At 64.5% G+C, this 56159-nt stretch carries 55 protein-coding genes and 5 tRNA genes (1 of these 60 running past the window's edge); 27 read left to right on the top strand and 33 right to left on the bottom strand.

Annotation, left to right across the window (positions count from 1 at the left end):
- The 3 genes from G3N97_RS05480 to guaD form a co-directional block, all read left to right on the top strand.
- Positions 1-475 (top strand): XdhC family protein (locus tag G3N97_RS05480; RefSeq protein ID WP_205992298.1); only part of this gene is annotated, 475 nt, incomplete at its 5' end.
- 38 nt (positions 476-513) lie between these two features.
- Complete coding sequence (locus G3N97_RS05485) at positions 514-1551, top strand: adenosine deaminase (protein ID WP_124260782.1); 1038 nt, start codon at positions 514-516, stop codon at positions 1549-1551.
- A gap of 321 nt (positions 1552-1872) precedes the next feature.
- The gene (gene guaD, locus G3N97_RS05490; protein WP_205992299.1) at positions 1873-3180 is read left to right on the top strand and encodes a guanine deaminase; all 1308 of its coding nucleotides are present in this window, start codon (positions 1873-1875) and stop codon (positions 3178-3180) included.
- 113 nt (positions 3181-3293) lie between these two features.
- Here the strand turns inward: guaD and G3N97_RS05495 are convergent, their stop codons facing one another.
- Positions 3294-3974, bottom strand: a complete 681-nt coding sequence (locus tag G3N97_RS05495) for a DUF4136 domain-containing protein (protein ID WP_205992300.1) — start codon at positions 3972-3974, stop codon at positions 3294-3296.
- A gap of 403 nt (positions 3975-4377) precedes the next feature.
- On the opposite strand from G3N97_RS05495, the gene pepN reads away from it, so the two are divergent.
- The 3 genes from pepN (at position 4378) to G3N97_RS05510 (ending at position 8478) form a co-directional block, all read left to right on the top strand.
- Positions 4378-7068: an aminopeptidase N gene (pepN, locus tag G3N97_RS05500; RefSeq protein ID WP_205992345.1), complete on the top strand. Its 2691-nt coding sequence runs from the start codon at positions 4378-4380 to the stop codon at positions 7066-7068.
- A gap of 251 nt (positions 7069-7319) precedes the next feature.
- Positions 7320-8336, top strand: a complete 1017-nt coding sequence (locus tag G3N97_RS05505; RefSeq protein ID WP_205992301.1) for a class 1 fructose-bisphosphatase — start codon at positions 7320-7322, stop codon at positions 8334-8336.
- A gap of 66 nt (positions 8337-8402) precedes the next feature.
- A tRNA-Thr gene (locus G3N97_RS05510) sits at positions 8403-8478 on the top strand.
- A 72-nt stretch (positions 8479-8550) separates the two neighbouring features.
- Here G3N97_RS05510 and G3N97_RS05515 read toward each other — a convergent pair.
- Positions 8551-10272 (bottom strand): tetratricopeptide repeat protein, encoded by a 1722-nt coding sequence (locus G3N97_RS05515; RefSeq protein ID WP_205992302.1) that lies wholly within the window; start codon positions 10270-10272, stop codon positions 8551-8553.
- Between the two features lie 681 nt (positions 10273-10953).
- On the opposite strand from G3N97_RS05515, the gene G3N97_RS05520 reads away from it, so the two are divergent.
- Positions 10954-11103 (top strand): hypothetical protein, encoded by a 150-nt coding sequence (locus G3N97_RS05520; RefSeq protein ID WP_167371414.1) that lies wholly within the window; start codon positions 10954-10956, stop codon positions 11101-11103.
- 321 nt (positions 11104-11424) lie between these two features.
- On the top strand, positions 11425-12015 hold the full coding sequence (locus tag G3N97_RS05525; RefSeq protein ID WP_205992303.1) for a chorismate mutase: 591 nt from the start codon (positions 11425-11427) through the stop codon (positions 12013-12015).
- A gap of 3 nt (positions 12016-12018) precedes the next feature.
- Here the strand turns inward: G3N97_RS05525 and G3N97_RS05530 are convergent, their stop codons facing one another.
- Both G3N97_RS05530 and G3N97_RS05535 read right to left on the bottom strand, forming a co-directional pair.
- A complete protein-coding gene (locus G3N97_RS05530; protein WP_205992304.1) occupies positions 12019-13188 on the bottom strand; it encodes an exonuclease domain-containing protein in 1170 nt (389 codons plus the stop codon).
- Positions 13189-13492: 304 nt separating this feature from the next.
- Complete coding sequence (locus tag G3N97_RS05535) at positions 13493-13696, bottom strand: cold-shock protein (protein ID WP_028205165.1); 204 nt, start codon at positions 13694-13696, stop codon at positions 13493-13495.
- 402 nt (positions 13697-14098) lie between these two features.
- Between G3N97_RS05535 and G3N97_RS05540 the strand changes: the two genes are divergently transcribed.
- On the top strand, positions 14099-14302 hold the full coding sequence (locus G3N97_RS05540) for a hypothetical protein (RefSeq protein WP_205992305.1): 204 nt from the start codon (positions 14099-14101) through the stop codon (positions 14300-14302).
- 564 nt (positions 14303-14866) lie between these two features.
- A complete protein-coding gene (locus tag G3N97_RS05545) occupies positions 14867-16045 on the top strand; it encodes a porin (RefSeq protein WP_205992306.1) in 1179 nt (392 codons plus the stop codon).
- A gap of 102 nt (positions 16046-16147) precedes the next feature.
- Here the strand turns inward: G3N97_RS05545 and greB are convergent, their stop codons facing one another.
- Positions 16148-16708 (bottom strand): transcription elongation factor GreB, encoded by a 561-nt coding sequence (greB, locus tag G3N97_RS05550; protein ID WP_205992307.1) that lies wholly within the window; start codon positions 16706-16708, stop codon positions 16148-16150.
- A 197-nt stretch (positions 16709-16905) separates the two neighbouring features.
- On the opposite strand from greB, the gene G3N97_RS05555 reads away from it, so the two are divergent.
- Both G3N97_RS05555 and G3N97_RS05560 read left to right on the top strand, forming a co-directional pair.
- A tRNA-Arg gene (locus G3N97_RS05555) sits at positions 16906-16982 on the top strand.
- A 75-nt stretch (positions 16983-17057) separates the two neighbouring features.
- Positions 17058-17134: transfer RNA gene (locus G3N97_RS05560), tRNA-Arg, on the top strand.
- A gap of 91 nt (positions 17135-17225) precedes the next feature.
- Here G3N97_RS05560 and G3N97_RS05565 read toward each other — a convergent pair.
- The 5 genes from G3N97_RS05565 to G3N97_RS05585 form a co-directional block, all read right to left on the bottom strand.
- Positions 17226-17714 carry a phage protein NinX family protein gene (locus tag G3N97_RS05565; protein ID WP_205992308.1) on the bottom strand — a complete coding sequence of 163 codons (489 nt, stop codon included), beginning with the start codon at positions 17712-17714 and terminating at the stop codon, positions 17226-17228.
- A gap of 213 nt (positions 17715-17927) precedes the next feature.
- Positions 17928-20294, bottom strand: a complete 2367-nt coding sequence (locus tag G3N97_RS05570; RefSeq protein WP_205992309.1) for a bifunctional (p)ppGpp synthetase/guanosine-3',5'-bis(diphosphate) 3'-pyrophosphohydrolase — start codon at positions 20292-20294, stop codon at positions 17928-17930.
- Between the two features lie 140 nt (positions 20295-20434).
- Entirely contained in the window at positions 20435-20638 is a 204-nt protein-coding gene (gene rpoZ / locus G3N97_RS05575; RefSeq protein WP_006400783.1) for a DNA-directed RNA polymerase subunit omega, read from the bottom strand.
- A gap of 39 nt (positions 20639-20677) precedes the next feature.
- On the bottom strand, positions 20678-21391 hold the full coding sequence (gene gmk / locus G3N97_RS05580; RefSeq protein ID WP_205992310.1) for a guanylate kinase: 714 nt from the start codon (positions 21389-21391) through the stop codon (positions 20678-20680).
- Positions 21392-21474: 83 nt separating this feature from the next.
- Entirely contained in the window at positions 21475-22410 is a 936-nt protein-coding gene (locus G3N97_RS05585; protein ID WP_205992311.1) for a YicC/YloC family endoribonuclease, read from the bottom strand.
- A 293-nt stretch (positions 22411-22703) separates the two neighbouring features.
- Between G3N97_RS05585 and rph the strand changes: the two genes are divergently transcribed.
- The 4 genes from rph (at position 22704) to G3N97_RS05605 (ending at position 25467) form a co-directional block, all read left to right on the top strand.
- Positions 22704-23444 (top strand): ribonuclease PH, encoded by a 741-nt coding sequence (gene rph, locus G3N97_RS05590; RefSeq protein ID WP_205992312.1) that lies wholly within the window; start codon positions 22704-22706, stop codon positions 23442-23444.
- Complete coding sequence (gene rdgB / locus G3N97_RS05595) at positions 23437-24084, top strand: RdgB/HAM1 family non-canonical purine NTP pyrophosphatase (protein WP_205992313.1); 648 nt, start codon at positions 23437-23439, stop codon at positions 24082-24084. The genes rph and rdgB overlap by 8 nt, the downstream gene beginning before the upstream one ends.
- Before the next feature lie 44 nt (positions 24085-24128).
- Positions 24129-25298 carry a radical SAM family heme chaperone HemW gene (gene hemW, locus G3N97_RS05600; RefSeq protein WP_124260805.1) on the top strand — a complete coding sequence of 390 codons (1170 nt, stop codon included), beginning with the start codon at positions 24129-24131 and terminating at the stop codon, positions 25296-25298.
- Between the two features lie 79 nt (positions 25299-25377).
- Positions 25378-25467: transfer RNA gene (locus tag G3N97_RS05605), tRNA-Ser, on the top strand.
- Positions 25468-25492: 25 nt separating this feature from the next.
- On the opposite strand, the gene G3N97_RS05610 is transcribed toward G3N97_RS05605, so the two are convergent.
- Entirely contained in the window at positions 25493-25735 is a 243-nt protein-coding gene (locus G3N97_RS05610; protein ID WP_205992314.1) for a hypothetical protein, read from the bottom strand.
- 696 nt (positions 25736-26431) lie between these two features.
- Here G3N97_RS05610 and G3N97_RS05615 point away from each other — a divergent pair.
- Genes G3N97_RS05615 through G3N97_RS05630 form a run of 4 tightly spaced genes read left to right on the top strand, consistent with a single transcriptional unit; the run spans position 26432 to position 28466 of the window.
- A complete protein-coding gene (locus G3N97_RS05615) occupies positions 26432-26962 on the top strand; it encodes a PAAR domain-containing protein (RefSeq protein WP_205992315.1) in 531 nt (176 codons plus the stop codon).
- 2 nt (positions 26963-26964) lie between these two features.
- Positions 26965-27474, top strand: a complete 510-nt coding sequence (locus G3N97_RS05620) for a PAAR domain-containing protein (RefSeq protein ID WP_205992316.1) — start codon at positions 26965-26967, stop codon at positions 27472-27474.
- A 1-nt stretch (position 27475) separates the two neighbouring features.
- Positions 27476-28039 (top strand): lysozyme, encoded by a 564-nt coding sequence (locus tag G3N97_RS05625; RefSeq protein WP_205992317.1) that lies wholly within the window; start codon positions 27476-27478, stop codon positions 28037-28039.
- Positions 28014-28466 carry a hypothetical protein gene (locus G3N97_RS05630; RefSeq protein WP_205992318.1) on the top strand — a complete coding sequence of 151 codons (453 nt, stop codon included), beginning with the start codon at positions 28014-28016 and terminating at the stop codon, positions 28464-28466. Before G3N97_RS05625 ends, G3N97_RS05630 begins: the two co-directional genes overlap by 26 nt.
- A 101-nt stretch (positions 28467-28567) precedes the next feature.
- On the opposite strand, the gene G3N97_RS05635 is transcribed toward G3N97_RS05630, so the two are convergent.
- Both G3N97_RS05635 and G3N97_RS05640 read right to left on the bottom strand, forming a co-directional pair.
- Positions 28568-28939: a hypothetical protein gene (locus G3N97_RS05635; RefSeq protein WP_205992319.1), complete on the bottom strand. Its 372-nt coding sequence runs from the start codon at positions 28937-28939 to the stop codon at positions 28568-28570.
- 208 nt (positions 28940-29147) lie between these two features.
- Positions 29148-29306: a hypothetical protein gene (locus G3N97_RS05640; RefSeq protein ID WP_205992320.1), complete on the bottom strand. Its 159-nt coding sequence runs from the start codon at positions 29304-29306 to the stop codon at positions 29148-29150.
- Between the two features lie 70 nt (positions 29307-29376).
- Between G3N97_RS05640 and G3N97_RS05645 the strand changes: the two genes are divergently transcribed.
- The 5 genes from G3N97_RS05645 (at position 29377) to G3N97_RS05665 (ending at position 34355) form a co-directional block, all read left to right on the top strand.
- Entirely contained in the window at positions 29377-30999 is a 1623-nt protein-coding gene (locus G3N97_RS05645; RefSeq protein ID WP_205992321.1) for an NAD(P)/FAD-dependent oxidoreductase, read from the top strand.
- A 368-nt stretch (positions 31000-31367) separates the two neighbouring features.
- Positions 31368-31580 carry a hypothetical protein gene (locus G3N97_RS05650; RefSeq protein WP_205992322.1) on the top strand — a complete coding sequence of 71 codons (213 nt, stop codon included), beginning with the start codon at positions 31368-31370 and terminating at the stop codon, positions 31578-31580.
- Positions 31581-31731: 151 nt separating this feature from the next.
- The gene (locus tag G3N97_RS05655; protein WP_205992323.1) at positions 31732-32277 is read left to right on the top strand and encodes a TonB family protein; all 546 of its coding nucleotides are present in this window, start codon (positions 31732-31734) and stop codon (positions 32275-32277) included.
- Positions 32278-32696: 419 nt separating this feature from the next.
- Positions 32697-34013 (top strand): MFS transporter, encoded by a 1317-nt coding sequence (locus G3N97_RS05660; protein ID WP_205992324.1) that lies wholly within the window; start codon positions 32697-32699, stop codon positions 34011-34013.
- A gap of 162 nt (positions 34014-34175) precedes the next feature.
- The gene (locus tag G3N97_RS05665) at positions 34176-34355 is read left to right on the top strand and encodes a hypothetical protein (protein WP_205992325.1); all 180 of its coding nucleotides are present in this window, start codon (positions 34176-34178) and stop codon (positions 34353-34355) included.
- Positions 34356-34381: 26 nt separating this feature from the next.
- On the opposite strand, the gene G3N97_RS39930 is transcribed toward G3N97_RS05665, so the two are convergent.
- From G3N97_RS39930 to map, 8 genes are all read right to left on the bottom strand, one after another.
- Positions 34382-34510 (bottom strand): hypothetical protein, encoded by a 129-nt coding sequence (locus G3N97_RS39930; RefSeq protein ID WP_277397723.1) that lies wholly within the window; start codon positions 34508-34510, stop codon positions 34382-34384.
- Positions 34511-34871: 361 nt separating this feature from the next.
- Entirely contained in the window at positions 34872-35879 is a 1008-nt protein-coding gene (waaC, locus tag G3N97_RS05670; RefSeq protein WP_205992326.1) for a lipopolysaccharide heptosyltransferase I, read from the bottom strand.
- A 493-nt stretch (positions 35880-36372) separates the two neighbouring features.
- Entirely contained in the window at positions 36373-36687 is a 315-nt protein-coding gene (locus G3N97_RS05675) for a YXWGXW repeat-containing protein (RefSeq protein ID WP_074984074.1), read from the bottom strand.
- A 260-nt stretch (positions 36688-36947) separates the two neighbouring features.
- On the bottom strand, positions 36948-37202 hold the full coding sequence (gene minE / locus G3N97_RS05680; RefSeq protein ID WP_027795398.1) for a cell division topological specificity factor MinE: 255 nt from the start codon (positions 37200-37202) through the stop codon (positions 36948-36950).
- Between the two features lie 14 nt (positions 37203-37216).
- On the bottom strand, positions 37217-38032 hold the full coding sequence (gene minD, locus G3N97_RS05685; RefSeq protein ID WP_065058179.1) for a septum site-determining protein MinD: 816 nt from the start codon (positions 38030-38032) through the stop codon (positions 37217-37219).
- A 95-nt stretch (positions 38033-38127) separates the two neighbouring features.
- Positions 38128-38979: a septum site-determining protein MinC gene (minC, locus tag G3N97_RS05690; RefSeq protein ID WP_205992327.1), complete on the bottom strand. Its 852-nt coding sequence runs from the start codon at positions 38977-38979 to the stop codon at positions 38128-38130.
- 275 nt (positions 38980-39254) lie between these two features.
- Positions 39255-39791, bottom strand: a complete 537-nt coding sequence (locus tag G3N97_RS05695) for a GNAT family N-acetyltransferase (RefSeq protein ID WP_110327967.1) — start codon at positions 39789-39791, stop codon at positions 39255-39257.
- 154 nt (positions 39792-39945) lie between these two features.
- Positions 39946-40731: a type I methionyl aminopeptidase gene (map, locus tag G3N97_RS05700; RefSeq protein ID WP_205992328.1), complete on the bottom strand. Its 786-nt coding sequence runs from the start codon at positions 40729-40731 to the stop codon at positions 39946-39948.
- 186 nt (positions 40732-40917) lie between these two features.
- Here map and G3N97_RS05705 point away from each other — a divergent pair, with 186 nt between their 5' ends.
- Complete coding sequence (locus G3N97_RS05705; protein WP_205992329.1) at positions 40918-41706, top strand: hypothetical protein; 789 nt, start codon at positions 40918-40920, stop codon at positions 41704-41706.
- Positions 41707-41797: 91 nt separating this feature from the next.
- Here G3N97_RS05705 and G3N97_RS05710 read toward each other — a convergent pair.
- The 3 genes from G3N97_RS05710 to G3N97_RS05720 all read right to left on the bottom strand — a co-directional run bounded on the left by G3N97_RS05710 (position 41798) and on the right by G3N97_RS05720 (position 44756).
- Positions 41798-41888, bottom strand: a tRNA-Ser gene (locus tag G3N97_RS05710).
- Between the two features lie 132 nt (positions 41889-42020).
- Positions 42021-43313, bottom strand: a complete 1293-nt coding sequence (serS, locus tag G3N97_RS05715) for a serine--tRNA ligase (RefSeq protein ID WP_205992330.1) — start codon at positions 43311-43313, stop codon at positions 42021-42023.
- Between the two features lie 111 nt (positions 43314-43424).
- Positions 43425-44756: a replication-associated recombination protein A gene (locus tag G3N97_RS05720; RefSeq protein ID WP_205992331.1), complete on the bottom strand. Its 1332-nt coding sequence runs from the start codon at positions 44754-44756 to the stop codon at positions 43425-43427.
- Between the two features lie 348 nt (positions 44757-45104).
- On the opposite strand from G3N97_RS05720, the gene cytX reads away from it, so the two are divergent.
- Positions 45105-46424 (top strand): putative hydroxymethylpyrimidine transporter CytX, encoded by a 1320-nt coding sequence (gene cytX, locus G3N97_RS05725; RefSeq protein WP_205992332.1) that lies wholly within the window; start codon positions 45105-45107, stop codon positions 46422-46424.
- A gap of 81 nt (positions 46425-46505) precedes the next feature.
- Here cytX and bioB read toward each other — a convergent pair whose 3' ends face one another.
- From bioB to aceK, 9 genes are all read right to left on the bottom strand, one after another.
- Positions 46506-47591: a biotin synthase BioB gene (gene bioB, locus G3N97_RS05730; RefSeq protein ID WP_205992333.1), complete on the bottom strand. Its 1086-nt coding sequence runs from the start codon at positions 47589-47591 to the stop codon at positions 46506-46508.
- A gap of 71 nt (positions 47592-47662) precedes the next feature.
- Entirely contained in the window at positions 47663-48409 is a 747-nt protein-coding gene (gene bioD, locus G3N97_RS05735) for a dethiobiotin synthase (RefSeq protein WP_205992334.1), read from the bottom strand.
- Positions 48406-49602: an 8-amino-7-oxononanoate synthase gene (gene bioF, locus G3N97_RS05740; protein ID WP_205992335.1), complete on the bottom strand. Its 1197-nt coding sequence runs from the start codon at positions 49600-49602 to the stop codon at positions 48406-48408. The genes bioD and bioF overlap by 4 nt, the downstream gene beginning before the upstream one ends.
- The gene (bioA, locus tag G3N97_RS05745; protein ID WP_205992336.1) at positions 49602-50969 is read right to left on the bottom strand and encodes an adenosylmethionine--8-amino-7-oxononanoate transaminase; all 1368 of its coding nucleotides are present in this window, start codon (positions 50967-50969) and stop codon (positions 49602-49604) included. Before bioA ends, bioF begins: the two co-directional genes overlap by 1 nt.
- Before the next feature lie 389 nt (positions 50970-51358).
- The gene (locus G3N97_RS05750) at positions 51359-52750 is read right to left on the bottom strand and encodes a prolyl oligopeptidase family serine peptidase (RefSeq protein ID WP_205992337.1); all 1392 of its coding nucleotides are present in this window, start codon (positions 52748-52750) and stop codon (positions 51359-51361) included.
- Positions 52751-53312: 562 nt separating this feature from the next.
- Positions 53313-53765: a YchJ family protein gene (locus G3N97_RS05755; protein ID WP_205992338.1), complete on the bottom strand. Its 453-nt coding sequence runs from the start codon at positions 53763-53765 to the stop codon at positions 53313-53315.
- Positions 53766-53912: 147 nt separating this feature from the next.
- Entirely contained in the window at positions 53913-54590 is a 678-nt protein-coding gene (locus G3N97_RS05760; RefSeq protein WP_205992339.1) for an SDR family oxidoreductase, read from the bottom strand.
- Positions 54591-54687: 97 nt separating this feature from the next.
- Complete coding sequence (locus tag G3N97_RS05765; protein WP_205992340.1) at positions 54688-55881, bottom strand: acetyl-CoA C-acetyltransferase; 1194 nt, start codon at positions 55879-55881, stop codon at positions 54688-54690.
- Positions 55882-55926: 45 nt separating this feature from the next.
- Positions 55927-56159: the 3' end of a bifunctional isocitrate dehydrogenase kinase/phosphatase gene (aceK, locus tag G3N97_RS05770; RefSeq protein ID WP_205992341.1), read on the bottom strand. It continues 1579 nt past the right edge of the window; the window shows 233 of its 1812 coding nt (coding positions 1580-1812); its start codon lies off the right edge, out of view; it ends in the stop codon at positions 55927-55929.

Genomic DNA, 56159 nt, shown 5'->3' on the forward strand with positions numbered 1-56159 from the left:
CGTGCGCGTGCTCGGCACGCTGCCCTGCCGCGTGCGCTGGGTCGACGAGCGCGACGCGGCGTTTCCCTCGCCGGAAGCGTTCGCGGCACTGGGCGCGCCGAACGTCGTCATCGACGCCAGCGACGCGCCCGACGACGCCGTCGACGCCGCGCCGCCCGGCACCAGCTTTATCGTGATGACGCACGATCATGCGCACGACCTCGATCTCGCCGAACGCATCCTGCGACGCGGCGACTTCGTGTTCTTCGGCATGATCGGCTCGCACGCGAAGCGCAAGCAGTTCGAGCACCGGCTGGCCGCGCGCGGCATCGACCCGATGCAGATCGCGCGCATGAACTGCCCGCTCGGCGTGGACGGCATCGTCGACAAGTCGCCCGAGGTCATCGCCATTTCGGCCGCCGCGCAGTTGCTGCAGGCGATCGAGGCCGCCTCGGCGCCCGCGCGCTCGACGGCCGCCATGCCCCATTCCGCGTGATGTCACTTATTGAACGAACAGAATCGACCGACCACACCATGACGATCACGACCCACGCCAATCCGCTGGTCCAGAAGGCCTTCGGCGCACCGAAAGCCGAGCTGCACATCCATATCGAAGGCTCGCTCGAACCCGAACTGATCTTCGCGCTCGCGCAGCGCAACAACGTGACGCTCGCGTACGAATCGATCGACGCGCTGCGCGCGGCCTACGCGTTCACCGACCTGCAGTCGTTTCTCGACATCTACTACGCGGGCGCGAGCGTGCTGCTGCACGAGCAGGACTTCTACGACATGACGATGGCGTACTGCGAGCGCGCGCTCGCCGACCACGTCACGCACACCGAAATTTTCTTCGATCCGCAGACGCACACCGAGCGCGGCGTGTCGATCGACACGGTGGTCGCGGGCATCGACCGCGCGCTCGCCGACGCTGAAAAGCGCGGCCTCACGAGCAAGCTGATCCTGTGCTTCCTGCGCCATCTGAGCGAAGCCGACGCGCTCGCCACGTGGGACGCCGCGCTGCCGGTGTTCGACCGTTATCCGCGCATGATCGGCGTGGGCCTCGACTCGTCGGAGCGCGGCCATCCGCCTTCGAAGTTCGAACGCGTGTTCGAGAAGGCGCGCGCGAAGGGCCTGAAGCTCGTCGCGCACGCGGGCGAGGAAGGCCCGCCCGCCTACATCTACGAAGCGCTCGATCTGCTCAAGGTCGATCGCGTCGATCACGGCGTGCGCAGCATCGAGGACCCGGCGCTCGTCACGCGTCTCGCCGACACGCGCGTGGCGCTGACCGTCTGCCCGCTCTCGAACACGAAGCTCTGCGTGTTCGACGACATGACGCAGCACACGCTCAAGCAACTGCTCGACCAGGGCGTCGCGGTCACCGTCAATTCCGACGATCCGGCCTACTTCGGCGGCTACGTGAACGAGAACTACAGCGCAATCATCGACGCGCTGAAGCTCGACGATCAGGAGGTGTACACGATTCTGCGCAATGGCTTCGAGGCGTCGTTCGTGACGCCCGAGGAGCGCGCCGCGCTGATCGCGAAGCTCGACGCTTACTGGACGGCGAGCTGAGCGGCAACGCGTTCGGCGAGCCTCGCCGCCGCGCTGCCTGATCGGCACGGGACGCATCGGCACGGAACGCACCGGCCCGGGCAGCGCCCATGAAGCACGAAGCAAGACTCAGGGAACGGCGCACGCGCGCCGCGCCCGGGGCGCTGTCGCGCCTCGATTTTTCGACGCCCGGTTTTCGCCACCGATAAAGAAAGCCGACGACGGCGCGCCGCGTTCTCAGGAGCGGCGCGCGCGATGCGCGCCAATGCGATGACGAAGCCATGACGAAGCGCGCACGCAAGCTGCTGACGAATACCTGAATTTTCCGGAGACGAAGGACTCATGACTCAATCGGCTTTTCGCGCAAAACTGTTGACGTTCACCGGCGACCCCGCGCAGTCGCCCGACGCCGCCGTGTTCCACGAGGACGGCGTCGTGATCGTCGAGGATGGCCGCGTGGCCGCGTCCGGCGCGTGGTCCGCGCTCAAGGACCGCGTGAGCGAAGGCGCGAGCGTGCAGGATCTGCGCGACAAGCTGATCGTGCCGGGCTTTATCGACACGCACATTCACTATCCGCAGACCGACATGATCGCGTCGCCGGCGCCGGGCCTGCTGCCGTGGCTGGAAACGTACACGTTCCCGACCGAGCGCGGTTTCGCCGACGAAGCCGTGGCCGCCGACACGGCGCGCTTTTTCGTCGACGAACTGCTCGCCAGCGGCACCACCACGGCGCTCGTCTACTGCACGGTGCACAAGCAGTCGGCCGACGCGCTCTTCACGGCGAGCGAGGCGAAGAACCTGCGCATGGTCGCGGGCAAGGTGCTGATGGACCGCCACTGCCCCGAGTTTCTGCGCGACACGCCGCAAACCGGCTACGACGACAGCGCCGAACTGATCGCGCGCTGGCACAACAACGGCCGCCAGATGTACGCGCTCACGCCGCGCTTCGCGCCGACCTCGACCGAGGCGCAGCTCGAAGCCTGCGAGGCGCTCGCGAAGGCGCACGGCGACATCTTCATCCAGAGCCACGTGGCCGAGAATCTCGACGAAGTGGCATGGGTGAAATCGCTGTTTCCGCGCCAGCGCAGCTATCTCGACGTCTACGACCATTACAGCCTGCTGCGCCGCCGCGCGGTCTACGGCCACTGCATCTGGCTCGACGACGAGGACCGCCGCCGCATGGCCGAAACCGGCGCGGTCGCGGCGCATTGCCCGACCTCGAATCTGTTCCTCGGCAGCGGCCTGTTCGACTTCGACAAGGCGCAGGAGACGCAGATGCCCGTGACGCTCGCGACCGACGTGGGCGGCGGCACCTCGTTTTCGATGCTGCAAACCATGAACGAGGCGCACAAGGTCGCGCGCATGGGCGGTCATCATCTGACGGCCACGCGCATGTTCTGGCTCGCGACGGCGGGCGCGGCGCAGGCGCTCGATCTCGCCGACAAGATCGGCACGCTCGCGCCGCAGTCCGAAGCCGACTTCGTGGTGCTCGACCCGAAGGCGACGCCGCTGCTCGCGCGCCGCACCGCACGCGCGGACTCGCTCGAAGAACTGCTGTTCGCGTTCGCGCTGCTCGGCGACGACCGCGCCATCTACGAAACGTATGCGGCAGGCGCGCGCGTGCATAGCCGCGAGCAAGCGCGGCGTTAAGGCGTTATCGCGTCGAACCAGGCGCTGGAACGCCCAGCCCAAAACGAAGCGCGCCGGCCCTTGCGGGTCCGGCGCGCTTTTTTCATGCGCTGCGGCGAGCAGGTTCGCGCGGCTTACTTCGCCTGCGCGTTGCCGGGCGCCGAAGCGGGAACCGGCGCGGCCGCCTCGTTGGGTGCGCCGCCCTGCTTGTCGAGCGGCAGCTTCACCTGCGTGACCGTGCCGTTCTGCAGCGGGAAATTCGCGAGTGCGCTGCGCACGAGGTAGGGCATCACGCGCACGAGCGAGGGATCGTCGCCCGAGGTGCGCGCGGAGACGTTATAGACCTCCTTGCCGCTGCTCTTCTCCGTGATGCGGATCGACAGCGCATGCGAATAGACCGGATAGCTCTGGTTCACGTAGGCCGGACCGTACGGACCCCAGGGGCCCCACGGATTGAACGGCCCCCAGTACGGGCTCGGCCACGGGTTGTAGAACACGGGCTGGGCGACCGTCACGGTGTCCATGCGGCTGCCGTAGGCGAGGCCCACGAGGTAGCGCGCCTGCGGCTCGGGCACCTGATGAAACGCCTGCACGTCGAGCCCGTCGGCCACGAGATTCTCGTAGGTCGACTGCTCGATGCTGTGTTCCTGAGTGGGATTGCGCGTGAACGCATAGGTGCGCGTGGCGTCGCTGCCGCCGTTCCAGGCGGAGAACGCGGTCACCTGGCTCGTCACGTACGTGGTACAGCCGGACATCGTCACGGCTAGCGCCGCCAGCATCAGCAGGGCGCGGCGGGTCCATCGGTCGGGCATCATGGTCTTCTCGTTGCAGTAGTGCCAGTGGTGGGAAAAGCGCAGTCGTGGGGACCGCGTGCTTCACCTGTTTGCGTTACGAATCAGCCGCCTCGCTTATTCCCTGTCTGATGCAGTTTCGCGAGGTGCGCGCCGGTGCGTCGAAAGCCGACTGAAATCGGGGTCGCGCTCGTTTTGCGGCAGCACGATCATACTGACTCGCGCGGCGCCAGGAAAGTTCGGCGCCGCCGCGCGCGGCCATTTGCTCATGATGCGCCTTCTGTCGCGAGCACCGCCGCTTTTTGCCCCCGCTTTTTGCCCCGACGGACAAGCGGCCCGAGCCTTTGTACAATGGGACGGCAGGCCATCGCAGTGCGGCCTACCCTATCCGATTCGAGCCGCTCACCCACATTCGCCCATGCAAACCCTGTCCGATACCGCTACGCCTAACGTGATCCGCCGCGAAGACTACGCGCCGCCCGCCTTCCTGATCGACACCGTCGACCTCGAATTCGACCTCGTGCCCGAGCGCACCATCGTCAAGAGCACGCTCGCCGTGCGCCGCAATCCGGCGGCGAAGCATGCCGCGCATCTGGAGCTGATGGGCGAGCAGCTCGAGTTCATCGGCGCGTCGATCGACGGCACGCCTTACGAGCACGTGCGCACGCACGAGCATGGCCTGACGGTCGAGAACGTGCCCGAGTCGTTCACGCTCACGCTGACCGGCGCCTGCGATCCGGCCGCCAACACCACGCTCTCGGGTCTGTACGTGTCGGGCGGCAACTTCTTCACGCAGTGCGAGGCGGAAGGCTTTCGCCGCATCACCTGGTTCCTCGACCGCCCGGACGTGATGGCCACGTACACGGTCACGCTGCGCGCCGACAAGACCGCCTATCCCGTGCTGCTCTCGAACGGCAACCTGATCGCCGAAGGCGACCTGCCCGACGGCCGCCACTATGCGAAGTGGGAAGACCCGTTCCGCAAGCCGAGCTATCTGTTCGCGCTGGTCGCGGGCAAGCTGGTGGCGCTCGAAGAGCGCATCCAGAGCGGCTCGGGCAAGGAAAAATTGCTGCAGGTCTGGGTCGAGCCGCACGATCTCGACAAGACGCAGCACGCCATGGACTCGCTGATCAACTCAATCCGCTGGGACGAGTCGCGCTTCGGCCTCGAACTCGATCTCGACCGCTTCATGATCGTCGCCGTGAGCGACTTCAACATGGGCGCGATGGAGAACAAGGGGCTCAACATCTTCAACACGAAGTACGTGCTCGCGAATCCGGAAACGGCCACCGACGTCGACTTCGCCAACATCGAAGCCGTGGTCGGCCACGAGTACTTCCACAACTGGACCGGCAACCGCGTGACCTGCCGCGACTGGTTCCAGCTGAGCCTGAAGGAAGGCCTCACGGTGTTCCGCGACCAGGAATTCTCGGCGGCGATGTCGGGCGGCGACGAGAACGAAGCCGCGCGCGCCACCAAGCGTATCGAAGACGTGCGCGTGCTGCGCCAGATGCAGTTCGCCGAAGACGCGGGCCCGATGGCGCATCCGGTACGCCCGGAAAGCTACGTCGAGATCAACAACTTCTACACGATGACCGTCTACGAGAAAGGCTCGGAAGTCGTGCGGATGTATCAGACGCTGTTCGGCCGCGACGGCTTCCGCAAGGGGATGGACCTGTACTTCCAGCGCCACGACGGCCAGGCCGTGACCTGCGACGACTTCCGCCGCGCGATGGCCGACGCCAACGGCCGCGACCTCGCGCAGTTCGAGCGCTGGTACAGCCAGGCGGGCACGCCGCGCGTGACCGTCAGCACGCGCTACGACGAAGCCGCCAAGCGCTATACCGTGACGCTCACGCAGGGCTACGCGAACGGCTCGCCCGCCGCGCGCGAAACGCAGAAGGGACCGCTGCATATTCCGTTCGCGATCGGCCTGATCGGCGCGAACGGCCAGGATCTGCCGCTCAAGCTCGACGGCGAAAGCGCCGCCGGCGGCACGACGCGCGTGCTCGAATTCACCGAAGCGCAGCAGACCTTCACGTTCGTCGACGTGAACGAGAAGCCGCTGCCCTCGCTGCTGCGCAACTTCTCGGCGCCGGTGATCGTCGAGTACGACTACGCCGCCGACGAACTCGCCTTCCTGCTCGCGCACGACAGCGATCCGTTCAACCGCTGGGAAGCGGGCCAGCGTCTCGCCACGCGCGAATTGCTGACGCTCGCCACGCGCGCGAGCCAGGGCCAACCGCTGGAGGTGAGCCAGGCGCTCGTCGAAGCGTTCCGCCGCGTGCTGACGGACGCCTCGCTCTCGCCGTCGTTCCGTGAACTCGCGCTGATGCTGCCGTCGGAAACCTATCTGGCCGAGCAGATGGCCGAGTCCGATCCGGCCGCCGTGCACGCCGCGCGCCAGTTCGTTCGCAAGCAGCTCGCGAACGCGCTCAAGGCCGAGTGGCTCGCCGCCTACGCGCAGAACGTCACGCCGGGCGCCTATGAGCCGACGCCGGAAGCCGCCGGCCACCGCGGCCTGAAGAACCTCGCGCTCTCGTACCTCGCCGAACTCGACGATCCTGCCGACGCGCTGCGCCTCGCGAGCGCGCAGTACGACGCCGCGAACAACATGACCGATCGCGCGGCTGCGCTGTCGGCCTTGCTGAACGCCTCGGCGGCTTCGGGCGACGACGCGTCGAAGCGTGCGCTCGAAGACTTCTACGCGCGCTTTGAAAACGAGCCGCTCGTGATCGACAAGTGGTTCTCGCTGCAGGCCACGCAGCGCGGCACGGCGCAGCGTCCGGTGATCGAGGCGGTGCGCGCGCTGATGCGCCATCCGGCCTTCAATCTGAAGAATCCGAACCGCGCGCGCTCGCTGATCTTCAGCTTCTGCGCGGCAAATCCGGCGCAGTTCCACGCCGCCGACGGCTCGGGCTACGCGTTCTGGGCCGAGCAGGTCATCGCGCTCGACGCGATCAACCCGCAGGTGGCCGCGCGCCTCGCGCGCAATCTGGAACTGTGGCGCCGCTTCACGCCGAAGCTGCGCGACGCGATGCGCGCAGCGCTCGAACAGGTCGCGAAGCAGGCGAAGTCGCGCGATGTGCGCGAGATCGTCGAAAAGGCGCTTGCCTGACGGACCATCGCGCGATGCGTTGATGCGTTGATGCATCGAGCACGGCACGCAAGGCCGGCCCCGTAAGCTTCATGGGGCCGGCTTTTTTTCGGCCATTTTTTCGCGGATTTTTTTCGAATATTTTCCTCGCCGCAACCCCAGCCCGGCGCGCCGGAGCGCCCACTGGCGGCCTTTTTGCCGTTTTACGCATCGGGCAGTCACAGCCCAGCGGGTAGAATTGCGCTATTCCCCAAGCTCCCCGGAGTACTGCAATGGCTTTGCACCGTCGTACCACTCTTACGAAATACCTGATCGAGCAGCAACGCGAGCACAAGAACCTGCCCGCCGACCTGCGTCTGTTGATCGAAGTCGTCGCACGCGCCTGCAAGGCGATCAGCTTCAACGTCAGCAAGGGCGCGCTCGGCGACGCTCTCGGCACGGCGGGCAGCGAGAACGTCCAGGGCGAAGTGCAGAAGAACCTCGACATCCTGTCGAACGAAATCCTGCTCGACGCCAACGAATGGGGCGGCAATCTCGCGGCCATGGCGTCGGAGGAAATGGAAACGTTCTTCCCGATCCCGGCCAACTATCCGAAGGGCGAATACCTGCTGGTGTTCGATCCGCTCGACGGCTCGTCGAACATCGACGTGAACGTCTCGATCGGCACGATCTTCTCGGTCCTGCGCTGCCCGGACGGCCAGCAAGCCACCGAGGAATCGTTCCTGCAACCGGGCACGAAGCAGGTCGCGGCGGGCTACGCCGTCTACGGTCCGCAAACCGTGCTCGTGCTCACCACCGGCAACGGCGTGAACTGCTTCACGCTCGACCGCGAACTCGGTTCGTGGGTGCTCACTCAAAGCAACATGCGCATTCCGGAAGACACGCGCGAATACGCGATCAACGCGTCGAACGCGCGTCACTGGTATGAGCCGGTCCAGCAGTACATCGGCGAGCTGAACGAAGGCAAGGACGGCCCGCGCGGCGAGAACTTCAACATGCGCTGGATCGCGTCGATGGTCGCCGACGTGCACCGTATCCTGAATCGCGGCGGCATCTTCATGTATCCGGCCGACAAGCGCGATCCGTCGAAGCCGGGCAAGCTGCGCCTGATGTACGAGGCGAACCCGATGTCGTTCATCGTCGAACAGGCGGGCGGCATGGCCACCAACGGCGTGGATCGCATTCTCGACATCCAGCCGACCAGCCTGCACGAGCGCGTCGCCGTGTTCCTCGGCTCGAAGAACGAGGTCGAGCGCGTCACGCGCTATCACCACGAAGCCAAGAAGTAAAAAAGATGCGAAAAGGGCTTGCATTCCTGCGAGCACTTTTCTATAATCTTTCTTCTCTGATGTGACGCCGGAATAGCTCAGACGGTAGAGCAGCGCATTCGTAATGCGAAGGTCGGGGGTTCGATTCCTCTTTCCGGCACCACCAAGTTTCATCAAAAAGCCCAGTCTTCGGACTGGGCTTTTTGTTTTCCGGCGGCTTTTCTCCCCTTCTCCTCTAGCTGCGTACAGCCGCTAACGCGAGTAGCGCCACGCGCACCGCCTCGACCACTTCATCCCAATTGCCCAGTTCGCGCTGCCTGAAAAGACGCGCCGACGGATACCACGGGCTGTCGTCGCGGTCGCTCATCCAGCGCCAATCGGTGCAGAGCGGCAGCAACACCCACACCGGCACACCCGACGCTCCCGCCAGATGCGCGACCGAGGTATCGACCGTGATCACCAGATCGAGCGACTGCGCGATGGCCAGCGTGTCGTCGAAAGTCTCGATCTCGGGACCAAGCGGCGTGATGTCGATACCGGCGGGCAGCGTGGCCAGCTCGCGCTCCGCCGCGCCCTTCTGCAGCGCGAACCACGAAACCGGCGCGCCATCCATCGCCGACAACAGCGCGGGCAGCAGCGCGGCGAGTTTCATCGAACGATATCGGTCGAGGTCGTAATCCGGATTGCCGGCCCAGACCAGCCCCACACGCAGACGCCCCGGCGCGCCATGCGCCGCCGCATCGAGCCGATCACGCCAGCGCGCGACGGCCTCGGGCGCCGCGTGCAGATACGGCACGGCGTCCGCCAGCGTATCGAGCGTCATCGCCATGTGCTCGGGCATGCGAAACATGCGGCACCAGTAGTCGTACGGTCCCTGCGGCAACGTGGCGCTCGCACGCCGAACACCGCGCGCACGATTCGCCATGCCGACCAGCGCCGCATCGACCCAGACATCGACGAGCGCCCCGCGACGCGCGAGCCAATCCGCGCAACGCAGCAGTTGCACCTGATCGCCGAGACCCTGCTCGCCCAGCAGCAAAAAGCGCCGGCCGTCCACCGGCTCGCCCTGCCACTCCGCAAACAGCGGCCGAGCGAGCGTGCGGCTGTGATCGAAGCGTTCGTGCCAGCGGTATTGCTTCCAGCCCGCCTCGTACTCGCCGTCGCGCAGCAGCGAAATCGCGAGATTGAACTGCACGGCGACGTCATGCGGCGCGAGACGCGCGGCCGCCTCGTTGTGACGGCGCATACCCGTGAAATCGCCGCGCATGTGCAGCGCGTAAGCCGCGTTGTGATGGAGCAGCGGCAGCGTGGCGTCGACAACGAGGCCCTGCCGCGCGACATCGAGCGCCATGTCGAAGCGATCGAGGCAGTTCAGCGCGAACGCGAGTTCCTTGAGCGCCACGGCCTGCGTGGCGAAACGCGCGCGGTAGGCGACGATCAGCGCGTCGATGTCCGCTTCGGGCTTGGGCGAAAGACGCGCCAACGTATTCAGCAGGTCGATGCCATCCTGCGCGGTCGCCTCGTCGAGCGACCACGCGCGTTGCAGCGATTGCGCGGCATCGGCGAATCGCTCCGCTTTCAGGTGCAGATCGGCAAGACGGCGCGCCGCGTGATGCAGCGTGGGATCGCACGCGAGCGCTTGATGATAGTGCTCGCACGCTTCGTCCGCGCGGCCGGCGAGCGTCAGCACATCGGCGAGATTGCGATGCTGGCTGGCCGTGCCGCCCGAGAGCGCCAGCGCGCGGTGATAGAACGCCTCGGCGGACAGATGCTCGCCCGCGAGCGCCGCCATCAGGCCGCGATGTTCCCAGAGCGTGGCGTCGCGAGGCGCGATGTGAAGCGCCCGGTCCAGACAATCGCGCGCCTGCGCGGTTTCGCCCGCGCGAAAGGCGGCGAGCGAGCGGCGATGCCACTCGTCGGCAGACGGTGCCAGAGCTTGAGTTTCGGGGTCGTTCATGAGGCGTCCGGGTGGCGTGTGCGACGGCGTCGCGACGCTGCGGATCTGCGCATCGGCTGGTTCCGCCGCGCATTTGAAGATAGCCGAACGCTTCCCCGGATCGAATCGGACGGTTCTGAATTGACGATGCTTACTCTGAGCGTCGATGCGCACGCCCACAAACCAGGCCGCTGCGTTCGCTCAGCGGCGTTTATTCATGCGCATTCGCTCAATAAATCCGTCCGGAAAGCGCTTCCAGCGAGTCATTAATCAACAGACTCGATAGAAACGATCGCTTACAGAGTTTTAAATGTATTTAAAGATTTCGCGTCAACGGACGTTCATAATCGACCGTTGTAGAGAGATGGGGGTTTACCGCGAGAGCACGAACTGGCGAGCGCCACACCGTGTGAGCCCGTGTGAGCCACAACGCCCGCCTGGCGTGGGATTGGCGGAGCTGGGCGCAACCCTCTTGCATTCGGGCACGGCCATTCGTCGGCTAAAAAGCGGAATGCGAGTCCGAATGCGGGCGACGCAGAAAAATAGGCGGGGAATCCGAATGATTATATTCCTGCGCGCTCGATAAAATCGATCGCTGTGCGAAGAAAGCAACAGACAGATCGTAAAAGGACCTTTGCGCTGAGGAGCACTAGCGTGACGGAAGGGCCGAGTCGGATAATCGGCTTACATAGGAGAAAGATCATGGACGCCAAACCGCCAAAGCTTCCGACCCCGGACCAAGTTTTCAGCCCGGATCCGGAACCGGTGGCCGTCGAGTTTCTCGGCGATGAATTGCCCGCTCACGTGCGCGCATTTCTCGACGAGCAGCGCAAGGCACACGAACAGAAGTGACGGGGACGCGCAGTCGCGCGACGCAAACGGATGCTTGGACCGGCCCGTTTGACGCTCGCGCGTGCGAATCGCAGACTCAGTGCAGCGCCACGAGCAATCGTAGCGCACGTATCGCGCTGGGCGCTCGCTAACCACAAGCTGAACGCGCGGGAGACGCCCGCGCGGCATGGGTGTTTGCGCGTCTGTTTGCGCACCTCAGTGCCGAATCTCTAGCGGGCGACGCGCCTGCGCCGCGCCATTTCCTCGTCGCCATTCCGGGCACTTCGCCCACAACCGGCTATCCTTCGCTTTTCCTCTTCGGCCAGCCGGCCTCCTCGTGCAATGACTTTCCGCCTTCGCGCACTCGCGTCCTGCGCCGCCGCACTGCTCTTCGCCCTCCCCGCCGTTTCGGCTCATGCCGATGGCGACGACACCGCGCTCACGAATCTCGTCGCGCTGGTTTCGCAGCGTCTCGCGCTCGCCGAGCCGGTCGCGCACTGGAAGTGGATCAATCACAAGGCGATCACCGATACGCCGCGCGAAAACGCCCTGCTCGCCGACGTCCAGAAACGCGCCGCCGCGGCCGGTGTCGATCCCGCATTTGCGCGCGACTTCTTCCGCGATCAGATCGACGCGAGCACCGAAGTGCAGAACGCACTCTTCGCGACGTGGCGTTCGTCGCAGCCGCCCGCCGATCCGGCGCCCGATCTCGCGACGGTCACGCGTCCGCAACTCGACCGGCTGACGGGACAATTGATCGGCGCGCTCGCCCGCGCACAGTCGACGCGCATGGCGGACGACTGTCCCGCGCGCGTCGCGCGCGCGGTGGCGAACTGGAAGGAATTGACGCGCTACGACTCCACGCGCGCCGACGCCATGACGCACGCGCTCGGCCACGTCTGCGAGGCGGGCGGCGTGGGCGGCACGGCGTAGGCGTCAGACGGGCGTCGTCAACCCGTCGTCGATGGGAGCGGACAAGGTCACGGGCAGCGGCAGCACGCTCAGACCGCGCTCGAAACGCGTCTGGAGAATGCGCCAGGTCGTGAGCTCGAATGCGGGCTCGCGCGTCGCGGCGCACAACATGGCCGCTTCGCCCTCGTTCGCGACGGCGCCCAGATAGCACCAGCGATCGATCAGATGGAACAGCGGCGCGCCGTTCGCGACATCGCCCTCTTCAATCAGCACGGCGCCGTCGAACGGCCAGGGCGCGGACAGCGGATCCTGCTTCGACACGCGCGGCACGCGGTTGAACGACGGCCGCCACTGCGCGATCCAGCGCGCTTCCACGAGCAACGCGCCAATCTCGCCGCCGGTGGCCTGCCACTCGACGCGGCGCACCTGCAGCGCCATGCGCTGCTCGCGCGCCGAGCGGCGCTCGCCCGACAGATGCGAGCGCACGCGCTGACGCACGCGCACGCTGCGGCCCACGTAGAGCGGCGCATCGTTCTCGCCGAAAAACGCGTAGACGCCGTGGCCGGAGGGCGCCGTCTCGATCAGTTCGTCGGTGATGTCGCCCGCCAGACGGTGGCGGCGCGTGAGCCGGTCGATCTGCGAGGCGAGCATCTGCGCGGGCACGAGACCCGGCAGGCGCTGCCAGAATTGCCACAGCAGATCGGCGTCGGCGAGCGCGCGGTGGCGATCGGCGGGCACGAGCGCGTGACGCTCGACCAGCGCATCGAGTCCGTGACGCTTTTCGGACGGAAACAGCGCGCGCGACAGGCGCACGGTGCACAGCACGTCGGGATTGAACGAGAAACCCGCGCGCTCGAATTCGGCGCGCAGAAAGCCGCGGTCGAAACTCGCGTTGTGCGCGACGAACAACTTGCCGGCGAGGCGTTCGAACAGCGCGGGCGCGATCTCGGCGAACGTCGGCGCGCCGCGCACCATACTATTAGTGATGCCGGTGAGCTGCTGGATGAAGGGCGGGATCGACTGCTGCGGGTCGACGAGCGAACTCCAGCGCGTCGCCTCGCCATCCTTGACCTCGACGACGCCGACTTCCGTGATGCGATGCTCGCCCACGGAACCGCCTGTCGTTTCAAGATCCACGAACACAAGCGGTACGTCGCCGGACGGAAGTTCGGCGCTCAGAGGGGTGTCGGACATGGTGAAACAGTAAGACGTGAAAAAGAAATCCGCCCAAGTATGCACCGTTTGGGCGAAGCGCGCTGAACTTCCCGATGGACGGTTCAGGCTTCGGAACCCGTATTCTTTTAATTTCGATTGACGGTTTTTTTGAATCAGGGTTTTCCCGTGCGTCACATTAATATACGGATGCTCGCTGGGAATTATTACGCGGCTTTTACGACTTTCAAGACTTTGCGTAACGCCAAAAACAAAAAAGCCCTGGTTTCACCAGGGCCTGTTCGTGCGGCAAGCGGTTCACGCCCGCTCGCGCAGCGCGCTCGGCTTAGAGCGGCTGGATGTTCGCAGCCTGCTTGCCCTTCGGGCCAACCTTGACGTCGAACGACACACGCTGGTTTTCCTTCAGCGACTTGAAGCCGTCTGCACGGATTTCCGAGAAGTGCGCGAACAGATCGTCGCCGCCGGCGTCGGACGTGATGAAGCCAAAGCCCTTTGCATCATTGAACCATTTGACAATACCGGTTTCCATGTTTCCGTTTCCCTCAAAATTTAATGACGCGGGCTATATCCTCACGCCGAATGCCTGCTGAATCGCTTCTTTTTCCTGCAACAATGCAATTAGCGCTAAAGAAGTAATTCAGAAGTGCCGTTATACGGGGAACGACAATCGCCAGTCAAGCGAATTTTTTATAACAGCATTCCCGTTTTCGCGATAAACCCGCATGCATCAAAAAGTGCACAAAAATTATATGCAAGCGGAATGATTATCGGATTCGCGGCATTTTTACCCGTCTGATTACGGCCATCGCTAATGCTCGGGAAAATTTCCCGAAATGTAACAATTAGTGTCAAACGTAAGTGTTTTTACCGGTTGTTCGGGTAATACATTGAATTCATGATGAATACCGTTAGCGTGCAAAGGGAGGCCATCATGCTGACGGCATTGCGACGTTGGATTCATTGGCTCGTGGAAATCGACGGTCCCGATCAGGCCGCCGCCGGCGAGCTCGATACCTATGGTTCCTGGCACGGCGATCACTGGCATAACCTGCTGTGTTCCCCGATGGACGCCCGGCACTATGTAATGGAAGACTGGAGTCTGCAGCCCGAACCGCCTGAAGGAAAGGGGCAATAAGGCTGGCAGAAGTTCGCGAAGCGATATGAGGCGGGGCGCAATGTCCCGCTACTTATTCGCGGGCAAAAAAAAAGCGCAGCCAGTGGCCGCGCCGACAAAGGTTTGGAGATCTTTTTCGTCAACGAAAAAGTCTGCTTCGGAAAGCAGCGAGTTCAGTATAGCTGCAGCGTTGGCCGCGAATTAACCGTACACGACACAATCATCTGTTACGTCGGACGCAATAATCCCGGTTGACAGCGATTTACGTTGTTTTTCGCAATCAATTGTTGTAGCGATCGCACAACGCCATTCGGTTGACACTCACTCTCCCCTCTTTGCAATCCCGCTGAAAGCCCCAGCCAGCAAGGCGGAAACGAAGATCTCGTAACCATTTCCATTACCGCAATACTTTATTGCGCAAATCGGAATGCCTGATTTCCGAGCACCGTCTCTACACTCTGCCTGTCCGGAAACCGACTTCGACGGATTAACGCGCCACGCGAGTTCGCCTCTCGCTGCCATTCGCGTGGACGGTTTCCCAAACAGGGTTCGACGAAACCCACCTCTGTTCTCGGAGTTACAAAGATGAAAAAGACTCTCATGGTCGCTGCCCTCACGGGCGTTTTTGCAACGGCAGCACACGCTCAAAGCAGCGTCACGCTGTACGGCCTGATCGACGCCGGCGTCACCTACGCAAACAACTCGGGCGGTCACAGCCTGTGGAAGGCCACGAGCGGTACCGTCAACGGTAGCCGTTGGGGCCTGCGTGGTTCGGAAGATCTGGGTGGCGGTCTGAAGGCCATCTTCACGTTGGAAAGCGGCTTCAACATCATGAACGGCACGGCTGGTCAGTCGAGCCGCATGTTCGGCCGTCAAGCGTTCGTCGGTCTGGCAAGCAACCAGTACGGTGCTGTCACCCTCGGTCGCCAGTACGACTCCGTCGTCGACTACCTGGCACCGCTGTCGAACACGGGTACGCAATACGGCGGCACGATCGCTGCTCACCCGTATGACAACGACAACCTGAACAACTCGATCCGTTTCAACAACACGATCAAGTACAGCAGCGTGAACTACGCTGGCTTCAAGTTCGGCGGCACGTACTCGTTCTCGAACAGCGATCAATTCGCGAACAACCGTGCGTACAGCTTCGGCGCATCGTACAACTGGGGCGGCCTGAACGTCGCAGCCGGCTACCTGCAGCTGAACAACGACGTCACGAACGCAACGTTCGCGAACGCAAACGGCCCGGCCGCTTCGGCATCCGGCGCACAAACCGGCGAATGGACGTTCCTGGCAGGCCGTCAGCGCACGTTCGGCGGCGGCGTGAACTACACGTTCGGCCCGGCAACGGCTGGCATCGTCTACACGCAGACGAACCTGTCGGACGCAACCGGCGGCGGCATCTCGGGTACGCAATCGGGCACGGGCTCGACGGGCGGCATCGCGTTCCGCGCAGACAGCGCACGCTTCCAGAACTTCGAAGGCAACATCCGTTACGCTCTGACCCCGGCACTGAGCCTGGCTGGCGCGTACACGTACACCCGCGCAAACCTGGGTGGCGGTGTCAACCCGAACTACAACACGGTTGCTCTGCAGTCGGACTACGCACTGTCGAAGCGCACGGACGTCTACCTGCAAGGCGACTGGCAACACGTGTCGGACAACTCGGCTGGCATCGGTGCTTACCTGAACGGTCTGGGTTCGGCTTCGACCCGTCAAGACCAGATCGCTGTGACGGTTGGTATGCGTCACCGCTTCTAAGCTTCACGCCGCTGGCCGTTCCGGCCAGCTGTGCAGCTGAAAAAGGCGCCCTCGGGCGCCTTTTTTTCGTTTACCGCGCCGCTCGCGCGGCCTTTACCGCGCTCAGGCGCCCGGCGCCGGATAACGCACGTCCAGCACGTCGATGGACTCCGGGCCCGTGGGTGTATGCAAGGTCACCTGATCGCCGATCTTCGCCTTCAGCAAGGCGCGCGCGATCGGCGAAATCCAGCTCACGTGGCCGCGATCCAGATCGATTTCGTCGACCCCGACGATCGTGATCGTATGCGCCTCGCCGTCCTCGGTGCCGTACTCGACCGTCGCGCCGAAGAACACCTGATCGACGCTCTCCTGACGGCTGCTGTCGACCACCTCGGCCAGATCGAGCCGCTTCGTCAGAAAGCGGATACGCCGGTCGATCTCGCGCAGCCTGCGCTTGCCATAGATATAGTCGCCATTCTCCGAACGGTCGCCGTTCGACGCCGCCCACGAGACCAGCTTGACCACTTCGGGCCGCGCCTCGTCGAGCAGATGCAGCAGCTCGCTACGCATGCGCTGATAGCCCGCGGGCGTCATGTAGTTCTTGGTCCCGGCGGGGATCTCGGGATGACCGGCTTCGAGATCGTCATCGTCGTCGGTCGTTTCTTTGACAAAGGCCTTGTTCATGATGGTTCGATACGTTCGATACGCTGCTGTACTGACACGTCTGCTTCACTGCCGCGAAGGTTGCGGAACGCCGCGCGCATGACGCTGCGGCCCTGCCTTCAGGGTACACGATGCGGTACACGAAGCGGGTCTGCAAACAAATTGCGATAAGGGGGCTTCCTTTTTTCGAAATCGTTGCTATAATCTCTTTTCTGTGTGCGGCTGTAGCTCAGTTGGATAGAGTACTTGGCTACGAACCAAGGGGTCGTGGGTTCGAATCCTGCCAGCCGCGCCACCTTTTCAGAGTTTTGCGTCAGATGTATCGTGCAAATCTCCAGTAACACTGCAGTAAGTAGTATCGCTTTAGCGTGCGGCTGTAGCTCAGTTGGATAGAGTACTTGGCTACGAACCAAGGGGTCGTGGGTTCGAATCCTGCCAGCCGCACCACCTTTCGAAGGGCCTTCCTCACCAGGAAGGCCCTTTGTCTTTGTAGCGCCGTTTTCGTGCGACGCCTTCCCTGCCCTCGCACCGGCAATCGCTAACGCGGTTGCGCGCCGATATCGCCGATCTGTCCATCCGGACGCGGCAAATCTTCCACGTCGCCCACATTGGCCGGCTCGGCCGTCAGTTCCATCTGCATGCCGGAGAGCGCCTGCGGCTGGCGCAGCATCGCTTCCACCTCGTCGCCGAAACGGCTGGTCACGAACGCGCGCAGCAGCGCCTCGCGCATCGTCGCGCCCTGCGCTTCGGCAGTGCGATGGCTGCCGACGAACTCCGCCACGCAGATCACCGCCTCGCCGTCGCGATGCTCGCGCACTTCCAGACGCTGCGCGCGGTCCAGCACGACGCCCGCGGCCTCCCACGACGTCGACGGCTCGAAGCGCCCGTCCCAGGCGCGCCCACGGTCGTTTCCGCGCACCGCGACAGTCTCGCCGCTGTCGGTGAAATAAATCTCGCGCACGAAGTCGGGCAGGCTGCGCGCCACCCAGTAGTCGAGCGCGAGGCCGGTGAGATCAGCTACGTTCATGGCGTGTCCTCGCTTCCGGTTGAAGAGCTTCGAGGCGGCGCGAACGAGCCGCGCCGGCGGGCCGCAGAAAGCCGGGCCCAAAAGAGATACTGAAGTGAGGCGGAGCCGCTCGGGCGCCGCGAAGATGGCGGCCGATGCAGCGGCCTGCGCCTGACAGCGACGCGCCGGGCGAACGGCGCGCCTGAAGCGACGATCGACTATCGGGCGTCGACGTCAGTAATCGGCGCGCTCGCGGTCGATACGCATGCCGCCGTCGTGGCGATGATGCCCCTCGTCGCTCGGCCGTTCGCGCGTGATGCGCATGACGTCCGGATTCGTCCGCACGCGGCGCATGACGTTCGCGAGATGCACGCGATCGCTCACCTGGATCACGAAGCGCAGCATGTTCGACTCCTGCGCGAGATCGTCGTCCATGGCGATGTGCACGATGTTGGCGTCGGCGGACGTGATGTCGGCGGCCACGCGCGCGAACACGCCCTTGGTGTTCTTCACGAGCACCTTCACGGCGACGTCGAACAGACGGCCAGGCTGCGGCGCCCACGCGACGTCGATCCAGCGGCCCGGATCGCGGCGATGAATGCGCTGCGCCACGCGGCAGTCGGTCGTATGGATCGCCATACCGAGCCCGATGCCGATGTAACCCATGATGTCGTCGCCCGGAATCGGACGGCAGCAGGCCGAGAGCTGCACCGACATGCCTTCGGTCCCGGTGATGACCACCGGCGGCGCATGCGGCGCGTTCGGATCGCGCGGCGCGTGGTGATGATCTTCGTCGTCGGCGTCGAGGCCCGTGACCAGCACTTCGATACGCTTGGCCATGACCGCCGCGACGCGCCGGCCGAGACCGATGTCCGCGAAAATTTCCTGGCGATTCTTGTTGCCGGTCCACTGCACGAGCTTTTCCCAAACTTCCGGCGTGATTTCCGAAAGCTGGTAACCGTAGCCCTTGAGCGCCTGGTCGACGAGACGCTCGCCGAGCTGCACGGATTCCGTGAGGCGCATCGTCTTCAGATAGTGACGGATCGCCGAGCGCGCCTTGCCGGTGCGCACGAAACCGAGCCACGCGGGATTCGGCTTCGAATACGGCGCGGTGATCACTTCGACGATGTCGCCGCTCTTGAGCTCGGTGCGCAGCGGCAGCAGCTCATTGTTGATCTTCACGGCGACGCACTGGTTGCCCAGGTCGCTGTGGATCGAATACGCGAAGTCGAGCGCCGTGGCGCCGCGCGGCAGCGCCATGATCTTCGACTTCGGCGTGAATACGTAGACGGCGTCCGGGAACAGGTCGATCTTGACGTGTTCGAGGAACTCGCTCGAATCGCCCGCCTCGCTCTGGATGTCGAGCAGCGACTTGAGCCACTGATGCGCGCGCTTTTGCACGTCGTTCAGGTCGGCGCCGCCGTTCTTGTAGAGCCAGTGCGCGGCCACGCCCGCTTCGGCGATCTCGTGCATCTTGCGCGTGCGCACCTGGAACTCGATCGGCGCGCCGAACGGACCCACGAGCGTCGTGTGCAGGGACTGATAGCCGTTCACCTTCGGAATGGCGATGTAGTCCTTGAACTTGCCCGGCACCGGCTTGTAGAGCGCATGCAGCGCGCCGATGCAGGTATAGCATTCGAGCGCCGACTCCACGACCACGCGGAAGCCGTACACGTCGAGCACCTGCGAGAACGACAGCTGCTTGTCGCGCATCTTCTTGTAGATGCTGAAGATGGTCTTCTCGCGGCCGGTGACTTCGGCGTCGAGCTTCGCGTCGCCGAGCGCGCGCTGCACCGCTTCCAGAATCTTGCTCACCACTTCGCGCCGGTTGCCGCGCGCGGCCTTGACGGCTTTTTCGAGCGTGGCGTAGCGGTTCGGGTTGAAGTTCTGGAAGCTCAGATCCTGCAACTCGCGATACGTGTTGTTCAGGCCGAGCCGGTGCGCGATGGGCGCGTAAATGTCGATGGTCTCGCGCGCCACGCGGCGGCGCTTTTCGGGCGGCACCGCGCCCAGCGTGCGCATGTTGTGCAGCCGGTCGGCGAGCTTCACGAGAATCACGCGCACGTCGCGCGCCATCGCGAGCAGCATCTTGCGGAAGTTTTCCGCCTGCGCTTCCTCGCGATTACGAAACTCCATCTTGTCGAGTTTCGAGAGGCCGTCGACCAGTTCCGCGACTTTGGCGCCGAAGCGCTCGGCGATCTCCGCCTTGGTCACGCCCTGGTCTTCGATCACGTCGTGAAGCAGCGCCGCCTGGATGGCCTGGGCGTCGAGCTTCCAGCCGGCGCAGATTTCCGCGACGGCGACGGGATGCGTGATGTAGGGTTCGCCACTCTGACGATATTGCCCGAGGTGGGCTTCGTCGCTGAAGTGAAACGCCGCTTTGACTTCCTTGATTTCCTCAGGTGTGAGGTAACCGGAAAGCGCCGCGGTCAGATTGGCGATGGAGACGACCCCGTGTTTGCGGGGTTGTTCCGGTGTAGCGGTCGGTCCGAACAGATGACGAAACGACTGTTCGAGAACCGCGTCGATGTAATTGCGCGCGGGGTTCGCGGTTTCCGCTTCCTGGTCCACGTCGGTGGCCGGCGAGGGCGTAGTGCTCATGTTCCCCTCCGTTTCAGGTCAGGCGTTAGCGGTTGCGCGAGATGCAATGCCCGGCAAACGCCGCCCGGCACGAATTACACGACTATGGGTACGGCAGATACGACAAATACGGCAGGTACAACGGATACAGCAAGGCGCCGTTAAACGGGCACCTTTTTCAGCATTTCCAGACCCACCTGGCCTGCCGCGATCTCGCGCAGCGCGACGACGGTCGGCTTGTCGCGGCTTTCGATCTTCGGCGTGTGGCCTTGGGCGAGCTGACGTGCGCGATACGTTGCGGCAAGCGCCAGTTCGAAACGGTTCGGAATCTGTTTCAGACAATCTTCGACGGTGATGCGGGCCATGTCGGGTTCCTTCTCATTCTCACAGGTTCTTATTCTACCTTATGTGCCCGATGCGCCGGGCTGCGGCTGATGTATACCCAGCTCGACGAAGAGCTCGGTGTGCCGCGCGTATTGCGACGTGAAGCGCAGACGCGTCGCGCTCACGATGTTACGCAGCTCCTGCAGCGCGCGATCGAAGTTTTCGTTGATGACGACATACTCCGCTTCGCTCGCGTGCGCCATCTCGCTGCCGGCCGCCAGCAGGCGTCGCGTGATGACGTTGGGCTCGTCCTCGCCGCGCTTGCGCAGACGGTCGGCGAGCGCGTCGAGCGACGGCGGCAGGATGAAGATTTCGACGGCGTTGCGGAATTGCTTCTTCACCTGCTGCGCGCCTTGCCAGTCGATTTCGAGCAGCACGTCATGGCCGATCTTCATCTGATCTTCGATCCACACGCGCGACGTCGCATAGTAGTTGCCATGCACTTCCGCGCTCTCGAGAAACTCGCCTTGCGCGTGACGCGACAGAAAATCGTCGACGGTCGTGAAGTGATAGTGCTCGCCGTCGCGCTCCTTCGAACGCGGCGTGCGCGTCGTGTACGAAATCGACAGACAGATCGCGCTGTCTTCGGCGAGCAGCGCGTTCACGAGCGTGGATTTGCCCGCGCCCGACGGCGCGACCACCATGAAGAGATTGCCCGGATAAACGCCCGCGTACGGATTGCGCGGTTTCGCTTCGGACTTGTGCGCACCGGCGCCGCTGGTCTGGTCGGTCATGTTCGTTGCTTCCTGTTTTACTGCTGTGTTTCTGCGTATTTCCGCGTGTTGCTACGCGTGTTTGCGCGCGTTGCCGCGCGCGCTTATTCGAGGTTCTGCACCTGCTCGCGCATCTGCTCGATGAGCAGCTTGAGCGTCATCGAGGCGTCGGCGAGTTCCTTGGCCGCGGCCTTCGAACCGAGCGTGTTCGCTTCGCGATTCAGCTCCTGCATCATGAAGTCGAGACGCTTGCCGACGCGGCCGCCCTTCTCGATCACGTGACGCGTTTCGGACAGATGCGCGGACAGGCGCGAGAGTTCTTCGGTGATGTCGATGCGGATGCCGTACATCGTCACTTCCTGGCGAATGCGTTCGGCGACTTCCTCACGCGACACGCTGCCGATATTGCCGTTGCCGTTCGTTTCCGGCGCGGCGATGCCGAGCGCTTCCTGCAGACGTTCGACGATCTTCTGCTGATGCTTGACGATCAGTTCCGGCACGAGCGGCGTGATCTTCGCGACGATCGTTTCCATCTCGGCGACGTTGGCGAGCAGCATGTTCGCGAGTTGCGCGCCTTCGCGGCCGCGCACGTCGATCAGGTCGGCGATGGCTTGCTTGCCGCAACCGAGCACCGCGTCGCGCAGCACGTCGGGCGCAACGCCGCTTTCCGCCAGCACGCCGGGCCAGCGCAGGATCTCTCCGGTACGCAGACGGCCCGAATCGGGAAACGCGTCGAGCACCGCGCGTTCGAGCGAGGCGAGCTGTTCGAGCGCGTCGCGGTTGAGCGCGCCGGCGTTGGCGCCCTGCTCGCTGCGCTGGATGTTGATGCGGATATCGACCTTGCCGCGCGAGAGCTTCTGCATCAGCATTTCGCGCAGCGTCGGCTCGACGACGCGCACGTCTTCCGGCATGCGGAAATTCAGGTCGAGAAAACGCGAATTCACGGTGCGCAGTTCGACGGACACGCTGGCGCCGCCAGTGCCCGATGCCGCCACCAGTTCGCGCGTGGCGCTGGCATAGCCGGTCATGCTGTAGATCATGGTTCGTCTCGCGTAAAAGCCATGCGGCGCGCCGGTTGCGGGCGCGGCTCACGGCGAGGAAAAATCGAGGCGCCCGGCGTGGACTCGTGCAATCGATGACGCGGGGCGGGGATTCGCCATTATCCCATTTTTGGCAGCACGCCCGCCCGTTCGGCAAGCCCCGCCGGCCGGCCCCGGCGGCGCGGCGCGCGCAAGCGTCCGCGCCGCGCCGCGACCCACGCTCCGCGCCCACCGTGCGAAGGCGCTAAAATTGCGGTTTCCCCCTCCTTTGCCGTGCCCCCGCACGCCCGACGATGACCCAATCCATCCAGCGCCCCTCCGGCCGCGCCGCCGACCAGCTTCGCGACGTCCGCATCACCCGCCATTTCACGAAGTACGCCGAAGGGTCGGTGCTCGTCGAATTCGGCGACACCAAGGTGCTGTGCACCGCGAGCGTCTCGGAGAGCGTGCCGCCGTTCCTGCGCGACAAGGGCCAGGGCTGGCTCACCGCCGAATACGGCATGCTGCCGCGCGCCACGCACACGCGCAGCGACCGCGAAGCCGCGCGCGGCAAGCAGACGGGCCGCACTCAGGAAATCCAGCGTCTGATCGGCCGCGCGATGCGCGCGGTGTTCGATCTCGAAGCGCTCGGCGCGCGCACCATCAACCTCGATTGCGACGTGCTGCAAGCCGACGGCGGCACCCGCACGGCCGCCATCACGGGCGCGTTCGTCGCGGCGCACGACGCCGTCTCGAAGCTGCTCGCGACCGGCCGCATCGAGCGCTCGCCGATCACCGACTACGTGGCGGCGATCTCGGTGGGCGTCTACGAAGGCATGCCCGTGCTCGACCTCGACTACGCCGAAGACTCGCAATGCGACACCGACATGAACGTCGTCATGACGGGCTCGGGCGGCATGGTCGAAGTGCAGGGCACGGCCGAAGGCGCCCCGTTCTCGCGCGACGAACTGAACGCACTGCTCGACCTCGCGCAAGGCGGCATCCGCACGCTGATCGAGAAGCAAAAGGCCGCGCTGGAGATCGCGCATGGCTGACACGGCTAACACCGCGCCCAACGCCGGCCAGAGCGCCTTGTCGGGCCGCGTCGTGCTGGCGTCGAACAACGCCGGCAAGCTGCGCGAATTCGCGGCGCTGCTCGGCGCGGCGGGCATCGAACTCGTGACGCAAGGCGAGCTCGGCGTGCCCGAGGCCGAAGAGCCGCACGTCACCTTCGTGGAAAACGCGCTGGCCAAGGCGCGTCACGCCGCGAAGCTCACCGGCCTGCCCGCCATCGCCGACGATTCCGGCCTTTGCGTGCGCGCCCTCGGCGGCGCGCCGGGCGTGTATTCGGCGCGCTACGCACAGCGCGCGGGCGGCGAGAAAAGCGACGCCGCGAACAACGCCCTGCTCGTCGCGAATCTGCAGCAACACGCCGACCGGCGCGCGTATTACTACTGCGTGCTCGCGCTCGTGCGCCACGCCGACGACCCCGAACCGCTGATCGCCGAAGGCCGCTGGCACGGCGAAGTCATCGACACGCCGCGCGGCGACAACGGCTTCGGCTACGACCCGCACTTCTACATCGCGGGCCTCGAAGCCACCGCCGCCGAACTCGATCCGGCGCTCAAGAACGCGTCGAGCCATCGCGCGATCGCCTTGCGCGCCCTGCTCGCGCGCCTCGAGGAGCTAGCGTGAGCCAGCAGCACCGCATCGGCATCGAAGTCGTGAAGTCGTTCACGATGCCGGGCAGCATCCGCCTCACGTCGCTGCCGCCGCTTTCGCTTTACGTGCATTTCCCGTGGTGCGTGCGCAAGTGTCCGTACTGCGATTTCAACTCGCACGAGTGGAAAGGCGACCGCTTTCCCGAGGACGATTACCTCGACGCGCTGCGCACCGATCTCGAACAGGCGTTGCCGCTCGTCTGGGGCCGCCAGGTGCACACGATCTTCATCGGCGGCGGCACGCCGAGCCTGCTCTCCGCGAAAGGGCTCGACCGCCTGCTCTCCGACGTGCGCGCGCTGCTGCCGCTCGACGCCGACGCGGAAATCACGCTCGAAGCCAATCCGGGCACGTTCGAAGCGGACAAGTTCGCGCAGTTCCGCGCGAGCGGCGTGAACCGGCTGTCGGTCGGCATCCAGAGTTTCAACGAGGCGCATCTGAAGGCGCTCGGGCGCATTCACGACGCGGCGCAGGCGCGTCACGCGGTGGAAGTCGCGGCGAAGACCTTCGACAACTTCAATCTCGACCTGATGTTCGCGCTGCCGCAGCAGACGCTCGCCGAATGTCAGACCGATATCGAAACGGCGCTCGCGTTCAAGCCGCCGCATCTGTCGCTCTATCACCTCACGCTCGAACCGAACACGCTGTTCGCGAAGTTTCCGCCCACCCTGCCCGACGACGACCAGTCGGCGGACATGCAGGAATGGATTCACGCGCGCACGGCCGAGGCGGGTTTTGGGCGCTATGAAGTGTCGGCGTACGCGCAGCCCGGACATCAGAGCCGCCACAACCTGAACTATTGGCGTTTTGGCGATTACCTCGGCATCGGCGCGGGCGCGCATACGAAGCTGTCGTTTCCGAACCGCATCGTGCGGCAGGTGCGTTACAAGCATCCGTCGACCTTCATCGAGCAGGCGCGCGCGGGCTCGCCGGTGCAGGAAGAGCACGAGGTCAGCGCGCGCGATCTGCCGTTCGAGTTCATGCTCAACGCGCTGCGGCTCGTGGAAGGCTTTCCGGTGCATCGCTTCATCGAACGCACGGGTTTGCCGATCACGACCATCGAACCGCAATTGCAGGAGGCGGAAAAACGCGGCCTGATCACGCGCGATTACGAGAAGATCGTGCCGACCGAGCTGGGTCAGCGCTTTCTCAACGATCTGCAGGAGCTGTTTCTCAAGGACCCGTCCTGACGTTTCGAGGCGCATTTCGATGCGCGCCGCCGGCGAGGCTGCCGACGCGCGCGCATTCCAGGTTACAATGCGCGCCTCCGGAGGTGTGGCAGAGTGGTTGAATGCACCGGTCTTGAAAACCGGCGAAGGGGTAACCCTTCCGTGAGTTCGAATCTCACCGCCTCCGCCAGAACGGAACACAAAACCCTGCAAATTCATACGTTTGCGGGGTTTTTTGTTTTTTCGGCCCACAAAATAACCCATAGGAAAAATTTGAGTTCTGTTTGCGAGTCGTTGTATGAGTCAACGGCAACGTACAGCGAGCAATCTACCCCAACTCCCTTGACAATCACCACCGCCGTGTAACGCGCATCCACCTCGGATGCGTAGGTTTCCCAATCGCGGCCATCGGATTTGAGAAACACCTCCAAGCATTCATTCTCGTTAGGTGCAGTCATTGAAACCTCGGGGTTGCTGCAGTTGAATGGTTGCTGAGCGATTGAAATTAGCAGGAGATGTCGTGTTTATGCGGGCGGTGGATTGATATGCAACAACAAGGTAGAAACCTCAAAACGCAGTAGCAGCCACGCGCGCCTGCAATGGGTCCTTCCCGGCTGGTCGAAGGCACCATATCGCCCAACCAAGGGGAATCAAAGGTGTACGCATGGCGCTACTTCCCGCACCTCCGCTGCCCCCCCTGAAAGACAGTGCGAACCTGGCGGCCCACGGTGCGAACACCACGGCCATAAACGCGAACCCCCACGAGAATTTTCCTCTGCGCATGACACGCTGCCGCCGACATTTGCGCACGGTGCGGTGCTGGCGGCGTGCCGCGTACCGAATTGAATATTCGAAAATTACCCCGTCGAGCGAGTCTAGCGGCGCGGTGCGCGGTTGATAAAAAATACAGGCTCCAGAGCCGCCAGCATGGCGACCGATGGAGAGGGGCGCCCCGCGCGAACCTTGCCGATGATCAAAACGCCTTCGCTGCACAATGCAAAGCGCATCGTTTGACGCCATTTCGAGGCGCTCTCTGATAGTGCATCCCCTTGCGTAATCCGACGATTACCGGTTAGCGGCGGAGGGTCCGCTGTGGCTGTGCCGGTCGCGTATCTGCACGGTTTCCATACCTGCAAGCGAACGGAGGCACGCACATGAGGCGTTATCTGTTGAGGCTAGGCGATAAATCCACGGCGGGCGGTGTTGTCCTGGAAGGCGCAGAAAACTGCACGCACCACGGCATACCGATTACGTTTATCGGAGCAAAGGTCTGGTGCGAAGGCTGTAAATCGCACGGTTATATCGAGTCGGCGGGGCCGCACCGCAACGCAACGATGCGGGGGAAGCAACAGGCGCTTGAAGACGATATCTGTATCTGCAAGTGCTCACCGCCGCCGGTTTTCAGTGCATCGCAGGCAAGCGCCTCTCACAGTTGGGACGACGAATGGGGGGACATGGGTTATGCAGCAAGCCTGGCCGCGTTACTCGACAGGCAGAGCGCCACACACGACGAACGGTTCAAGCTATGCGATCGCGCCGGAAACCCGCTCGCGGATACCTATTACACCGTTCGTTTGCCGTCCGGTGCAACGGTGAAAGGCGTAACAGATTCGAACGGCTATACCGCGCGCTATCAAACTGATGGCGAGTGCCGTATTGCCGTGTACATCGGCCACAAGGAGTAGTCGTGCCTACCAGACTTGCACTGAAAGACGATCGCACGACCACGGGCGGGTCCATCCTCGGGCCGGGATCGGACTGGTTTAACGAAGACGGTAGAGCCTTCGCGCTGGCCGAAGACAAGGCAACATGCGGCAACTGCAAAGGCGTGTGGCCGGTTGGTGGCACCGCCCATAATGTCATGGATGAAGGCCGTTCGTTCGTTAAGAACCTGGCACCAGTCTACTGTCCGTGCGGGAAAAAACGAGTACTTGCCAGCGGAGAATCGCCGTTCTTCTATTTAGAAAACGATGAGCCACTTGCAGCACAACCGGACGCGCTGTGCACAACGTATGACGAGCAATTCGCACTACGCGACGCGAACGGCACTCCCATAGCGAATGCGAATTACACCGTTCGGCTTCCAACGGGCGAACTTGAGCATGGCACGACGGACGCGCAAGGACGCACCGCGCGCTATCTCACAGATCGCGCTGATTCGATTCACGTCTATCTTGGTCACAGGGAGGAAATTTAAAATGCCGGATGCACTTGGAAGTGCAGTAACGAACACGAATCCGAATTCGTGTGTGAATTTGCAGACAGATCGTTTATGCAAGCCGTGGACAATTTCAGAATCCGGAATCACGTTTGTACAGGCATGGGAGGCGTTCAGGTCGCACCTTTACGACAACGATGGCGGCGGGAACGGTGGTAATACAACCGTTGGTTACGGACACCTAGTTCATGTTGGCCCGATATCTGGTGCTGCCTCAGAAACTCCGTTTTTGAATGGAATTACGCCCGCTCAGGGGCGGCAATTATTGATGCAAGATTTGATAGACCCGCAACGTATTGTGAATCATAGAATCAATGTGCCTTTGTATCAGTACGAATACGATGCTTTGGTCGACTTCGTATACAACCTTCGGCATCACAATGATGGGCTTCTCAATCTCGTAAACACGGGACACTACGATCGGGTTCCGGCGAAATTCATGGAATACACATCTGCCGGTGGTGCGCATCCTGCGGGACTTGTAAAGCGTCGTCGCGCAGAAGGTAACCTTTTCGGGGATGGAAACTATGATTCGAGCCACTAAATTTGGGGCTTTTTTGATTTCCGCATTGGCGTGCGCTGCCGTGAATGCGGAGGCCTCCTGCGAGGCGACAGCAAAAACTCGTGACGATTTTTTAGCTTGCACGAATGCAGAAACAAATCGCGTTTTGTCAAATGTAAAGCGCTTGTATGAAGCCATCCGTCCATCGACTAGTGGCGAAACGCGTATTGAATTGGATAAAAACTTCGAAAACTGGAAGGGGCGAATTCAGACAGACTGTGACTTATTGGGTAAGGCGTTCAATAATTGGGGGAATGACTACACACCGGATACTGATTTTCAGATCGCTGCCTGCCGATCCAAGATAGCCAATCAACAGCTTGAGTTCTATAGTTTCCTCACTTGCGCCGACGATTTGGAAACGTCCGCAAAGCCCAAATGTGATGCGCTAAAGAACGCATTGAAGTAGCGTTGCGCGAAGCTGCAAGACGCAGTTTGAAGGTGCATCGGGTACGCACATAAACTTTCAGCGCTTTTCAGCCCCGCTTCGGCGGGGGTTTTTTGCTCCGGCTACACGGCTTTTTTGCTGGCGGCGAGTTCGACAACGTTCTGTTTTGCCGGTCCCGCGTTCGCGTAGCGCGCCCAAGTCTCCATCAATTTCGTTCGCCCATCGAACAAATCGTCCCGCGCATACGCCGCTTCGGCCCGCTCTTTTATGCCGTGCGCCAGTGCCACCTCAATGACTTCGCTCCGGAAGTGCGTCGTCTCGCCCGCCCAATCGCGGAACGTCGGGCGAAAGCCGTGGCTTGTCAGATCGGCACGGCCCATGCGTTTAAGGACCGCCAGAAGCGCCATATTCGACAATGGTTTGTCCGGCTTGCCGGGAGAATGGAACAGCCAGTCGCTTTTGCTCCCGGCCATCGTCGCCTTGATGATCGACACGGCAGCGGGGTGAAAGTACGACGCGGTGTTCCTTGCCCATTTTCATCCGTTCGGCGGGCACGACCCAAACGTGCGCGGTCAGGTCAAATTCGTCGCGCCGTGCGCCAATGGTTTCGCCGGTACGCGCCGCCGTGCCTGCTTGCTGCTTCAGTTCGGTGATGAATGCGCCCAGTTCGGCTTACGGCAACGCCAGATGATGTTCGACTCGCTAGATCTTCGAGGACTTCGGTAACAACTTGTCCAGATGACCCCGCCAGCGCGCCGGGTTGTCGCCGCTGCGGTATCCGCGCACGGTTGCCCAGTCGAGAACGAGTCCAATCCGCCCGTCGCCCAAGCGCTGGCGTTTCGTCGCGCGGTAGCTTTTCATTTGGGAATCCGCCAAACCTATAAAATACGGGTTGGCCACGATTCCAGTGGCAACTGCACCCTGGCACCCCATGTTACGTTTATCAGAAATAAAACTCCCCCTCGATCATGCCGAACGCGAGCTTGATGCCGCCGTTCGCGCGCGCCTCGCCGATCTCGGCGTCGCGGCAGACGAGCTTGTCCGCTACACCGTCTTCCGCCGCGCGCATGATGCACGCAAGCGCTCGGATATCAAGCTGACCTATATCGTCGACATCGAAGTCAAGGACGAAGCGGCGGTGCGCAATCAGATCGTCGGGCAGCCGCATTGCGGGGTGACGCCCGACATGACGTACCGGTTTGTCGCGAAGGCGCCCGAGCACTCGACGCGTCCGCGTCCGGTGGTGATCGGCATGGGGCCGTGCGGTTTGTTCGCCGGACTCATCCTCGCGCAGATGGGTTTCCGCCCCATTATTCTCGAGCGCGGCAAGGCCGTGCGCGAACGCACCAAGGACACCTTCGGCCTGTGGCGCAAGTCGGTGCTCAATCCGGAATCCAATGTGCAGTTCGGCGAAGGCGGGGCCGGGACGTTTTCCGACGGCAAGCTGTACAGCCAGATCAAGGATCCGAACCACTATGGCCGCAAGGTGCTCGAGGAGTTCGTCAAGGCGGGCGCGCCGGAAGACATCCTGTATCTGAGCCGTCCGCACATCGGCACGTTCCGTCTCGTCAGCATGGTGGAAAAGATGCGCGCGACCATCCACGAACTGGGCGGTGAAGTGCGTTTCGAAACCCGCGTCGACGACATCGAAATCGATCAGGGCAAGGTGCGCTCGCTCAAGCTCTCGAACGGTGAAACGCTGCGCTGCGACCACGTCGTGCTGGCCGTGGGACACAGCGCCCGCGACACGTTCCAGATGCTGCACGATCGCGGTGTGTATATCGAAGCCAAGCCGTTTTCACTGGGTTTTCGCATCGAACATCCGCAGGGACTCATCGATCGCAGCCGCTTCGGCAAATTCGCGGGCCACAAGCAACTTGGCGCGGCCGACTACAAGGTGGTCCATCACGCCAACAACGGGCGCGCGGTGTACAGCTTTTGCATGTGCCCGGGCGGCACGGTGGTCGCGGCGACCTCCGAACCGGGCCGCGTCGTCACCAACGGCATGAGCCAGTATTCGCGGGCCGAGCGCAACGCGAATGCGGGCATCGTCGTCGGCATCACGCCGGAGGACTATCCGGGCGGCCCGCTGGCAGGCATCGCGTTCCAGCGCAAATGGGAAGAGCGGGCGTTCGAGCTCGGCGGCGGCAACTACCAGGCGCCGGGTCAACTGGTCGGCGACTTTATCGCAGGCCGGCCGTCGACGTCGCTTGGCTCGGTCGTGCCGTCGTACAAGCCGGGCGTGCACCCGACCGATCTCAGCACGGCGCTGCCCGACTACGTGATCGAAGCCATCCGTGAAGCCCTGCCCCAGATCGACAAGAAGATCGCAGGCTTTGCGATGCACGACGCCGTGCTGACCGGCGTCGAGACACGCACGTCGTCACCCATCCGGATTCGCCGCAAAGACGATTTCCAGAGCCTGAACGTCGAAGGTTTGTATCCGGCCGGCGAAGGCGCCGGTTACGCAGGCGGCATCTATTCGGCGGCCATCGACGGCATCGAAGTCGCACAGGCAGTGGCACTCGATCTGGCATCGACGCAAGCGTCCTGATCGTGGCCAGGAGGCGGCTGGAGGGATGTGTCCGCACGTCCCTTAGCTCGCCTGGCTGCGCGACCTGATGGCAATCCGCGCTCGTGATATTCGCACCGAGCCGCATGGCGCCGCATTGCGCCGCCGTTTTGACGCCATTTTGACGTCGAAACCCCGGCGGCCGATCCGGCCCTCCTCCTCGCACGACACACAAACGCCCGAATCGCCCGTCGAACAAAGCTCGACGACGATTTGCGCTCGCCGCGCGCTTTTTTAGGGTCGAGTAATGAATTCGCCCATTTCATACACCATGCCAGAACCCGGGTATAACCCTAGGTGAAAACCCTAGTATTGCGGTAAACTATCGCCTGTTCAGGGGATTACTCACCATGCCGCATCGTTTCCAGGTCTTCGAAAAGCTGGCCTTTTCACTCGTCGTTCTGTCTGCCGTGATGTGCTCGGGCTACATCGCCTGGGAAAGCTCGCCCGATCTGCGCGCGAACGTGCAAGTCGGCAAGGAGCTGTTCCTCAAGAGCGGCGAATACTCGTACGCCTGCGCGACCGTGACCGCGGATCCCTGCGCGCAATTCCCCGTCGAATAAATGCATCGGCGCCTCGGCGCATCAACGAACGCATAAGCGCCCCGGCGCACACAACTCGCCAGTACCGCGCCCTCGCGCGGGAGAGTTCGGATTGCATCCCGCACCGTTTCGTCTAAGCTCGAATCTGGTTTCGCACTCGAGCCTGGACAACATGCTCATCCGCGTCCGTACGCGCAGCGGTCACGACACCGCGAGCGCCCGCCGCACGAACATCGCTCACACCGCGCATGCAGCATCGCTGCGACGTCTCGGCGCGATCCTGCTGCTCGCCCTTACAAGCGCCTGCACGATCACGCCGCCGCCGCGTCCGCTGCTCGTGATTCCGCCCGAAGCCATCAACAGCACGACGCTCGATCAATATCGCGCCGCCGTGGCGAAGCACATCGTCGAGCGTAATCCGACGTCGGTGCTGCACGGTTCGCCTCAGGCGATGCTGCGCTCGCTCGTGGTCGTTTCGTTCACGGTCAATCGCGAGGGCCAGGTGGTCAAGTCGTCGGTCTATCGCACCAATGGCGACGACGACGCCGAATCCACCGCGCTCGCCACGCTGCGTCACGCGGCGCCGTTGCCGCCACCGCCGCCGCGTCTGCTCAACTCGGTCGGTCAGATCGAGCTGTTCGAGGACTGGCTCTTCAACGACAACGGCAAGTTCCAGTTGCGCACGCTCGCGTCGCCGCAAGCGCAAAACTACAACTGATCCGCAACGCGCCTTTCGATGCGCCCGCGCGAGGCTTGCTTACGCCTTGCTGCGCGGCGCGCCCGCTCGTTATAATTTTTCGCTATCCCTAGCCGGTATCCGCCCGGCCACGCCTTCGACCGTCGCCACCCGCGCCGCGCCGATGCGCGCTTCGACCGTATCTGCATCGTGCCCGCGCCTATCCGCGCGCGCCGGACGGTCCACGCCTTCGCGCGCACAGCCCACGCTGCGCGATGCATACTGACGACTCGTTGCCGGCTCATGGATGTTGCTGCGGGATGCCCTATCGGCATCCGCGCCCGCCCGCCGGACTTCGAAACCTGCACAAAGACGCACGCGCCGCGCCTTGCGCCCTCGCCGCCGCCCTCGGCCCGGCGGGAAAAGCGCGTCAGCGCGCGTCACAATGACTGGAGACCCCGATGTCCACCTCCCCGCTTTCGTCGGCGAGCGCCGACCAACCCGATGCCGCGCGCCAGCAAAGCACGGCGCGTGTGATCTTCGCGAGCTTCATCGGCACCGCGATCGAGTTCTACGACTTCTATGTGTACGCAACGGCCGCCGCGCTCGTGATCGGCCCGGTGTTCTTCCCGCACGGCTCGGCGACGGCCCAGGCGCTATCAGCGTTCGTGACCTTCGGCATTGCATTCGTCGCGCGCCCGATCGGCTCGTTCCTGTTCGGCCATTTCGGCGACCGCATCGGCCGTAAATCGACGCTGGTGGCCTCGCTGCTCGTGATGGGTCTCTCGACCACGCTGATCGGCTTCGTGCCCGGCTACGACTCGATCGGCAGCCTCGCGCCGATTCTGCTGTGCGTGCTGCGCTTCGGCCAGGGCATCGGCCTCGGCGGCGAATGGGGCGGCGCGGCGCTGCTCGCGACCGAATACGCGCCGCAAGGCAAGCGCGGCTGGTTCGGCATGTTCCCGCAGCTCGGACCGTCGGTCGGCTTTCTCGCGTCGAACGGACTGTTCTTCGGCCTCGCCTCGACGCTGACCGACCAGCAGTTCCGCGACTGGGGCTGGCGCGTGCCGTTCATCGTCTCGGCGGTGCTCGTCGCGCTCGGCCTCTACGTGCGCCTGAAGATCGCCGAAACGCCCGCGTTCAAGGCCGCCGTCGAGCGCGACGAGCGCGTCAAGGTGCCGGTCGCGACGCTGCTGTCGAGCTACTGGTGGCCGACGCTGCTCGGCGCGCTGGCGATGGTGGTCTGCTACACGCTGTTCTACAACGCGACGGTGTTCTCGCTCTCGCACGGCGTGACGGCGCTGCATATTCCGCGTCCGACCTTCCTCGGCATGCTGTGTATCGCGGTCGTGTTCATGGGCATCGCCACGCCGATTTCGGCGGCGCTCTCCGACCGCTTCGGCCGCAAGCCGGTGCTGATCGTCGGCTGCATTCTGGCGATCCTCTCGGGCTTCACGATGCAGCCGCTGCTCGGTAGCGGCTCGCTGCCGCTGGTGCTGCTGTTCCTCGTGATCGAGCTGTTCCTGATGGGCGCCACCTTCGCGCCGATGGGCGCCCTGCTGCCCGAACTGTTCCCGACCAGCGTGCGCTACACCGGCGCGGGCGTAGCGTACAACCTCGGCGGCATTCTGGGCGCGTCGGTTGCGCCGTATATCGCGCAGGTGCTGGCCGCGCGCGGCGGTCTGTCGTGGGTCGGCGCCTACGTGTCGATCGCGGCCTGCGTGAGCCTCTTCGGCGTGCTGTGCATGCGCGAAACGCGTCATACGTCGCTGACGTGATGCACTGAATCGAGCAAGTCGAAACGAAAAAAGCGGAATCCGGGTAATCGGATTCCGCTTTTTTTCGTCCTTTTTTGTCCACTTTGTGCGCGCGCGGCGCGTGCCTATACTCGATAACGAGGCATCAACACGGTCCGCGCATTCGCGCCAGGGAGGCCAACGATGAACCTGCATCTGAGCAATGCCGATCTCGTCCTGATGATCGCGCTCGCACTTGGCATCTCACTGGTTCTGGCCTTCCGTTTGAGTACGCGAACGTTGCGCGCGGTGGTTCTCGAAGCCATCGTCGCGAACGTCGCGGCCATCGCGGCGGTCATCGCCGTCGAAATGCTGCTGGCCTGAGCGCGCCGCTCGCGTCGGCATCATGCTCAACGGTAGTAGTAGCCGTGATGGTAGCCGCCGCCGTAGTATCCGCCGCCCGGCGGCACCACGATGCATCCGCTCAGCGACGCCGCGAAAAGCGCACCTGCGATCAGGGTAAGCGTCAATCGTTTCACTTCGTTCTCCCATCGAGTCAATGTCTTGCGTCCGGCGCGTTCCGCAAGGGAATCGCGTGCAGTGGACGGTTGCATTGAACACGACGGCGCGCATCGCAGGCGTTGCAATTTGTAAGCAGCGGTGTGGCCCGTGTTACAGCCCGCGTGCCTTCTTACGCCGACAGGCGCGCACGCCGCGCTGCATGCAACACAGGCACGACACTTTTAACAACCTCGTAATAAGCGATGCGCGGGAAACGGCCGGGAAATGTGCGGATGAATGCGCCGAAGATGGACGAATCGCACGCACAAAAACAACGGGCGCGCGATGAACGCGCGCCGCGAAATACCTCATCGAACTGCTGAATTCAGCCGCTGAAAATCACACGCTCGACACGAGCGGCGCTTTCGGCGTGCCGTCCGCATTGCGCGCGGGATACACGCGATCGACGGCATCGATTGCCACCGAAACCGGCGGCACGTGATGACCGTCGCCGATCGAAATCGAGCGATTGGGCGCACGCACGCCGAGGTGCTCGGCATTGGTCGCCACGAAGATCATGATGGTTGGCTTGAGCAGCGCGTGCGCGAGGTGCACGAAGCCCGTATCGGTGCCCACGACGAGCGCCGAATCCTCGATACGCTGCGCGACCTGCGTGACCGTGAGGCGCGGCAGGATCGTCGCGCCAGGCACGAGCGCCGCGATCTCGCGCGCGGTGGCGTGCTCGGCGTCGGAGCCCCAGGGCAGCTCGATGCGCAGACCGCGCGCGACCAACGCGCGGCACAGCTCGCCCCAATGCTCGACGGGCCACTTCTTCTCTTCCTTCGAGGTCGCGTGGAAGATCAGCGCGGTGGGCGCGTCGGGCGCGGGCAGCGCGTTGCCGTCGCGCGGAATACGCATCTGGAAATCGGGCGGCGTGTCGATCGTGTAGCCGAGCGCTTCGCCTGTGCTGATGCGCATGCCGAGCCACGCATCGCACTTCGGACGCGGACCGAAACGGCCGTTGTACGCGAACGCCGCGCCGCGCTCGCCGAGATCCTGCGCGAGATAACCGAAGCGGCGGCGGCCACGCGCGAGAAACGCGATGATCGCGCTTTTGTAGACGCCGTGAATATCGATGACCGCGTCGTAGCGATGCGCACGCAGCTCCGAGATCGACTGCCAGATCGATTTGAAATCGCTCCAGCGGCGCGCTTTCTTGAAGCGGCGCAGCGGCGCGCACAGCACGCGATCGACACCCGCGTTCCATGCCACGATTTCCGCGAAGGCATCGTCGACGGCCCAGTCGACGATCACGCCAGGGTGCGCGCGCTGGACATCGGCCACCACGGGAAGGGCTTCGACGACGTCGCCGAGCGAAGTCACCTTGACAATCAAGACTCGTTTCATTGTGCTGCGGACCGACGAAGGCCCAATTCAGTGATTTGCCTGCATTTTTCCGTGATTTTAACGGACGAAGCCTGGCGCGAGTGACGGAATCCGCGTGGGAATACGCAGGTTTTCCCTGCCCTGATTGCTGGCTTGGCCGATTCGGCGGGATGGCAGTCTCGCGAGAACGCGCGCAGCCACTATGCGCCCTCTTTTTCGCCCGCGCAAAACAAGGAGCCCGACGCGCGGCAACGGGCGAAGTTCGCACCGCTGCCGCGCGCCGGGCTCCCGCCTGGCGGCTTGCGCCGCGAGCGGCGCATCACGCGAGGAATGTCAGTAGATCACGACGGGCGCGGGCCGCACGTACATGGGCCGCGCCGGCACGACGACGCAGCCGGCCAGCATGATCGCGAGCGCCGCGGCGGCGAGCAGTTTCCTGCTCATGATGTTCTCCTCAAGCGGATGGAAGGGTCGACGCGTGAATCCACGCGAAGCGCGCGTGGCTCAGCGTGGCTTAAGCGGCCCAGTGGCCTTCGACCCAATGCCAGTTCGGACCATGCGCGATCCAGTGGCCCGGCACCCAGTGATAGCCCACGCGTTCGGCTTGCCAGTGGCCGCCGATCCAGACGTAGCGGCCGTGATCCCAGCGCCAGTGGCCCTTGTCCCAGACGTAGCCGGCACGCGGCGCGGGCACGACTTCGATGCGCTCGACGGGCGGCGCGCTCGGCGCAACGACGATGACTTCGGCGAACGCAGGCGCAGCGACGGCGCACGCACCGGCGACGACGATCGCGGTTTTGGCAACGAGCAGGCGGATGGAATTGTTCATGTTGATCACCCTTGAGTAAGACGCCATGAGTGGCGTTACCGGATCAATGCGCGAGCACGACGCCGCGCTGACAGCGGCCGTGTAACCGCGCAGGGTGAAGTGAAACCGAATATTTCGGTAAGGTAAGGAATGCGCGAAACCGTTGAAAACGGCGCGGCAAACAGATGATGCAGACAGCGGCGCGAGACGTCGTGGACGCGGCCGCCGTCCGCCAAATTGAGATGCGCGCGGCGCAAACCGGCCGCGCGCGATGCCTGTTATCAGGCCTGCGGAATCTCGATCTTGACCTCGAGCACTTCGAGGTCGTCCTGGCGTTCGAGGCTCACGCGGATATCCTCGTCGGAGATCTTCACGTACTTCGAGATCACCGCGACCAGTTCACGTTGGAGAGCCGGCAGATAATCGGCGGGCGGATGACCGCCTGCGCGCTCGTGAGCGATGATGAGCTGCAGGCGTTCCTTCGCTACCGAGGCGGACTTCTTCTTCTCGCCGAGAAAAAACGAAAGAAACGACATGGCGTGCGCCTCCCTTACTTGCTACCGAACAGGCGCTGCAGGAGCCCCGGCTTCTGGTAATCGGTGAAACGAAGCGACTTCTCCTCGCCGAGAAAACGCGACACGACATCCTTGTACGCTTCCGCGACGTCGGTGCCGTCGAGATGGACAGCCGGCAAGCCCTGGTTCGACGCGTGCAGCACGGCTTCCGATTCCGGAATCACGCCGATCAGATCGATGCGCAGGATTTCCGAAATGTCCGACAGCGACAGCATCTCGCCTTCGTTGACGCGCTTCGGGCTGTAACGCGTGATAAGCAGATGCTCCTTGATCGGATCCTTGCCTTCGATCGCGCGCTTCGTCTTCGACGACAGCATGCCGAGAATGCGGTCCGAGTCGCGCACCGACGACACTTCCGGATTCGTCACGATGAGCGCTTCGTCGGCGAAATGCATCGCCAGCATCGCGCCCGACTCGATACCCGCGGGCGAATCGCACACGATGTATTCGAAGTCCATCTTGCGCAGATCCTCGATCACCTTCTCCACGCCTTCCTTCGTGAGCGCGTCTTTATCGCGCGTCTGCGAGGCGGGCAGGATGAAGAGGTTTTCGCACTTCTTGTCCTTGATGAGCGCCTGATTGAGGTTCGCTTCACCCTGAATCACGTTGATCAGGTCGTACACGACGCGGCGCTCGCAACCCATGATGAGGTCGAGATTGCGCAGGCCCACGTCGAAGTCGATGACCGCGGTCTTGTGGCCGCGCAACGCGAGGCCCGATGCGAAACTCGCGCTCGTGGTCGTTTTGCCGACGCCACCTTTGCCCGAAGTCACCACAATGATTTTTGCCATTCCCTTACCTTGCGTTCGTCAGTTTCTCAGTTTGGTCTCATCGCGTGCCGCTCGTGGGCGCCCCGCACATCACGCGCGGGCGCGCGAGCGGCGACTCAGGTGAGCCTCAACGGTTCGATCAACAGCTTTTCTTCGTCGAGCCGGATTTGCGCCGGCTTGCCTCGCACGTCGTCGGCGAGTGGAACTTCAGTGGTACGGTAGATGCCCGCGATCGAAATGAGTTCCGCCTCGAGGCTCGTGCAGAAAATGCGCGCGTCGTGATTGCCATGCACGCCCGCAAGTGCGCGGCCGCGCAACGGCGCGTAAATATGGATGTTGCCCTCGGCGATCACCTCGGCGCCGTTCGACACCATGCCGAGCACCACGAGGTCGCCCTTGGCGTAGACGCGCTGGCCCGAACGCAGCGGACGGTCGACCACCAGCGTGGGTTCCTTGGGCGCGTTGCGCGACGGGGTCTCGGCCAGCGTTTCCGTGGCGGGCTCTTCTGCGGCCGTCGTGGCGGGAAAGAGTTCCGGCTGCGCGGCGCCTTTGTCGGCTGAAGCCGGCGCATTGGCGGCTTCGGCCTGCGGCGCGGCGGTGTGTTCCGCGCCGGTGTCGGCGTCGGCGCCGCCCTTCGCGTGGGCGCCGCGCTTGTCGCGCGCTTCGAGGAACGGCAGTCCGGCTTCGGCGGCCCAACCGTGCTGGGCGGCCTGCGCGACCACGCCGACGGGGCGCATGCGCACGCTTTCGAGCAGGCGTGCGATGTCGCCGAGCGCGACCTGCTCGCCATCGGCGAGACGCCGGATGTCGATGGCCACGGTATCGTTGGCGAAGAATTCCGGGGTCGCCTCGAAGCGCCGCGTGAGTTCGGCGCGCATCGCATCGAGTTCAGTCGTTTTGACCACGAACAGAAGCGTATCGACTGAACCGCTCTTCAGTTCAAAATATGGCGATTTCCTGGGCGACATGGCGATCGGCGAAAAATTTTGCGTATTTTACAGGCGTCGACGCGCGCGGCCATCATTTTTAATGGCCTGGCATGCTGCGGCAAGGGGTCGAGGCGAGAACGACGCCGCGAACGACGTCATGACGGACGCCGTGCCGACGCCACGACACGCGGGCGCGGTGGCATCCGGCGCGTCACGACGGCATCGACGACAGAAACAGGAAACGAAAAGACAGCAGGGACGCGGCTAAAAAAACCGCAAAAAAACGGCGAAAAAATCGCAGCCGGCGCGCGGCCTCATTGCGCCGGGGCTGGCTGGGCGAGATCGGACACGTCGCGCACGAGCAGCGTTTCCCATTGCTCCGGCGAGTGCTGGCTACGCGCGTGATCGCCCGTGGGGCCGAAGCCGAGGCGCTCGTAGAAGCGCATGGCGGTGGTGTTCGAATCGGTGACCCAGGCATAGACCTGCGTCGCGCCTTCGCTCACGAGCCATTCGAGCGCCGCGTTCAACAGCAACTCCCCGCCACGCAGATGACGCACGGCAGGCGCCACCCAGAGCGCGAACACGAACGCGCGCCGCGCGGGCGCACTCTCGAAATTCGCGCCGATCAGCCCCGCCGGATGCCCCTCGGTATAGAGGATGAACGAGGTGGCCGCATGCGAGTCGGCATGGCGCGCGGCCGCCGCGTCGTAGACGGCTGCGTCGGCGGACAGCGCATCTTCGAGCGAGTCGCCGAACGCATAAGGTGCGTCGCGCAGCGAAGCGGTACGAAGCTCGCGGAGCACGGCACCCTGATCGGCAACGATACGGCGAACGGTCAGTGACGGACTCATGCAGTCGTAAACCCCAATAAAGCACTAACGCGTAGCTTTAACCGAACTGGCCAGAGAGTCAAATCCTTATTTGACGAAAACGTTCCCCGAGCGCAATCCGCGGGGAACTTCACCGCGCACTTGACAGAGCGGCCGAGCGGCCGCACACCCGCCATCACGGCGCTTCGTAGTTGCCCGTGCCGTCCGGCCAGGGCGTGAGCAGTTCGTAGCCGTCGTCGGTGACGGCGACCATGTGCTCCCACTGCGCGGAGAGCGAGCGGTCCTTGGTGACCACGGTCCAGCCATCGCGCTGCACCGTCGTGCCGGCGCGGCCCGCGTTCACCATCGGCTCGATCGTGAAGACCATGCCCGGCTTCAGGCGCAGGCCCTGCCCCGGCTGACCGTAGTGCAACACCTGCGGCTCCTCGTGATAGACCTTGCCGATGCCGTGGCCGCAGTACTCGCGCACGATCGAGAAGCCGTCGGCCTGCGCGCGCTTCTGGATCGCGTGACCGACGTCGCCGAGCGTCGCGCCCGGCTTCACCTGGCGAATGCCCGCGAGCATCGCCTCGTAGGTGGTGTCGATCAGCTGGCGACCGACCGGGCTCGGGGTGCCGACCGTGTACATGCGGCTCGTGTCCCCGAAATAGCCGTCCTTGATCACGGCCACGTCGATGTTGATGATGTCGCCGTCCTTGAGGACTTCGTTGCGACTCGGAATGCCGTGGCAGACGACCGAATTGACCGACGCGCAGATCGTCTTCGGAAAGCCGAGGTAGCCGACGTTGGCCGGCACGGCCTTGAGCGTGTTGACGATGAAATCGTTGCAGATCGCGTCGAGGTCGTCGGTGGAGACGCCGGGCTTGACGTGTTCGCCGATCATGGCGAGCACGTCGGCGGCGAGTCGGCCCGAGATGCGCAGACGTGCGATGTCGTCCGCGGATTTGTAGGTGATAGCCATCTGAGACTCAGGTGAGCGCGGCGCCGCCTGAGCGATCCGCCACGCATACAAAGGAGCAAACATGCATTGTACCGGGGCGCTGCCGCGCTCCGGCCGGCCGACATTCGGAACTGTCCGATTGTCCGCACACAAGCCGCCATCAAGAATGGGAATTATCTTACAACGACATGAGCGGAACGCCAGGTCATGGATTCATCCACCACTACCCGCACGGCGGCAACGGCCACGCCCCTGAACGTGCTGATCGCCCTGCCCACTTACGACAACTCGGTGCACTTCGACTTCGCGATGGCGCTCGCGCGCCTGATGGAGACGTTCAAGGCCACCGGCGTGGACTTCCAGTACATCCACACGGCCTCGTCGCACATCATCCGCGCGCGCAATTTCTTCGCCAGCTATTTCCTGAGCCACCCGGAATTCACGCACATCCTGTTTCTCGACACCGATATGGACTTCTCGCGCGAAGCCATTCCGCGCCTGCTGGCCGGCGACAAGCCGGTCGCCGGGATCGCCTGTCCGTATCGCCACTTCGAGCGCAACACGACCATCACGGCGGCGGACGTGGGCCTGACGCTGGCCGAGTGGCAGGAAAAGACGGTGGACTACAACACCGCGATGCTCGCCGACGCGCACGGTAACGTCTCGGTCGACAACGGCTGGAGCGAGGTGAACCACATCGGCACGGGTATTTTCCTCGTGCGCCGCGACGCGATCGAAGCCGTCGCGCCAGTCACGCAGCTTTATCGGCCGCCCGCGCAATACGCGCCCTATCTGCCCGACGGCCGCTTTCACGCGTTCTTCGATACGGTCGGCGAGCAAGGCGTGTATCTGTCCGAGGATCTGTCGTTCTGCCGGCGCGTGCGGGAGGTGGGACTGTCGGTGTGGGCGCTCGTCGATGAAAAGATCGTGCATCACGGCGCTTCGGCCATCTCGGGCACGTATCTGCGCGCGCTGGAGCGGCGTGGGCGAGATTGATTGAACCGTTAGCGTGAACCGTTAGCGCCGAAAGCGGCGCCACAAAGCAAAAACCCCCGCAGCGGTTAAGCATGCAGGGGTTTTCAGAATTTGGCGGAGAGGGTGGGATTCGAACCCACGGTACGGGGAAACCGTACGCCTGATTTCGAGTCAGGTACATTCGACCACTCTGCCACCTCTCCGGGGTACTGCTTTTTACTGCTTCTCAGGTCTTGGTCGGCGACCAGAGAAGCGAAGATTATAGAACATTATTTGAATCCTGCAAGCCCTTTTACGAAAAAAATTTCGAGAGCACCGCAGGATTCACGCGCCGATCAAACGTCCAGCGACAGACGCGAGACGCCGTTCATGTACGGACGCAGCGCTTCCGGCACAGTCACCGAACCGTCGGCTTCCTGATAATTCTCCAGCACCGCGACCAGCGTGCGGCCCACCGCGAGACCCGAACCATTGAGCGTGTGCACGAGCTCCGGCTTGCCCTGCGCGTTGCGATAGCGCGCCTGCATGCGGCGCGCCTGGAACGCTTCCGTGTTCGAGCAGCTCGAAATTTCGCGATACGTGTTCTGCGCCGGCAGCCAGACTTCGAGGTCGTACGTCTTGGTCGCCGAGAAACCCATGTCGCCCGTGCACAGCGTGATCACGCGATACGGCAAGCCAAGCTTCTGCAGGATGGTTTCCGCGTGGACGACCATCTGTTCCAGCGCGTCGTACGACGTTTCCGGCGCGACGATCTGGACCATTTCGACCTTGTCGAACTGATGCTGACGGATCATGCCGCGCGTGTCGCGCCCATACGAACCCGCTTCCGAGCGGAAGCACGGCGAATGCGCCGTCAGCTTGATCGGCAGCGCGCTGCCTTCGACGATGCTCTCCCGCACCGTATTCGTGAGCGAAATCTCCGACGTCGAAATCAGATACTGCGTGACGGTGTTTTCCGCGCCGCCCTTTTCCACGCGGAACATGTCTTCCGCGAACTTCGGAAGCTGACCCGTGCCGTACAGGATTTCCGGATTGACGATGTAGGGCGTGTACGTTTCCGTGTAGCCGTGCTGCGTCGTGTGCGTGTCGATCATGAACTGCGCGAGCGCGCGGTGCAGACGCGCGATCTGGCCGCGCAGCATCGTGAAGCGCGCGCCCGAGAGCTTCGCGCCCGTTTCGAAGTCGAGACCGAGCGGCGTGCCGACGTCGACGTGATCCTTCACCTCGAAGTCGAACGCACGCGGCGCGCCCCAGCGGCGCACTTCCACGTTGCCGCTTTCGTCGCGGCCCACGGGCACGCTCTCGTGCGGCAGGTTCGGCACGCCGAGCAGCAGATCCGAGAGCTTCGACTGGATCTCGTCGAGCTTGACCTGCGACGCCTTCATCTCGTCGCCGATGCCGCCCACTTCGGCCATCACGGCCGAGGTGTCCTCGCCGCGGCCCTTCATCGCGCCGATCTGCTTCGACAGGCTGTTGCGGCGCGCCTGCAGTTCTTCGGTGCGGGTCTGAATGGCACGGCGTTCCGCTTCGAGTGCGGAAAAGGCCGCGACGTCGAGGGTGTAGCCGCGGTCGGCGAGGCGCTTCGCGACGCCGTCGAGGTCTTTGCGCAGCAGCTGGATGTCGAGCATGGGATTGTGAGACGCAGTTTCGTTGTGTGAAGTGTCGATTTTAGCGCACCGGCGGCGGCAATCCGCGCGGCGCGGTGCGCCGGGGCTCGCGCCGGTGTTTCGGCGCGGGCCTCAGCCCTTGCGTTTGCGCTCGCGGATTTCGTCGCGATGCTCCTCGCGCCATTGCGCGTCGAGGTCGGCGAGGCGCGCGAGCTTTTCGCCGATCTTGCCTTCGAGCCCGCGCGGCGTCGGCTGATACCAGCGCGGCTCGCGCATGCCGTCGGGCAGATAGGTCTCGCCGGCCGCGTAGGCGTCGGGCTCGTCGTGCGCGTAGCGGTATTCGTGGCCGTAGCCGAGCTCCTTCATCAGCTTGGTCGGCGCATTGCGCAGATGCACGGGCACCGCGCGCGACTGATCCTTGCCGACGAAGCGCCGCGCCTCGTTGTACGCGTTGTAACCCGCATTCGACTTGGGCGCGACCGCCAGATAGATGACGGCCTGCGCGAGCGCGAGTTCGCCCTCGGGCGAGCCGAGGCGCTCGTAGGTTTCGGCGGCGTCGAGCGTCATGCGCGCGGCACGCGGATCGGCGAGACCGATGTCCTCCCACGCCATGCGCACGATGCGGCGCGCCAGATAACGCGGATCGGCGCCGCCGTCGAGCATGCGGCAGAACCAGTAGAGCGCGCCGTCCGGATTGCTGCCGCGCACCGACTTGTGCAGCGCGCTGATCTGGTCGTAGAACGCGTCGCCGCCCTTGTCGAAGCGGCGCAGGTTCTCGGCGAGCGCGCTGCCGAGCAGTTCGCCGTCGATTTCGCCCTTCTTCTGCTGGGCCGCCGCGCGCGCGACGATTTCCAGATTGTTGAGCAGCTTGCGGCCGTCGCCGTCGGCGGAACCGATCAGCGCGGCTTTCGCTTCGTCCGTGAAGGTCAGCCCGCCCAGCTCGGTGGCGGCGCGCGCGAGCAGCTCGCCCTGCTCTTCCTCGTCGAGGCTCTTGAGCACGTAGACGGCCGCGCGCGAAAGCAATGCGCTGTTCACCTCGAACGACGGATTCTCCGTGGTCGCGCCGACGAACACGAACAGGCCCGACTCCACGTGCGGCAGGAAAGCGTCCTGCTGGCTCTTGTTGAAGCGATGGACCTCGTCGACGAACACCAGCGTCTGATGACCGTGCGCGCGGTGCAGTTGCGCCTGCTCGACGGCCTCGCGGATATCCTTCACGCCCGAGAGCACGGCCGAGAGCGCGATGAATTCGGCGTGGAACGCGTCGGCCATGAGGCGCGCGAGCGTGGTCTTGCCGACGCCCGGCGGCCCCCAGAGGATCATCGAATGCGCTTCGCCCGACTCGAACGCCACGCGCAGCGGCTTGTTCGGTCCGAGCAGATGCTTCTGGCCGATGACCTCGTCGATGGTGCGCGGACGCAGTCGTTCGGCGAGGGGGACGTTGGCACGGGTTTCTTCAAACATGACGTTTTCGCGATAATGTCGGCTAAGTGACGCTGCGGCGAGGTTGCAATTGAGCTTGCAATGCGTGCTGCACGGCCTGGGCGCTGTTCGCGCCCTCAAACCGCGCCGCCGCGCCAGCCCTGCATTATGACAGCCAGCGCCGGCGCGCGAGGCACGGCCGGGCCGACGGCGGTCGCCGTGAAACCGGGCCGGACAAAGCGCCAGACGAAACACACGAGAGACACAGGCGAGACACACCACGCGCACGACGCGTCAGCCGGACAGCCGCGCCGCGCGTTGAGAGGCCAGCGCGCGCCGCCCGCCGGCCAGCAAAACATCAGACATACGACACAGAGGACACGCTTTCCCATGACTCAAGACCCGCAAGCCGGCGCCGACGCCGGCTCGACCTACGCGCCCAACGTGCCCGTGCCCGACGCGCGCCGCCAGTTCCGCACCGGCGACGCCTTCGCGCTGTGGTTCTCGCTCGGCATCGGCCTGCTGGTCGCGCAGGCGGGCGCCCTGCTCGTGCCCGGCCTTTCGCTGCCGCACGCCCTGCTCGCCATCGGCATCGGCAGCGTGATCGGCGTCGTGCTGCTCGCGCTCGCGGGCGTGATCGGCACCGACACCGGCCTCGCGGCGATGTCCTCGCTGCGTCCGACGCTCGGCATTCGCGGCGCGTCGATTCCGGCCGTCATCAACATGGTGCAACTCGTGGGCTGGGGCTCGTTCGAGATCATCGTGATGCGCGATTCCGCCGAAGCGCTCGCCAAACAGGCCTTCGGCCTCTCGATGCCGCTCGTCTGGACAGTGATCTTCGGCTTGCTGGCGACGCTGCTCGCGATCAGCGGCCCGCTCTCGTTCGTGCGCCGCTTCCTGCGCACGTGGGGTATCTGGCTGCTGCTCGCGGGCGCGGCGTGGCTCACGTGGAGCCTGCTCGCGCGCCACGACATCCATGCGCTGATGCAGCGTCCCGGCACGGGCGACATGCCGTTCGGCAGCGCCATCGACCTCGTGGTGGCGATGCCGCTTTCGTGGCTGCCGCTGATCGCCGACTACACGCGTTTCGGCCGCAAGGCGGGCGAAACCTTCCGTGGCACGCTGTTCGGCTATGGCATCGCGAACCTGTGGTTCTACGCGCTCGGCGCGATCTACGGCCTCGCGGCGGGCGGCGGCGACGCGCTGCTGACCACGGCGCTCGCGCAGGCGGGCGGCGGTTTCGCGCTGCTGCTGGTGCTGATCGACGAAATCGACAACGCTTTCGCCGACATCCACTCGGCGGCCGTCTCGACCGGCACGTTCTGGACGCGCGGCAGCGTGCCCTGGCTGTCGGCGGCGTTCGGCGCGATCTGCACGCTGATCGGCCTCGTGGTGCCGATGGCGAAGTACGAGAACTTCCTGCTGTTCATCGGTTCGGTGTTCGCGCCGCTGTTCGGCGTGGTGCTCGCCGATCACTTCATCGTGCGCCGCCGCCGCATCGACGCCAATGCGCTCGCCGATCTGAGCGGCACGTACGGCTATTCGGGCGGCTGGCACGTCAGCGCGTTCATCGCGTGGGCGCTCGGCATCGGCGCGTATCACGCGCTCAATCAATGGCTGCCGAACCTGGGCGCGACGTTGCCCGCGCTCGTCGTGGGCGCGCTGTGCTATCTCGTGCTCGCGGGACGCCGACGCGCGGCCTACGCATAACGCCCGGCCCGACGCTCGCGCCATAAAAAAACGCCACGCTTCGCAGCGTGGCGTTTTTGTTTTCAGCCCTTGAAAAGCGGCTTATTCGCAGTGGCCGCAGCCGCCGTGCGAGTGATCGTGACCATGCGCGTGACCATGATCGTCGGTCGGCAGATGTTGCGCGGCCTGCGCCGTGATGCCCAGACGCGACAGCAGCTTGCGGTCGGCTTCCGCCTGCGGATTGCTCGTCGTCAGCAGTTGATCGCCGTAGAAGATCGAGTTCGCGCCGGCCATGAAGCACAACGCCTGGAGCGCGTCGTCCATCTGCTCGCGGCCCGCCGAGAGACGCACCATCGCCGTCGGCATGGTGATGCGCGCGATTGCGATCGTGCGCACGAATTCGAACGGATCGATCGGCTCGGTGCCTTCGAGCGGCGTGCCCGTCACCTGCACCAGATTGTTGATCGGCACCGACTCCGGATACGGCTCCATGTTCGCGAGCTGCGCGATCAGGCCCGCGCGTTCGCGACGCGATTCGCCCATGCCGACGATGCCGCCGCAACACACATTGATGCCCGCGTCGCGCACGCGTTCGAGCGTCTCCAGACGGTCCTCGTAGGTGCGCGTCGAGATGATCTTGCCGTAGTACTCCGGCGAGGTGTCGAGGTTGTGGTTGTAGTAGTCGAGGCCCGCGTCGGCGAGCGCCTTCGCCTGGTGATCTTCGAGCATGCCGAGCGTCACGCAGGTTTCGAGGCCCATCGCCTTCACGCCGCGGATCATGTCCTTGATCGGCTCGAGATGGCGGTCCTTCGGATTGCGCCACGCCGCGCCCATGCAGAAGCGCGTCGCGCCGTTCGACTTGGCCACGCGTGCGGCGTCGAGCACGGCGTCGACGGCCATCAGCTTGCCGGCTTCGAGTTCGGTTTCGTAGTGCGACGACTGCGGGCAGTACGCGCAATCTTCCTCGCAGCCGCCGGTCTTGATCGACAGCAGCGTGGAAAGCTGCACGGCGTTCGCGTCGAAATGTTCCCGGTGCACTTGCTGCGCGCGGAACATCAGGTCGTTGAAGGGCAGCTCGTAGAGCGCGGCGATGTCGGCGACCTTCCAGCGCGCGGCGGCTTCGGCGGCGGCGTGGGCGCTCGGCGCGGTGGCCTTGAGCGAAGTGATGTCGATGTGGGTTTGCGTCATGATGTCGGCGTCCTTGGTGACGTTTTGACTGTTGTAGCGGGACACGCGCTTATTGCGTGCTTATTGCGCGCTCATTGCGCGCGCATTGGCGCAGGTTGCGGCGCCAGCGCGGCGAGCCGTGCGAGCAGCGTGTCGATGTTCAGGTGTGCGGCGGCATCGTCGGCGCTCGCGCCGCGCATGTGCGGCACGACGCCCAGCAGCGGCGCGCCGAACTGGGCGGCGAGTCGCGTGCGCAATGCGTCGATGTTTTCTTCGGGGAACGTCATGTTCGGGTCGATGCGGTTGGCGACCCAGCCCGCGAGCTTGAGCCCGCGCGCGGCCACGGCCTCGGCGGTCAGCAGCGCGTGGCTGATGCAGCCGAGCCGCATGCCGACCACGAGCACGACCGGCAGATCCAGCGCGACCGCGAGATCGGCGGTGTCCTGCTCGTCGGTGAGCGGCACGCGAAAGCCGCCCACGCCTTCGACCACGACGGCGTCGGCGCGCGTGCACGCCTCGCGATGGCTGTCGACGATGCGCGCCATGTCGAGCGTCACGCCTTCGAGCGCGGCGGCAATGTGCGGCGCGGCCGGTTCCTTGAGCAGGAACGGCGTGCGGATTTCCGGCGGCAGCAGCACGCTCGCGGCGGCGTCGAGCTGATCGGCGTCTTCGTTGTGCCAGACGCCGTCGCGCTCATACGCGCCCGCCGCGATCGGCTTGAGCGCCGTGGCGCGCAGGCCCGCGTGCGTGAGACCGCGCAGGATCGCGGCGCTGACGAAGGTCTTGCCGATTTCCGTGTCGGTGCCGGTGACGAAAAGCGAAACGGTCGAGGCGTTCATGCGTTGTGCTCCAGGGCCGCGCGGCTCGCTTGCTGCAGCGCGGTGTTCAAACGATCGAGGTCGGCGTCCGCATGCGCGGCGGACAACGAAATGCGCAGACGCGAGGTGCCCTCGGGCACGGTCGGCGGACGGATCGCGGGCACCCAGAGGCCGTCGCGCTCGAGTTCCGCCTGCAGCGAGAGCGTCGCGTCGTTCGCGCCGATCACGAGCGGCTGCACGGCCGTCATCGAATCGACGGGCAGCCAGCAGGTCTGCTTGAGCATCGCGCGCGTGCGCCCGATCAGATGATTCAGATGCGCGCGGCGCGCATCGCCCTCTTCCCCGCCGATGATGCGCAGGCTCGCGGACACCGCATGCGCCACCGACGGCGACGACGCCGTCGTGAAGATATACGGACGCGCGCGCTGCACGAGCCATTCGATCACGGTGGCGTGCGCGCAGACGAACGCGCCCGACACGCCCGCGGCCTTGCCGAGCGTGCCGACCATCACGAGCTGCGGCGAGCGCAGCGCGGCTTCGGCGATCGCGCCGCGGCCTTGCGGCCCGAGCACGCCGAAACCGTGCGCGTCGTCGACCACGAGCCAGGCGTCGTGCCGTTCCGCGAGGTCGACCAGACGCGCGAGCGGCGCGACGTCGCCGTCCATGCTGAACACGGTGTCGCTCACGATCAGCTTCACGTTCGCGTCGGAGGCGTCGAGCATCGCGCTCAGCGCGTCGGTGTCGTTGTGCGGATAGATCTGGATCTCGGCGCGCGACAGGCGTGCGCCGTCGATCAGCGAGGCGTGATTGAGCGCGTCGGAAAAGATCGTCGTGCCGCGGCCCGCGAGCGCGGTCAGCACGCCGAGATTCGCCATGTAGCCGGTGCTGAAGTACAGCGCGCGCGGCGCGTCGACGAAACCGCCCACGAACGCGGCGAGATCGTCTTCGAGCTGCGCGTGCGCGCGCGAGTGGCCGCCGAGCAGATGCGAGCCGCCGCTGCCCGCGCCGTAGCGCTGCGCGCCTTCGGCCAGCGCGGCGACGAGTTGCGGATGCGCGGCGAGACCCAGATAGTCGTTGCTCGCGAAGCCGATGGTTTCGCGGCCGTCGACCGTCATGTGCGCGTCGCACGGCGTGTCGATGGTGCGGCGGCGGCGGCGCAGGCCGCGCGCGTCGAGTTCGCGCAGGCCCTGTTCGAGCGTGTCGAGAAGCGGCATTAGAGATCCTCCACGACGGTCGCGTCGAACGTTTCGCGCGTGCGTTCGGCGAGATGCGCCTGCGTCTGCGCGTCGAGAATGTACGGCGGCATCACGTAGATCGTCGTGCCGATCGGGCGCAGCAGCAGTTCGCGCTGCAACGCGTGCTCGAAGAAGCGGCGCGAGAACGTGCGGGCGCGCGCGGGATCGTCGAGCTTCACGTCGAACGCGAGAATCGTGCCGCACTGGCGCATATCGCGCACGAGCGGATGCGCTTCGAGCGGCGCGAACGCGTCGCGCAGTTGCTGCGATTTTTGCGCGTTCGTGGCGGGCACGTTGTCGCGCTCGAACAGATCGAGCGTCGCGAGCGCGGCGCGGCACGCGAGCGGATTGCCCGTGTACGAATGCGAATGCAGGAAGCCGCGCGTGGTGTCGTCGTCGTAGAAAGCGGCGTAGATCTCGTCGCGCGACAGCACGATCGAAAGCGGCAGATAACCGCCGCTGATGCCCTTCGAGAGCGTCAGCAGATCGGGCCAGATGCCCGCCTGCTCGCACGCGAAGAACGTGCCGGTGCGCCCGCACCCGACGGCGATTTCGTCGGCGATCAGGTGCACGTCGAAGCGGTCGCAGAGCGCGCGCAGGCCTTGCAGATAGAGCGGATCGTGCATCGCCATGCCGGCGGCGCACTGCACGAGCGGCTCGACGATCAGCGCGGCAATGCGGCCTTCGCGTTCGGCGAACAGGCGCTCGACGTCGGCGAGCGCGCGGCGCGCGACATCGGCGGCGCTCTCGCCTTCGCGGGCCGTGCGCGCGTCCGGCGACGCCACTACGTGCGCGTGCGTCAGCAGCGGGTCGTAAGCATCCCTGAAGAGTTTCACATCGGTCACGCCGAGCGCGCCGATCGTCTCGCCGTGATAGCTGTTGGCGAGGCAGACGAATTCGCGCTTGTCGATCGCGCCCCGGTTGCGCCACGCGTGGAAGCTCATCTTCAACGCGATCTCGACCGCCGACGCGCCATCCGAGGCGAAGAACGCATGGCCGAGCGCGCCGCCCGTGAGCGCGCTCAGGCGCTCGGCGAGTTCGACCGCCGGTTCGTGCGTGCAGCCCGCGAGCATCACATGTTCGAGCGTATCCAGCTGCGCCTTGAGCGCGGCGTTGATGTCCGGATTGGCGTGGCCGAACAGATTGACCCACCACGAACTGATGGCGTCGAGGTAGCGGCGGCCTTCGTGGTCGTAGAGCCACGGGCCTTCGCCACGCGAAACGGCGACGAGCGGCAGGCGCTCGTGGTGCTTCATCTGGGTGCACGGATGCCAGACGGCGCGCAGGCTGCGCGCGATCCACGCATCGTTGGCAGTGCCTTGATGGAATGGGGTTGCGGAATTCAAGTACGGCTCCAGGTACGACAGCGGGACCGAGATTAGCGCGTTCGCCCGCGCAATGCACTACCCCTCAAAACCCCGCCAGGCAAGGCTTCGAGTGGGGTTCGGCGCGGTTCGCGACATCTGCGGCGGGATCGTTTTAAAAGCCCGAAAAAGACCGTAGATGACGACGGCAAAGTCATGCGCGCTTATGCAAAAAAATCCGGGCGCGCGCGAGCGCAGTCGTGCGCCGCACTCGCGCGTGAGCGGTATTTTTTAGGGCGACATCGAAAGCAGCGGCATTGAGGTCCGCCAGCGCCGGAAAAAAACGGGCGGCCTCGCGGGCCGCCCGATCCGGAACACACTGCAAACTTGGGAGTTGCCCGCGCGGGCTAATTGAGCCTTAAGTGCAGGACTCAGCGGCTCGCGAGCGAGTGCGACGACTCGGCGGCGTTGTCCGTGGCGTTGGCTGCGACGGCATGCGCGTCGCCGCTGTCGTTCTGCGCCGTGGCGGCGGTGTCGTTCGCCCACACCACGTTGCCGTTGACCGCGTAGAGGCGGCACGGATCGCTGCTGTGCTGCTGGCAGTTCGCGACGGCGACGGCCATCGGATTGTCGCCGCCTTCGGCCCACGACCACGCGCCCGAGTCGGAGACCGCGAACGCGCGGCTCGGATACTGCTTGAGGAAGTTGCGATAGCCATCGCGGCCGGCCTGGTCGAGGAACGGCACCGCGCCCACCGCGTCGATCGACGCATAGCCGGTCGCCTGCGGCGCGGCCGCCGTGGCCACGCGATACTGCACCGACGTGGGCATGCCCTGCTCGGCGAGGAAGGATTCGACCTTCGGCCACCAGACCTGCACGCCGTCGCGGTCGCCCACGAGGCGGTGCGCGTCGTTCTTGTACGCGCCGAAATCGATCAGCTTCGCGCTCGCCACGCTGCCGTTCTCGCTCGCCTGCGCCGTGCGGAAGGCCGCGAACATCTTCGTGACGAGATCGGGCGACCACACGGAGTCGTTGTCGCCGTAGAGCCAGAGCGAGGCCACGCGTGCCTTGCCGCCGTAGTCGCCGAACGCCTGGGTCAGGTTGCTCTGCCAGCCGGTGCACGCGTCCTGGCGCAGACCGCCCGAGAAGTTGATGAGCGCGCGCACGCCCTTCGCGGCTTCGGTGCCGTAAGCCATGGTGGCGAGGCCGCCGTGCGAGGTGCCCGCGACCACGATATGGCTCGCGTCGACGAAAGGCTGCTTCGACATGTAATCGACCGCCGTGGCGACGTCCGATGCCTGGCCCATGCCGTTGCTCGCGACGTCGCAGCCGTCCTGTTCGTAGGTGCCGCCCGAACCGGCGAAACCGCGGCGGTTCGGCGCGACGACCACGTAGCCGCGACGCACGAATTCGCGCGCGAACGACATCGGATCGCTGCGCGCCTGCAGACGCGGATCGCCTTGAATCTTGCCGTGATTGAACACCACCATCGGGAACGGACCGGGACCTTCCGGACGATACACAGTGGTTTCGAGCGTCACGCCGGGCTCGTCGACGACGGGGATCTGGATGATCTGCGCGTTCATGTCGGCGTGGACGACGGGGAGATACGCGTCGTCGAGCGCGAGGCGCGCCACTTTGGCGTTGCCGAGCGGGCCGCCCGCATTGGCGTGCTGGGCGCTCTTGGACGAGGATGAGGGCGAAGCGGAGAGCGCCGATGTCGTATCGGCCAGCGAGGCGGCGTAAGCGTTCGACAGCGCGACCGACAGCACGCACGCCGTGCCGGTCACTGCCCATCCGGTAAGAAGCTTCCTGAACGCCATCTGCTGCACCTGCCCGCGAAAATTCCCGCTGTCAATCTGACTACCCGAGCGACTCACCCGCGACCTGTCCGCTTTCGCAGGACACAACAGGACACCGCTGCGCGTGGCCGGAGCCTTAAGCGCGTTCGTGACCCGTCGCGGGGAAGAAACCGATCGGAAAACCTGTGCGGCACCGTTCTGTTGTCGACCAGACCCGCCGCCAGCGTTCGCCCGGGATGCCACGGCGAAGCGTCGAAAAAGTGCTTTTTCAACATTCGCTTACGTGGCGGACGAACACCGTGATTGCATCCTCGCACGACAAATAATTGTTGTGCAATTCAGTAGTAACCCGGCATAAGGCATGCCAGCGGCGCGCAAGCCTTGCTGCGCGGCGGCTGCGGGAATTTCGGCCGGTTTGCGGCGCGATGGAATAAAAAAATTTCAGGAAATTTCGCGTCGCGCGGCGCCAACAATTGCGTCGTTTTTACGTAAGTGCCTGTTTGCAAACGCGATATTTCGGGTGCTATGGCGCCGTCCTTGCTTGTCGGCGGATGCGCGGGCTGTCAGCGCCGGTCAGCGGAATTCACGCATCGGAGACGTCGCCGTCGACGTAGCGCCAGCGGCCGTCCTCGCCGCGCGTGAAGCGGCTCAGTTCATGCAGACGATGGCCGCGTCCGCCGCTCTTGTAGCGCGCGACGAATTCGACGCGCGCGTGCGTCTCGTCGACGGGCTCGTGACGTTTGATCGCCAGGCCAAGCCAGCGCGGCGCGTCGGGCGCATCGGCGTCGACGTCGAGATCGGCGGGACAGGTCGCCGGGTCCCAGCTCGCGCGCAGCCACGCGGTGTCGCCGAGCACGTAGGCCGTGTAGCGCGAGCGCATCAGTTCGAGCGCCGTGGCGGGCGACTCGCCGCCGTCGATGAAGCGGCCGCAGCAGGCCGCGTAGCGCGGCGGCTTCGCGCCCGCCTTGAGGTTCGGCGCGGCGCCGCCGCAAGGACAGTCGAGCGGACGCGCGGCGCGCGGGGAATCAGCGGTCATCGGGAAACATCCGTGGACGAAAACGAAAACAAAAAACGCACCCAAACAAAAGGCCGCTTCGCGCGGGCAAAGCGGCCTTTCGCATTTTTACCTGAACAGCGCGCCGCTCACCAGCATTCGCTGGCACGTACCGGCGCTCGCCCGCGCTTACCAGTCGAGTTCGGTGCCGTCGTACTGGAAGAAGCGTCCGTTGAATACATCGCGCGCGGCGGCCGCTTCGGCCACCACTTCGCGCATGCCGGCTACGCTCGCGGAGGCGTCGATGGCCGCCTGCGCGCCGCCCATGTCCGTTCGCACCCAGCCCGGATGCAGCGCGACGCAGGTGGCGCGGCGCGTCTGCAGCGAGGTGATCTTCAGGACGTCGTTGAGCGCCGCCTTGCTCGCGCGATAGAGCCAGCCCGTCGTGCCGGTCGTCTGCGCGATGCTGCCCATGCGGCTCGACAGCACGCCGAGCACGCCGTGCGCCGCGTCGACGAGCGGCAGCAGGATCGGGATCAGTTGCATCGGCCCGCGCACGTTGGTGTTCATCACGTATTCGAAATCTTCGGCGGTGATCGCTTCCACGCCTTCGGTGCGCGGACCGTAGACGCCGGAGACGATCAGCGCCACGTCGATCCGTTCGCCATCGAGCTTCCAGCCGAGCGCGGCAATGTCCTCGGGCTTCGCGATATCGACCGGATACGTCTGCGCACCGAGCGCGCGCAAGTCCGCAAGCGCGGTTTCGGAACGCGCCGTGGCCAGCACGCGCCAGCCGGCCTTGGCATATTGACGCGCGAATTCGAGACCCAGACCTCGCGACGCACCCACGATCAACGCTGTTTTCATCTCGCCACCTTCTCTTGTGTGCCGCGGCCTTTGCTGAAGCGCCGCGTGCGGGTGATGCCGCGCGCCGCCTCCCTGCGGCGCGCGTTCTGGCGTCAGCCTACAGGAGTTCGACGCCCATTGCCGTGGCTTCGCCCCCGCCGATGCACAGGCTCGCGACGCCGCGCGTCTTGCCGCGCGCGCGCAACGCACCGATCAGCGTCACGAGAATGCGCGCGCCCGACGCACCGATCGGGTGGCCCAGCGCGCACGCGCCGCCGTTCACGTTGACCTTGTCGTGCGGCAGATCGTGCGCCTTCATCGCGGCCATCGTGACCACGGCGAAGGCTTCGTTGATCTCGTAGAGATCGACGTCGGCGGCCTTCCAGCCGGTCTTCTCGAAGAGCTTCGCGATTGCGCCGACGGGCGCCGTGGTGAACTTCGACGGTTCCTGCGCAAAGGTCGTATGGCCGGTGACGCGCGCGAGCGGCGTGACGCCGAGGCGCTTCGCCGTCGACGCGCGCATCATCACGAGCGCGGCCGCGCCATCCGAAATCGACGAGGAATTCGCCGCCGTGACGGTACCGGTCTTGCTGAACGCGGGCTTGAGCGTGGGGATCTTGTCGGGATTGGCCTTGAACGGCTGCTCGTCGCGCTCGACGAGCGTCTCGCCCGCGCGCGTGGTCACCTTCACCGGCGCGATTTCCCACGCGAACGCGCCGTCCTCGTTGGCGCGTTTCGCGCGCCTGAGCGACTCGATCGCGAACGCATCCTGGCTTTCGCGCGAGAAGCCGTGCTCGCCCGCGCATTCCTCGGCGAAGGTGCCCATCAGGCGGCCTTTGTCGTAGGCGTCTTCGAGACCGTCGAGGAACATATGGTCAAGCACCTGGCCGTGGCCCATGCGCATGCCCGCGCGCGCCTTCGGCAGCAGATACGGCGCGTTGCTCATGCTCTCCATGCCGCCCGCAACGATCACGTCGGCGGAACCCGCCAGCAGCATGTCGTGCGCGAACATCGCCGCGCGCATGCCCGAGCCGCACATCTTGTTGACGGTGGTCGCGCCGGCCGCGAGCGGCAACCCCGCGCCGAGCGACGCCTGGCGCGCCGGCGCCTGGCCCTGCCCCGCGGGCAGCACGCAGCCCATCACCACTTCGTCGATCTGCTCAGGCTTGAGGCCCGCGCGTGCGAGCGCGGCCGCAATCGCCGCCGCGCCCAGTTGCGGCGCCGTGAGCGAGGCGAAATCGCCCTGAAATCCGGCCATCGGCGTGCGCGCGGCCGCCACGATCACGATCGGGTCCTGTTGCGTCTCACTCATGTCTGTCTCCTCGGTTTGATGTCTCGATGCGCTGATCAAGCGCAATCAGGCCGCGCACGCGGCGGCGTCGCCGCTGCCGGATGCGCGTTCGAACAGTTGCGGATAGCGCGCGCGAAACCGCGCGCTCGCGTCGTACGGCAGGCAATCGGGCACCTCGCCCGCGAGCAGGCGCGACTTGCTGTCCTGCCACAGCGCGGGCTCGAAAAAATCGGCGTGATGCTCGAGGAAATAGCGCCGCACGCGCGGGTCGCCGAGCAGGAACGTGCGATACGTCTCCG

The sequence above is a fragment of the Paraburkholderia sp. Ac-20347 genome (genome assembly GCF_017104805.1).
Taxonomy (GTDB): Bacteria; Pseudomonadota; Gammaproteobacteria; order Burkholderiales; family Burkholderiaceae; genus Paraburkholderia; species Paraburkholderia tropica.

Coding starts and splice junctions, on each gene's coding strand:
- bioD (WP_205992334.1), bottom strand. CDS start 48,409: ATGAACGCCTCGACCGTTTCGCTTTTCGTCACCGGCACCGACACGGAA.
- bioF (WP_205992335.1), bottom strand. CDS start 49,602: ATGCCGCTTCTCGACACGCTCGAACAGGGCCTGCGCGAACTCGACGCG.
- G3N97_RS05540 (WP_205992305.1), top strand. CDS start 14,099: ATGCTGACGGCATTGCGACGTTGGATTCATTGGCTCGTGGAAATCGAC.
- bioB (WP_205992333.1), bottom strand. CDS start 47,591: ATGACGCAAACCCACATCGACATCACTTCGCTCAAGGCCACCGCGCCG.
- G3N97_RS05505 (WP_205992301.1), top strand. CDS start 7,320: ATGGCTTTGCACCGTCGTACCACTCTTACGAAATACCTGATCGAGCAG.
- G3N97_RS05755 (WP_205992338.1), bottom strand. CDS start 53,765: ATGACCGCTGATTCCCCGCGCGCCGCGCGTCCGCTCGACTGTCCTTGC.
- greB (WP_205992307.1), bottom strand. CDS start 16,708: ATGAACAAGGCCTTTGTCAAAGAAACGACCGACGACGATGACGATCTC.
- guaD (WP_205992299.1), top strand. CDS start 1,873: ATGACTCAATCGGCTTTTCGCGCAAAACTGTTGACGTTCACCGGCGAC.
- G3N97_RS05650 (WP_205992322.1), top strand. CDS start 31,368: ATGCCGCATCGTTTCCAGGTCTTCGAAAAGCTGGCCTTTTCACTCGTC.
- waaC (WP_205992326.1), bottom strand. CDS start 35,879: ATGAAACGAGTCTTGATTGTCAAGGTGACTTCGCTCGGCGACGTCGTC.
- minE (WP_027795398.1), bottom strand. CDS start 37,202: ATGTCGTTTCTTTCGTTTTTTCTCGGCGAGAAGAAGAAGTCCGCCTCG.
- G3N97_RS05535 (WP_028205165.1), bottom strand. CDS start 13,696: ATGGAAACCGGTATTGTCAAATGGTTCAATGATGCAAAGGGCTTTGGC.
- G3N97_RS05645 (WP_205992321.1), top strand. CDS start 29,377: ATGTTACGTTTATCAGAAATAAAACTCCCCCTCGATCATGCCGAACGC.
- G3N97_RS05515 (WP_205992302.1), bottom strand. CDS start 10,272: ATGAACGACCCCGAAACTCAAGCTCTGGCACCGTCTGCCGACGAGTGG.
- minD (WP_065058179.1), bottom strand. CDS start 38,032: ATGGCAAAAATCATTGTGGTGACTTCGGGCAAAGGTGGCGTCGGCAAA.
- G3N97_RS05640 (WP_205992320.1), bottom strand. CDS start 29,306: ATGAAAAGCTACCGCGCGACGAAACGCCAGCGCTTGGGCGACGGGCGG.
- G3N97_RS05665 (WP_205992325.1), top strand. CDS start 34,176: ATGAACCTGCATCTGAGCAATGCCGATCTCGTCCTGATGATCGCGCTC.
- G3N97_RS05760 (WP_205992339.1), bottom strand. CDS start 54,590: ATGAAAACAGCGTTGATCGTGGGTGCGTCGCGAGGTCTGGGTCTCGAA.
- G3N97_RS05750 (WP_205992337.1), bottom strand. CDS start 52,750: ATGGCGTTCAGGAAGCTTCTTACCGGATGGGCAGTGACCGGCACGGCG.
- G3N97_RS05675 (WP_074984074.1), bottom strand. CDS start 36,687: ATGAACAATTCCATCCGCCTGCTCGTTGCCAAAACCGCGATCGTCGTC.
- G3N97_RS05585 (WP_205992311.1), bottom strand. CDS start 22,410: ATGATCTACAGCATGACCGGCTATGCCAGCGCCACGCGCGAACTGGTG.
- rpoZ (WP_006400783.1), bottom strand. CDS start 20,638: ATGGCCCGCATCACCGTCGAAGATTGTCTGAAACAGATTCCGAACCGT.
- G3N97_RS05705 (WP_205992329.1), top strand. CDS start 40,918: ATGGATTCATCCACCACTACCCGCACGGCGGCAACGGCCACGCCCCTG.
- map (WP_205992328.1), bottom strand. CDS start 40,731: ATGGCTATCACCTACAAATCCGCGGACGACATCGCACGTCTGCGCATC.
- G3N97_RS05660 (WP_205992324.1), top strand. CDS start 32,697: ATGTCCACCTCCCCGCTTTCGTCGGCGAGCGCCGACCAACCCGATGCC.
- G3N97_RS05610 (WP_205992314.1), bottom strand. CDS start 25,735: ATGACTGCACCTAACGAGAATGAATGCTTGGAGGTGTTTCTCAAATCC.
- G3N97_RS05485 (WP_124260782.1), top strand. CDS start 514: ATGACGATCACGACCCACGCCAATCCGCTGGTCCAGAAGGCCTTCGGC.
- G3N97_RS05495 (WP_205992300.1), bottom strand. CDS start 3,974: ATGATGCCCGACCGATGGACCCGCCGCGCCCTGCTGATGCTGGCGGCG.
- G3N97_RS05765 (WP_205992340.1), bottom strand. CDS start 55,881: ATGAGTGAGACGCAACAGGACCCGATCGTGATCGTGGCGGCCGCGCGC.
- G3N97_RS05695 (WP_110327967.1), bottom strand. CDS start 39,791: ATGAGTCCGTCACTGACCGTTCGCCGTATCGTTGCCGATCAGGGTGCC.
- rdgB (WP_205992313.1), top strand. CDS start 23,437: ATGGCTGACACGGCTAACACCGCGCCCAACGCCGGCCAGAGCGCCTTG.
- G3N97_RS05720 (WP_205992331.1), bottom strand. CDS start 44,756: ATGTTTGAAGAAACCCGTGCCAACGTCCCCCTCGCCGAACGACTGCGT.
- gmk (WP_205992310.1), bottom strand. CDS start 21,391: ATGACCGACCAGACCAGCGGCGCCGGTGCGCACAAGTCCGAAGCGAAA.
- G3N97_RS05520 (WP_167371414.1), top strand. CDS start 10,954: ATGGACGCCAAACCGCCAAAGCTTCCGACCCCGGACCAAGTTTTCAGC.
- G3N97_RS05615 (WP_205992315.1), top strand. CDS start 26,432: ATGAGGCGTTATCTGTTGAGGCTAGGCGATAAATCCACGGCGGGCGGT.
- G3N97_RS05655 (WP_205992323.1), top strand. CDS start 31,732: ATGCTCATCCGCGTCCGTACGCGCAGCGGTCACGACACCGCGAGCGCC.
- rph (WP_205992312.1), top strand. CDS start 22,704: ATGACCCAATCCATCCAGCGCCCCTCCGGCCGCGCCGCCGACCAGCTT.
- minC (WP_205992327.1), bottom strand. CDS start 38,979: ATGTCGCCCAGGAAATCGCCATATTTTGAACTGAAGAGCGGTTCAGTC.
- G3N97_RS05545 (WP_205992306.1), top strand. CDS start 14,867: ATGAAAAAGACTCTCATGGTCGCTGCCCTCACGGGCGTTTTTGCAACG.
- G3N97_RS05530 (WP_205992304.1), bottom strand. CDS start 13,188: ATGTCCGACACCCCTCTGAGCGCCGAACTTCCGTCCGGCGACGTACCG.
- serS (WP_205992330.1), bottom strand. CDS start 43,313: ATGCTCGACATCCAGCTGCTGCGCAAAGACCTCGACGGCGTCGCGAAG.
- G3N97_RS05570 (WP_205992309.1), bottom strand. CDS start 20,294: ATGAGCACTACGCCCTCGCCGGCCACCGACGTGGACCAGGAAGCGGAA.
- hemW (WP_124260805.1), top strand. CDS start 24,129: ATGCCGGGCAGCATCCGCCTCACGTCGCTGCCGCCGCTTTCGCTTTAC.
- G3N97_RS05630 (WP_205992318.1), top strand. CDS start 28,014: ATGGAAACTATGATTCGAGCCACTAAATTTGGGGCTTTTTTGATTTCC.
- cytX (WP_205992332.1), top strand. CDS start 45,105: ATGACTCAAGACCCGCAAGCCGGCGCCGACGCCGGCTCGACCTACGCG.
- G3N97_RS05525 (WP_205992303.1), top strand. CDS start 11,425: ATGACTTTCCGCCTTCGCGCACTCGCGTCCTGCGCCGCCGCACTGCTC.
- G3N97_RS05565 (WP_205992308.1), bottom strand. CDS start 17,714: ATGAACGTAGCTGATCTCACCGGCCTCGCGCTCGACTACTGGGTGGCG.
- G3N97_RS05625 (WP_205992317.1), top strand. CDS start 27,476: ATGCCGGATGCACTTGGAAGTGCAGTAACGAACACGAATCCGAATTCG.